At 46.3% G+C, this 54,645-nt stretch carries 52 protein-coding genes and 1 other RNA gene (1 of these 53 cut by a window edge); 17 read left to right on the forward strand and 36 right to left on the reverse strand.

Features of this window, described 5'->3' with window-relative positions:
* Positions 1–255, reverse strand: partial view of an ABC transporter ATP-binding protein gene (locus ABN764_RS27090; protein ID WP_036590707.1) — the 5' portion only. 675 nt of this gene lie to the left of the window's left edge; the window shows 255 of its 930 coding nt (coding positions 1–255); the start codon lies at positions 253–255; its stop codon lies off the left edge, out of view.
* Between the two features lie 327 nt (positions 256–582).
* On the opposite strand from ABN764_RS27090, the gene ABN764_RS27095 reads away from it, so the two are divergent.
* Complete coding sequence (locus ABN764_RS27095) at positions 583–1,998, forward strand: RsmF rRNA methyltransferase first C-terminal domain-containing protein (protein WP_446673679.1); 1,416 nt, start codon at positions 583–585, stop codon at positions 1,996–1,998.
* A gap of 189 nt (positions 1,999–2,187) precedes the next feature.
* On the opposite strand, the gene ABN764_RS27100 is transcribed toward ABN764_RS27095, so the two are convergent.
* Both ABN764_RS27100 and ABN764_RS27105 read right to left on the reverse strand, forming a co-directional pair.
* On the reverse strand, positions 2,188–2,985 hold the full coding sequence (locus ABN764_RS27100) for a Cof-type HAD-IIB family hydrolase (protein WP_446673680.1): 798 nt from the start codon (positions 2,983–2,985) through the stop codon (positions 2,188–2,190).
* A 114-nt stretch (positions 2,986–3,099) separates the two neighbouring features.
* On the reverse strand, positions 3,100–3,846 hold the full coding sequence (locus tag ABN764_RS27105) for a pseudouridine synthase (RefSeq protein WP_446673704.1): 747 nt from the start codon (positions 3,844–3,846) through the stop codon (positions 3,100–3,102).
* Between the two features lie 299 nt (positions 3,847–4,145).
* On the opposite strand from ABN764_RS27105, the gene ABN764_RS27110 reads away from it, so the two are divergent.
* The 3 genes from ABN764_RS27110 to ABN764_RS27120 all read left to right on the forward strand — a co-directional run bounded on the left by ABN764_RS27110 (position 4,146) and on the right by ABN764_RS27120 (position 7,443).
* Positions 4,146–4,901: an ABC transporter ATP-binding protein gene (locus ABN764_RS27110; RefSeq protein WP_446673681.1), complete on the forward strand. Its 756-nt coding sequence runs from the start codon at positions 4,146–4,148 to the stop codon at positions 4,899–4,901.
* Positions 4,898–6,286 carry an ABC transporter permease gene (locus ABN764_RS27115; RefSeq protein WP_065293566.1) on the forward strand — a complete coding sequence of 463 codons (1,389 nt, stop codon included), beginning with the start codon at positions 4,898–4,900 and terminating at the stop codon, positions 6,284–6,286. The genes ABN764_RS27110 and ABN764_RS27115 overlap by 4 nt, the downstream gene beginning before the upstream one ends.
* Before the next feature lie 71 nt (positions 6,287–6,357).
* Positions 6,358–7,443, forward strand: coding sequence for an efflux RND transporter periplasmic adaptor subunit (locus tag ABN764_RS27120; RefSeq protein WP_370510426.1), 1,086 nt, complete (start codon positions 6,358–6,360; stop codon positions 7,441–7,443).
* A gap of 122 nt (positions 7,444–7,565) precedes the next feature.
* On the opposite strand, the gene ABN764_RS27125 is transcribed toward ABN764_RS27120, so the two are convergent.
* Positions 7,566–8,912 (reverse strand): hemolysin family protein, encoded by a 1,347-nt coding sequence (locus ABN764_RS27125; RefSeq protein ID WP_021253207.1) that lies wholly within the window; start codon positions 8,910–8,912, stop codon positions 7,566–7,568.
* A gap of 290 nt (positions 8,913–9,202) precedes the next feature.
* Here ABN764_RS27125 and ABN764_RS27130 point away from each other — a divergent pair, with 290 nt between their 5' ends.
* The gene (locus tag ABN764_RS27130; protein WP_139170672.1) at positions 9,203–9,583 is read left to right on the forward strand and encodes a hypothetical protein; all 381 of its coding nucleotides are present in this window, start codon (positions 9,203–9,205) and stop codon (positions 9,581–9,583) included.
* A 108-nt stretch (positions 9,584–9,691) separates the two neighbouring features.
* On the opposite strand, the gene ABN764_RS27135 is transcribed toward ABN764_RS27130, so the two are convergent.
* The 3 genes from ABN764_RS27135 to ABN764_RS27145 all read right to left on the reverse strand — a co-directional run bounded on the left by ABN764_RS27135 (position 9,692) and on the right by ABN764_RS27145 (position 12,083).
* Positions 9,692–10,114, reverse strand: coding sequence for a DUF309 domain-containing protein (locus tag ABN764_RS27135; protein ID WP_446673682.1), 423 nt, complete (start codon positions 10,112–10,114; stop codon positions 9,692–9,694).
* Complete coding sequence (yjbM, locus tag ABN764_RS27140) at positions 10,111–10,920, reverse strand: GTP diphosphokinase (protein ID WP_021253210.1); 810 nt, start codon at positions 10,918–10,920, stop codon at positions 10,111–10,113. The genes ABN764_RS27135 and yjbM overlap by 4 nt, the downstream gene beginning before the upstream one ends.
* Before the next feature lie 68 nt (positions 10,921–10,988).
* A complete protein-coding gene (locus ABN764_RS27145; RefSeq protein ID WP_268626345.1) occupies positions 10,989–12,083 on the reverse strand; it encodes a quinone-dependent dihydroorotate dehydrogenase in 1,095 nt (364 codons plus the stop codon).
* Positions 12,084–12,352: 269 nt separating this feature from the next.
* Here ABN764_RS27145 and ABN764_RS27150 point away from each other — a divergent pair, with 269 nt between their 5' ends.
* On the forward strand, positions 12,353–12,490 hold the full coding sequence (locus tag ABN764_RS27150) for a hypothetical protein (RefSeq protein ID WP_172619537.1): 138 nt from the start codon (positions 12,353–12,355) through the stop codon (positions 12,488–12,490).
* 99 nt (positions 12,491–12,589) lie between these two features.
* Here ABN764_RS27150 and ABN764_RS27155 read toward each other — a convergent pair whose 3' ends face one another.
* The 6 genes from ABN764_RS27155 to ABN764_RS27180 form a co-directional block, all read right to left on the reverse strand.
* Positions 12,590–14,041: a L,D-transpeptidase gene (locus tag ABN764_RS27155; RefSeq protein WP_174809384.1), complete on the reverse strand. Its 1,452-nt coding sequence runs from the start codon at positions 14,039–14,041 to the stop codon at positions 12,590–12,592.
* Between the two features lie 22 nt (positions 14,042–14,063).
* On the reverse strand, positions 14,064–15,776 hold the full coding sequence (locus ABN764_RS27160; RefSeq protein WP_446673683.1) for a stalk domain-containing protein: 1,713 nt from the start codon (positions 15,774–15,776) through the stop codon (positions 14,064–14,066).
* A gap of 21 nt (positions 15,777–15,797) precedes the next feature.
* A complete protein-coding gene (locus ABN764_RS27165) occupies positions 15,798–17,831 on the reverse strand; it encodes a FecR family protein (RefSeq protein WP_446673684.1) in 2,034 nt (677 codons plus the stop codon).
* A 92-nt stretch (positions 17,832–17,923) separates the two neighbouring features.
* Positions 17,924–19,780: a CHASE2 domain-containing protein gene (locus ABN764_RS27170; protein WP_446673685.1), complete on the reverse strand. Its 1,857-nt coding sequence runs from the start codon at positions 19,778–19,780 to the stop codon at positions 17,924–17,926.
* A 263-nt stretch (positions 19,781–20,043) separates the two neighbouring features.
* Entirely contained in the window at positions 20,044–20,277 is a 234-nt protein-coding gene (locus tag ABN764_RS27175; protein ID WP_021253216.1) for a ferredoxin, read from the reverse strand.
* Between the two features lie 115 nt (positions 20,278–20,392).
* Entirely contained in the window at positions 20,393–21,700 is a 1,308-nt protein-coding gene (locus ABN764_RS27180; RefSeq protein WP_021253217.1) for a DNA polymerase IV, read from the reverse strand.
* A gap of 288 nt (positions 21,701–21,988) precedes the next feature.
* Here ABN764_RS27180 and cimA point away from each other — a divergent pair, with 288 nt between their 5' ends.
* Positions 21,989–23,602: a citramalate synthase gene (cimA, locus tag ABN764_RS27185; protein WP_174809389.1), complete on the forward strand. Its 1,614-nt coding sequence runs from the start codon at positions 21,989–21,991 to the stop codon at positions 23,600–23,602.
* Positions 23,603–23,691: 89 nt separating this feature from the next.
* Here the strand turns inward: cimA and ABN764_RS27190 are convergent, their stop codons facing one another.
* Complete coding sequence (locus tag ABN764_RS27190) at positions 23,692–24,240, reverse strand: TlpA family protein disulfide reductase (protein WP_072729753.1); 549 nt, start codon at positions 24,238–24,240, stop codon at positions 23,692–23,694.
* Positions 24,241–24,411: 171 nt separating this feature from the next.
* On the opposite strand from ABN764_RS27190, the gene ABN764_RS27195 reads away from it, so the two are divergent.
* From ABN764_RS27195 to ABN764_RS27205, 3 genes are all read left to right on the forward strand, one after another.
* Positions 24,412–25,620, forward strand: a complete 1,209-nt coding sequence (locus ABN764_RS27195) for an MFS transporter (protein WP_021253220.1) — start codon at positions 24,412–24,414, stop codon at positions 25,618–25,620.
* A gap of 220 nt (positions 25,621–25,840) precedes the next feature.
* Positions 25,841–26,293, forward strand: coding sequence for a helix-turn-helix domain-containing protein (locus ABN764_RS27200; protein WP_021253221.1), 453 nt, complete (start codon positions 25,841–25,843; stop codon positions 26,291–26,293).
* Positions 26,294–26,340: 47 nt separating this feature from the next.
* Positions 26,341–27,024 (forward strand): zinc metallopeptidase, encoded by a 684-nt coding sequence (locus ABN764_RS27205; RefSeq protein WP_021253222.1) that lies wholly within the window; start codon positions 26,341–26,343, stop codon positions 27,022–27,024.
* A 94-nt stretch (positions 27,025–27,118) separates the two neighbouring features.
* Here ABN764_RS27205 and gltC read toward each other — a convergent pair whose 3' ends face one another.
* Both gltC and ABN764_RS27215 read right to left on the reverse strand, forming a co-directional pair.
* Positions 27,119–28,063, reverse strand: coding sequence for a glutamate biosynthesis transcriptional regulator GltC (gene gltC, locus ABN764_RS27210; RefSeq protein WP_021253223.1), 945 nt, complete (start codon positions 28,061–28,063; stop codon positions 27,119–27,121).
* Between the two features lie 117 nt (positions 28,064–28,180).
* Entirely contained in the window at positions 28,181–28,774 is a 594-nt protein-coding gene (locus tag ABN764_RS27215; protein WP_021253224.1) for a rhomboid family intramembrane serine protease, read from the reverse strand.
* A gap of 201 nt (positions 28,775–28,975) precedes the next feature.
* On the opposite strand from ABN764_RS27215, the gene tpx reads away from it, so the two are divergent.
* Positions 28,976–29,494, forward strand: a complete 519-nt coding sequence (tpx, locus tag ABN764_RS27220; protein ID WP_021253225.1) for a thiol peroxidase — start codon at positions 28,976–28,978, stop codon at positions 29,492–29,494.
* A gap of 128 nt (positions 29,495–29,622) precedes the next feature.
* Here the strand turns inward: tpx and ABN764_RS27225 are convergent, their stop codons facing one another.
* The 3 genes from ABN764_RS27225 to ABN764_RS27235 form a co-directional block, all read right to left on the reverse strand.
* Positions 29,623–30,015: a DUF1499 domain-containing protein gene (locus ABN764_RS27225; protein ID WP_005546086.1), complete on the reverse strand. Its 393-nt coding sequence runs from the start codon at positions 30,013–30,015 to the stop codon at positions 29,623–29,625.
* A gap of 146 nt (positions 30,016–30,161) precedes the next feature.
* A non-coding RNA gene (gene ssrS / locus ABN764_RS27230) (6S RNA) lies at positions 30,162–30,344 on the reverse strand.
* A 166-nt stretch (positions 30,345–30,510) separates the two neighbouring features.
* A complete protein-coding gene (locus ABN764_RS27235; protein WP_446673686.1) occupies positions 30,511–31,332 on the reverse strand; it encodes a YesL family protein in 822 nt (273 codons plus the stop codon).
* 170 nt (positions 31,333–31,502) lie between these two features.
* Here ABN764_RS27235 and ABN764_RS27240 point away from each other — a divergent pair, with 170 nt between their 5' ends.
* Positions 31,503–31,625 (forward strand): sporulation protein YjcZ, encoded by a 123-nt coding sequence (locus tag ABN764_RS27240; RefSeq protein WP_083545160.1) that lies wholly within the window; start codon positions 31,503–31,505, stop codon positions 31,623–31,625.
* A 122-nt stretch (positions 31,626–31,747) separates the two neighbouring features.
* Here the strand turns inward: ABN764_RS27240 and cshA are convergent, their stop codons facing one another.
* Positions 31,748–33,346 (reverse strand): degradosome RNA helicase CshA, encoded by a 1,599-nt coding sequence (cshA, locus tag ABN764_RS27245; protein WP_072729755.1) that lies wholly within the window; start codon positions 33,344–33,346, stop codon positions 31,748–31,750.
* A 295-nt stretch (positions 33,347–33,641) separates the two neighbouring features.
* Between cshA and ABN764_RS27250 the strand changes: the two genes are divergently transcribed.
* On the forward strand, positions 33,642–34,445 hold the full coding sequence (locus ABN764_RS27250; protein ID WP_036619974.1) for a YitT family protein: 804 nt from the start codon (positions 33,642–33,644) through the stop codon (positions 34,443–34,445).
* 172 nt (positions 34,446–34,617) lie between these two features.
* On the opposite strand, the gene ABN764_RS27255 is transcribed toward ABN764_RS27250, so the two are convergent.
* The 5 genes from ABN764_RS27255 to ABN764_RS27275 form a co-directional block, all read right to left on the reverse strand.
* Positions 34,618–35,574 (reverse strand): ABC transporter ATP-binding protein, encoded by a 957-nt coding sequence (locus tag ABN764_RS27255; RefSeq protein ID WP_446673687.1) that lies wholly within the window; start codon positions 35,572–35,574, stop codon positions 34,618–34,620.
* Position 35,575: 1 nt separating this feature from the next.
* A complete protein-coding gene (locus ABN764_RS27260) occupies positions 35,576–36,625 on the reverse strand; it encodes an ABC transporter ATP-binding protein (protein ID WP_446673688.1) in 1,050 nt (349 codons plus the stop codon).
* A 24-nt stretch (positions 36,626–36,649) separates the two neighbouring features.
* Entirely contained in the window at positions 36,650–37,789 is a 1,140-nt protein-coding gene (locus ABN764_RS27265) for an ABC transporter permease (RefSeq protein WP_446673689.1), read from the reverse strand.
* Positions 37,789–38,736: an ABC transporter permease gene (locus ABN764_RS27270; RefSeq protein WP_065293544.1), complete on the reverse strand. Its 948-nt coding sequence runs from the start codon at positions 38,734–38,736 to the stop codon at positions 37,789–37,791. Before ABN764_RS27270 ends, ABN764_RS27265 begins: the two co-directional genes overlap by 1 nt.
* 68 nt (positions 38,737–38,804) lie before the next feature.
* Complete coding sequence (locus ABN764_RS27275; RefSeq protein ID WP_446673690.1) at positions 38,805–40,589, reverse strand: peptide ABC transporter substrate-binding protein; 1,785 nt, start codon at positions 40,587–40,589, stop codon at positions 38,805–38,807.
* Between the two features lie 495 nt (positions 40,590–41,084).
* Here ABN764_RS27275 and ABN764_RS27280 point away from each other — a divergent pair, with 495 nt between their 5' ends.
* Positions 41,085–41,471 carry a DUF3899 domain-containing protein gene (locus ABN764_RS27280; RefSeq protein WP_446673691.1) on the forward strand — a complete coding sequence of 129 codons (387 nt, stop codon included), beginning with the start codon at positions 41,085–41,087 and terminating at the stop codon, positions 41,469–41,471.
* A 130-nt stretch (positions 41,472–41,601) separates the two neighbouring features.
* Here the strand turns inward: ABN764_RS27280 and ABN764_RS27285 are convergent, their stop codons facing one another.
* From ABN764_RS27285 to ABN764_RS27330, 10 genes are all read right to left on the reverse strand, one after another.
* The gene (locus ABN764_RS27285) at positions 41,602–42,870 is read right to left on the reverse strand and encodes an MFS transporter (RefSeq protein WP_446673692.1); all 1,269 of its coding nucleotides are present in this window, start codon (positions 42,868–42,870) and stop codon (positions 41,602–41,604) included.
* Positions 42,854–43,438 (reverse strand): flavoprotein, encoded by a 585-nt coding sequence (locus ABN764_RS27290; protein ID WP_268626281.1) that lies wholly within the window; start codon positions 43,436–43,438, stop codon positions 42,854–42,856. The genes ABN764_RS27285 and ABN764_RS27290 overlap by 17 nt, the downstream gene beginning before the upstream one ends.
* Positions 43,422–44,789 carry a radical SAM protein gene (locus ABN764_RS27295; protein ID WP_446673693.1) on the reverse strand — a complete coding sequence of 456 codons (1,368 nt, stop codon included), beginning with the start codon at positions 44,787–44,789 and terminating at the stop codon, positions 43,422–43,424. The genes ABN764_RS27290 and ABN764_RS27295 overlap by 17 nt, the downstream gene beginning before the upstream one ends.
* A gap of 598 nt (positions 44,790–45,387) precedes the next feature.
* Positions 45,388–46,335 carry a DUF8814 domain-containing protein gene (locus tag ABN764_RS27300; RefSeq protein WP_446673694.1) on the reverse strand — a complete coding sequence of 316 codons (948 nt, stop codon included), beginning with the start codon at positions 46,333–46,335 and terminating at the stop codon, positions 45,388–45,390.
* A gap of 38 nt (positions 46,336–46,373) precedes the next feature.
* Complete coding sequence (locus ABN764_RS27305; protein WP_174811536.1) at positions 46,374–46,775, reverse strand: hypothetical protein; 402 nt, start codon at positions 46,773–46,775, stop codon at positions 46,374–46,376.
* Between the two features lie 435 nt (positions 46,776–47,210).
* Positions 47,211–47,750 carry an NADPH-dependent FMN reductase gene (locus ABN764_RS27310; RefSeq protein WP_072729765.1) on the reverse strand — a complete coding sequence of 180 codons (540 nt, stop codon included), beginning with the start codon at positions 47,748–47,750 and terminating at the stop codon, positions 47,211–47,213.
* Between the two features lie 52 nt (positions 47,751–47,802).
* The gene (locus tag ABN764_RS27315) at positions 47,803–48,006 is read right to left on the reverse strand and encodes a DUF3906 family protein (RefSeq protein WP_044354322.1); all 204 of its coding nucleotides are present in this window, start codon (positions 48,004–48,006) and stop codon (positions 47,803–47,805) included.
* 180 nt (positions 48,007–48,186) lie between these two features.
* Positions 48,187–49,158: a 6-phosphofructokinase gene (gene pfkA, locus ABN764_RS27320; protein WP_028533856.1), complete on the reverse strand. Its 972-nt coding sequence runs from the start codon at positions 49,156–49,158 to the stop codon at positions 48,187–48,189.
* 24 nt (positions 49,159–49,182) lie between these two features.
* On the reverse strand, positions 49,183–50,265 hold the full coding sequence (locus ABN764_RS27325; RefSeq protein ID WP_021253243.1) for a tetraprenyl-beta-curcumene synthase family protein: 1,083 nt from the start codon (positions 50,263–50,265) through the stop codon (positions 49,183–49,185).
* Between the two features lie 132 nt (positions 50,266–50,397).
* Complete coding sequence (locus ABN764_RS27330) at positions 50,398–50,715, reverse strand: hypothetical protein (RefSeq protein WP_021253244.1); 318 nt, start codon at positions 50,713–50,715, stop codon at positions 50,398–50,400.
* A gap of 190 nt (positions 50,716–50,905) precedes the next feature.
* Between ABN764_RS27330 and ABN764_RS27335 the strand changes: the two genes are divergently transcribed.
* Complete coding sequence (locus ABN764_RS27335; protein WP_268626278.1) at positions 50,906–52,102, forward strand: MFS transporter; 1,197 nt, start codon at positions 50,906–50,908, stop codon at positions 52,100–52,102.
* 93 nt (positions 52,103–52,195) lie between these two features.
* Positions 52,196–52,849 (forward strand): nitroreductase family protein, encoded by a 654-nt coding sequence (locus ABN764_RS27340; protein WP_021260122.1) that lies wholly within the window; start codon positions 52,196–52,198, stop codon positions 52,847–52,849.
* A gap of 130 nt (positions 52,850–52,979) precedes the next feature.
* Here ABN764_RS27340 and ABN764_RS27345 read toward each other — a convergent pair whose 3' ends face one another.
* Complete coding sequence (locus ABN764_RS27345; protein ID WP_174810786.1) at positions 52,980–53,873, reverse strand: AraC family transcriptional regulator; 894 nt, start codon at positions 53,871–53,873, stop codon at positions 52,980–52,982.
* A 154-nt stretch (positions 53,874–54,027) separates the two neighbouring features.
* Between ABN764_RS27345 and ABN764_RS27350 the strand changes: the two genes are divergently transcribed.
* Positions 54,028–54,645: sugar-binding domain-containing protein (locus tag ABN764_RS27350; RefSeq protein WP_446673695.1), on the forward strand; the 618-nt coding region annotated here is incomplete at its 3' end.

Below are 54,645 nucleotides of genomic sequence, written 5' to 3' on the forward strand. Positions count from 1 at the left end.
TTCGACAATCGCGCCAACATGAGCCATCGCCTTCGCGCGATCGGTTCGAATATTATGCCCCTCTATTACAATATTTCCAGAAGTCATCGACATCAGGCCGACCATCATCCGGATCGTCGTCGTCTTCCCTGCTCCGTTCGGGCCAAGGAATCCATATACTTCACCGCGACGCACACTGAATGACAAATCATCGATAATCGTTTTTCCTTTTATCTTTTTCGTGACGTTTTGTAGTTCAACAACGACATCATTCACCATTCATCCGCTCCTTTCTCCTGTCTTACCTGGTTGTTCTCGTAGATGCGTATCTCTAGCTTCCCCTAGTCAAATTGTATCCATGAGTTGATCTTTCCAACCCCGAATCCTACCACATACTCCATACGTACAAGCTTACTATGACGTTTCGCAAAAGTGTCTTACATTATTGTAACCTGTATCTCCAATCACTACTAGAAAATCACAATGATGAATAAGAGATTTCATGCGGTTATTCCCTAAAGATTCAACGTTGCATCGAAGGCCAGCAGTCCGGTAAACTATACAATGCTGATTACTTATACCCATTCGGAAAGGAGCTGTAACATGTCCCTAGAAAAAACAAACTACACATTACCTCAAGCTTATATTGAGCAGATGAAGCAGATGCTCCCTAAGGATGGGGATGCATTTTTGCAAAGCTATACAGAGCCGCGAACCTTCGGACTGCGTGCCAATCCCGTGAAGTGGCTGACACATCCTGACGCTCGCTCGCGCTCAGAGAAGCTATTCCAGCTGCGCCCCGTGCCTTGGTGCGAGGAAGGATACTATTACGAAGAGAGCTCGCGTCCTGGCAAGCACCCATATCATGCAGCAGGCTTCTATTATATTCAAGAGCCCTCTGCAATGTCTGCAGTAAGCCTGCTTGATCCACAGCCAGGCGAATTCATCTTGGATTTGGCCGCTGCGCCTGGAGGGAAATCTACCCACATTGCAGGACGGATGCGAGGTGAAGGTGTCCTCATCTCCAATGAGATTCATCCACAGCGCGCCAAAATATTAGCCGAAAATATCGAGCGAATGGGGATCCCCAACACGATCGTCACCCAATCCGATCCACATGCGTTAGCCGCTAAGTTCCCGCAAGCCTTCGATCGGATTATGCTCGATGCCCCATGCTCGGGTGAAGGCATGTTCCGTAAAGATAACGATGCTGTCAAGGAGTGGTCGCCTGAGCATGTTGCCATGTGCGCGGCACGGCAATGGGATATTATTCAGGCAGCAGTAACGATGTTGAAGCCCGGCGGGACGATTGCCTATTCCACCTGCACTTTCAACCATCAGGAAAATGAAGGGATCATTGAAAAATGGCTTCAGCATTACGACCAGTTCAAGTTGATTCGCATGGAGCGAATTTGGCCTCATCACTCTGAAGGAGAAGGACATTTTGTAGCCGTGTTGCAGCTACAGGAGGGCGACTCGGAATCAATTGCTTCCACTAGCTCTACTAGCCGTCGCGGCAAGACTGCCCGCAAGGGAGGTGGAACCCGCCCCAACGAAGCGCAGACGGCATTTACACAGTTTGAGGCTTGGATGAAAGAGTTCCTACCTGGGATTCACTTGCCGCAAGGAATGCCCTTGCTGTTCGGGGAAGAACTCTATTGGCTGCCGCAGGGCAATGAATCAGCTGTTCAAGCACTACGAAGTGGAGAGACACTCCAAGGGCTCCGCATCCCTCGTGCCGGTCTGCATCTCGCTCATATACGCAAGAATCGTATTGAGCCCGCCCATGCACTCGCGATGTTCTGCAGTTCTTCAGAGGTAGCTGCTCAATCCATCTCATATGATGTGGAAGATCTGGCCGTGGAAGCCTATTTGCGAGGTGAAGCTCTGCTTCTTGAAGGAGAAAATGCGAATCTGAAGGGATGGACACTTGTCGCAATAGACGGATTGCCAATTGGCTTCGGCAAAGCATCAGGCGGCCAGTTAAAGAACCATTATCCAAAAGGATTGCGCAAATAAAGTAGACTACCTTACAAGAACAGCTTCATGCAAATAAAAAAACCACTGATCTTGCACAATAGAATGCTCCTGAGAGAAGCTTCGATTGTGCAAGGACAGTGGTTCACATGAGTGAATCATTGCATGGGTACTCGCACGGAACCAATTCCAGCATAGCTCCAGTACAATTTCCTCTAGGGCTGGGTGCAGCTATTTACAATACTTAAGCAGAGTTGCCGCCACTCCATCCTCGTTGTTCGACAGTGTAACTTCCTGTGCAGCTGCCTTCACTTCAAGCGGAGAATTGTCCATAGCCACGCCCAAGCCAGCGAATTGAATCATCGTCATATCATTATAATAGTTGCCGATAGCCAATACCTGCTCACGAGGTACGCCGCGCATAGCAGCAAGCTGCTTGAGTGCATTTCCCTTCGTTGCATCCTTATGCATAATATCGATAAAGTAGTCTCCTGAGCGAATAAAGTTGTGCTCATGTGTCCATTGATTCAACTCATGTTCTACTCGATCTATCTCTTCCTTATGCCCGCTCATCGTCAGCTTCACAGGAGCATCAGGCAAGCCCGTCCAACCTGGGAACTGCTTCGGCTCAATCAAGAATTGACGGTATAGATCCAGCATCTCTGGGGTCAACTCGTTCAGCTTGTCCACATAGAGATCAAAAGCTGTATTGATATCGAAGTGAACTCCGTTCTCACGGCAATATTGAATATAAGGCTCCAAGCCAGCGCTCGGGATATCGAAACGGTGGAGCACTCTGTGCCCTTCTGAAGCAATGGTAGCTGCACCATTATGGGTAATGACAACACCCTCTAGTCCGATTTGCTCTAAATAAGGCAGCGTGCTGATCGGACTTCTTCCCGTACACAGCACAATCTCCATACCTTGTGCCGCAGCCTTGCGAATCGCCTCCGCATTCGCGCTGGACAGCGTATGATCGTCATGAAGCAGAGTTCCATCCATATCTAAAGCCACGATGCGATAATTCATCACTGATTTCTCCCTCTCATCTCTATCTTCTGTATCGTATGAACAGTATGATATTCGTAAGTGTAAAGCAGTCCTATCCAGTTGTTGCTATGGTTAGTATTGCTGATATTGTTGCTATTGCTGCTGTCGTTGGAGCAAGGTAAGCTCTTCTTCCGTACACTCTCTCCACTGACCGAGCTTAAGAGCCGAATCCAATTCCAGTTCGCCCATTCGAATTCGCTTCAAATAAACGACTTGCTTGCCGACTGACTCGAACATTCGTTTCACCTGATGAAACTTTCCTTCTGTAATCGTCAGTTCGATGAAGGAGTGTACGGTTCCATCGGATTGCTCCTCATGGCCACGTATGACAAGATGAGCTGGCTTCGTCACATATCCATCATCCAGCTCTACTCCTTGTTGAAATGCTTCTCCATCCTTGCTGTCAACCCGTCCTCTAACGGTAGCCACATAGGTCTTCGGGACGTGCTTCTTCGGAGACAGCAGCTCATGCGCCAGCTTGCCGTCATTTGTAAGCAGCAGCAAGCCCTCTGTATCTTTGTCCAGCCGGCCTACTGGGAAAGGCTCGAAGTGCCGCAGTTCTTCAGGGAGCAGATCAATCACCGTCCGTTCCCGTATATCTTCCGTAGCAGATATTACGCCTTGCGGCTTATTCAACATAATATATACAAATTCACGATAGCGAATCTGTTCGCCATCCAGCAGCACTTCATCTGCATCGGGATCCACCTGCAAGCCGCTGTCCTTAATTACCCGTCCATTGACTTGAATAAGGCCAATCTTCGCCCATTTTTTAATCTCTGAGCGACTGCCGCAGCCCATATGCCCTAATAGTTTGTCCAGCCTTATCTTTTTTGCCACCGCATGCTCACCTCCATGCTGCACGGTGTGCTTGTGTTCATTCTTCGTTCCTATCTTCTCGTATTGCATTGTGCACAAGCTATTCTGAGCCGTGCTCTTACAGCATACCATGCCAGCTGCGCATATCACAACGAATCGACATCTCATCGATTTAGGTGACAGCATTCTCCCTCCCCCTTACATTATTGTCACAATGCAGTCAAGAGAGAAACTTTCCCTTATAATCATCGTATGGAACACTGTTATGCGCTGGCTCGATACATATTTAATCGAAGAAGTAGATAGAAAGGAGGAGCCGAATGTTACGTGTCGAAGGCCTATCACACTCATTTAAGAACGGCCCCGAAACCACCCAAGTACTGCATTCCATCAATTTCGAAGTGAAGCGCGGCGAGATGGTTGCATTGCTCGGCAGCTCAGGTTCTGGTAAGTCAACATTGCTTAACTTAATGGCAGGCTTAATGAAGCCAACTGAAGGAAGCATCTATATTGCAGATCAGGACATTGTGAAACTTAACGAGAACTCACTCGCTGAATTTCGACGCAAGCACATCGGATTCATTTTTCAAGCGTATGAGCTAATAGCCAATTTAACTGTACGTGAAAATGTAGAGCTCCCGCTTATTTTTCAAGGAATTCGTCCATCGGAGCGGAAACAAAAATCGCTGCGCCTGCTTGAACAAGTCGGTATTCCTGACAAGGCTGAGCTGTTCCCTTCCCAATTGTCTGGTGGACAGCAGCAGCGTGTCAGTATTGCACGCTCTCTTATTACCGAGCCATCGGTTATTTTTGCGGACGAGCCTACCGGTAATTTGGATACACGTACAGAAGAAGAAATCATTGCAATCCTGAAAAACTTGAACGAAACCGTTGACACCACCTTCATCATCGTTACCCACGAAATGGAAGTGGCTGAACAAACGAAGCGGATTATTACGTTGAAGGACGGCGTATTGATCGAAGATGGATCGCGCACACGCTTGAATTCGATAATAGCAGAAGAGGCTGTTCCGGGGGAAAAAATCCTTCAGCCCGTTGGAGGTGAGCAGTCGTGAGAGTACGAGACTACCTCCATCTTTCATGGGATCAATTGAAGAGACGGAAGGTCGTAACCGGATTATGTGCAGCGGGAATATCAATTGGCTGTGCCGCTATTATTATTGCGATGAGTGTCGGAGAATCTGCACAGACGTTTGCAGAGAAACAGTTGAACACGTACTTGAAAATGGACGAGATTACGGTAACACCAAATACCGGGGTCAGCCAAGGTGGAAATCAAGGAAAAAACAGCGGACAGCAGGCAAAAGGTGCGGATGACGAGAGTATTGAGCGCGGAAAGATTACAGCCCAGAAAATTGAGGTCATTCGCAACATCCCTCATGTCAAGGCAGTTGCGCCATTCCAGCAATTCGGCTATTTGGAAATGTATACGATGGATGATCGTCGGACTGGAATTGAGGTATTTGCGACAGAGCTCAATTCGTTAACTGAATTTGACAATAAGTTTATGCAGGGATCCCCTTCAGACCTTGATGGTACCGTCGTATTGAGCTATGGAGCCACTCTCGGACTTATTGACCAAGAGACGATGGATAACCTGATGGAGCAATTGTCGAACAATCCGTACGACGACTCCTTGATGGAGCAGTATAACAACCTAAACCGTATTCCTACAGCGATGTATCAACGTCAACTTCGGCTCAAGACGATGCTGATGAACGGGGATAGCAAGACCTATATGAGCTCCCCGCTTCGCGTGTCTGCTGTATTGAAGAAGCCAAACGGTGTAAGTGAGAATCAGGTAGCTTACGATAAGAAGCTGTACGTATCTCTTGAAACTGGCAAAATGCTGATGCAGGAGCTGCACATGAATGACGGCAGTGCAGAACAAGGTACATACAACAATGTCATCGTAAAAGTAGACGACCAAGCGAATGTAGAACAAGTTGAGAAGCAAATTAAAAAGTTAACGTTAAACACGCAAACAAACCTCCATCAAAAGGATCGACTGCAGGAGAACTTCGCAATCGTCAAGACGATTGCACTTGGAATCGGCATTTTCGTTCTGTTCATCGCCTCCATCTCGATTGTGGTGGCAATGACAATGTCCACGTATCAACGCCGCCGCCAAATCGGCATTATGAAGGTGCTCGGTGCGAATCTAAGACAGATTCGCAACATGTTCATCATTGAGGCGGCTCTGCTCGGATTGGTTGGTGGATTGATTGGCGTTATGCTGTCCTACTGGATCGTATGGGGCATTAACGGGGTTACAGCAAGTACAATGTCCGAGAGTACGGGGGATGCGATTATCTTCATCTCCTACTCTAATATTCCGATCGGAATTACATTTGCAATCGTAACAGGCATTCTGTCGGGCATTTATCCAGCCGTCAGCGCCTCTCGTACCGATGCTCTTACCGCCATTAAGCGCGACTAACAGCCATCATTTTTGCGTTGTCTGTAGAGCTGTTCCACATAGAGGAGGACATTTACCAAATGAAATCGAAAATAAAACCGATATTGAAATGGTCAATTATCATACTTATTTTAGGCGGCATCAGCTTTGGATTGTATCGTTTCGCTAACCCACCACAGCCAGAGCTTCCGATGGACAATGCGGGTGCGATCACCTTCCCGGTTACGAAGGAAACACTTGTGAATCATATTGAAGTAAAGGGTAAATCCACATATGAAAAGGAAACGATCGTGTATGCGCCATTCGGTGCAGAAGTGAAGCAATGGGCTGTAAAGGATGGGCAGCAGGTGAAGAAGGGCGAAACTATCTTCCGTCTCGATCCAAGTGTACTGCTGAATGAAATTGCACAAGCTGAAGCTGTAATTCAAAAACAGAAGCTTGAAACGCAGCTCGCACAATATCAATCCGCGCTAAGCGAAGAAGATCAAGCGCTCCCTTCCACGGAAGCCGAAGTGAAGAAGAAATTCGTCGAGAAAGAAACGGCGAAGCTTCAGCAAGAGCTGAACAATGTAACCATTGATATTCAACGAAAGGAAATCGCTCAGAAGCAGAAGAAGGTAGATGTAGCCAATTATATTGCACCTTCGCCAGGGATTTTCCTATACGATGATCCGAACAAAATTCCACAAGCACTGAAAGAGAATGAACGTGTCGGCAAAATCGTAGAACTGAAGAAATTGCAGCTCGTTACGCTAGTTGGCGAACAGGATGTATTCCGCATTAAGCCTGACATGGCCGTTGAAGTAAAAATGAACGCCATGAAGAACGTCAAGATCAAAGGTAAAGTGCTGAAAGTGTCCAAATTCGCAAAGGCGGTATCCGAGGAACAACGCAATAACAATCAGCCCGCTCAATTTGAAGTCATCATCGGACTCGATGCCAATGAGAACCTGATCGCCGGTCTCAGCCTTACTGGACAAATTGAGACACAACGGAAAGAAAATGCGATCGTTGTGCCAACTGTTGCCGTTATGCGGGAAAAAGAGAGCGTCTTTGTTAATATCGATAAAGGCAATGGCCAAATCGAACGAAAAGAGATAAAAGTTGGTCTCGAAACAAGTGAGAAAACAGAGGTATTGGAAGGATTGAAGGAAGGCGATACGGTCGTGCTGCAATAATCGATGCCACTAAACCTACAAGTTTGTAATTCACAATGAGATCATTCAATATGAGTTCGATAAAATAAAGGAAGCACCCTGCAGAACCGCAAAGAAAGGTTCCGAAGGGTGCTTCTTCTCTATTACAGTGAAGATTGCTCCGCTTGCACATCTTCTTGTTCAAATAACTGATTCCATTGTCCTGATGCGATCTGGACTTTGCGGATTCGATGCTTCTCTCTCTCCAGCACAGTGAATTGAATACCGTTCCATTCGAGCTTAGAGCCCTTCTTGCAATCCGGCATCCGATCGTACAGCCATCCTCCGATAGTATCGATATCCTCGTGCTCAAGCTCAGTGGAGAGCAAGCTATTTACATCCGTAAGCAGCACTTTCCCATCAAATATATAGGTATGCTCATCCAATTGTTCAATTTCAGGGCGTTCTTCCTTGTCAAATTCATCACGGATATCGCCAACGATTTCTTCCAATATATCTTCAATCGTGATCATACCGGATGTTCCACCATATTCATCAATTAGGATCGCCATATGCGTGCTTTCTTTCTGCATTCGCTTAAGGAGCTGATTGATCGGAGTAGACTCCGAAACGGTGAGAACGGGCAGCATGATGTCAGATAGCTTCTTATTAGCCGCTTCATCATATTGCAGGAACAACTGCTTCGTGTTGATCATGCCCACAATGAAATCCTTGCTTCCACGAATAATCGGGTATCGGGTATACTGTTCCCGCTTCATGACTGGAATGCTCTCCTCTACAGGCAGTTCCTCCTGCAAGCAAATCATGTCCGTTCGCGGAACCATAATTTCCTTGGCCAGCAATTCGTCAAATGCAAATATGCGGCTCACATAACCGAATTCCGTTTTATTGATTTTACCGCTTTCATAGCTTTCATTCAGAATAATCTGCAGCTCTTCTTCAGAGTGGGCCTCTTCTTGCTCCTTCGCAGGCTTCAGACCGAACATGCGGATAAATCCATTCGCAGAACTGTTCAACAACCAAATGAACGGGTACATCACTTTGTGGAACCAAATGATCGGTCTAGCGAACAACAAGCTGATCTTCTCCGACTTCTGGATCGCAAGCGTCTTCGGTGCAAGCTCACCAACCACAACATGTAGAAATGTAATGACGATGAATGCAATCAAAAAGGAAAGGATCGAAGCAGCTTGCTGTGGAACAGACAACCACTCAAATACCGGATGAAGCACCTTCTCAATCGAAGGTTCACCGAGCCAACCAAGTCCAAGCGCCGTAATCGTAATTCCCAGCTGACAGGCGGACAGATATCCATCCAGATTGCTCGTCACTTGCTTGACCGCAAGTGCATTCTTGCGTCCTTCCAGAACCAGTTGATCTACACGGCTGGATCGGATTTTAATAATTGCAAACTCTGTGGCTACAAAAAAGCCGGTAAGGATAATCAGTATTGCTACTAGAATAAAGCTGATACTCGGGGGCAAATCCATTATTTGTCTCCTTTATGAACCAAAATATAAAGCTTATTTCCACATATTATACAGGTTAGCAGAACGGAAAACAAAAGTCTCTACAGTCGGAAATCGACTTCTATCGTTATTGTTATTCCAGTCCTCCAGTAAAATAACATCGGCACGCGTCATTACACGAGCGCATGCTCTCCTGTAAGCTGTAGAACCAATTTTACATGAAACTCTCGCATACGGTGTATCCATACAAGCCAGCACATGCGGTTTCTCATATATTAATTTTGCAGACCGGCAAGATGGGGGGTGAAGAGATGACGATCTTGTTTAACAGAACGCTGATATTCAACGATTTGGATGAATTGCTTTTAGGCAGAAACACATTTCAACTCGTGCTTCAAAATGGCATTAGTCAAAGTTTATGCGACCTCCACATTCAAACTAAAAATAGCCTTGGAATTCCGCCTATGCTTGCATCATTAAAGATTCAAACAACATTCGAAGCTAAACAATTGGTTCTGACTCCGCCTGTAATATCACTTGATTTGGATTTAACAACGTTCTTTAACACCCACCAATGTATTCCAGTGGGTGGTACCTTCTTATTGACATTGACATTCACCAGAACGTTTTTGCCGGAAGATACTCTGCTGATTGGCCCTACGAATTCTCAAGGCATCATTGTTATTGGTTAATTCGTAACGGGATTTGTTTATGTAGAGAAGAACACCATTTCAGGCCTTGCCCCAAAATGGTGTTCTTCTCTTCTTCTAACATCAATATGTCACGATATTCAACTTGTCTTATTCATGTAAGGAAGGCAGCTCGCAGCACTCAATGAGCGCACCGAGCTCCTTATCCACGATTCGAATCGTAAGATCTTGAAATGGAGGCAAACTCGCATCGCAATTGCACAATTTGTCCAAGGTCTCTTCAGAATCGTTACGAAGCTGCTCCAAATCGATCCCCATTATGATATCTGGATAGGCATCCAGCTTCTGAAGCGCTGCGGTCAGCAGCTTAATCGCTCCAGGACGATTGCCGTTCTGGAAATGATGCAGCCCCACTGCTACCTGAAGCAGCCCTTGAAGAAGCGGCTTGCGCCCCTCTTCAAGCCATAACTCTTCCATGACATCATGGCATTGATAGTAATCCCGTTCTTCATTGAACAGCTTGATGAACTGAATATACAGCCTGTCATAAGGGAGACCCGACTCGATATTCATAGCTGAATATTTCCGTTCTTCTTCGCTCTCTCCAGTGCGTTCGTAATCTCTTCCTCTAATTGCTTCAACTCTGTAATATCATCCTTCTCCCATACTTCATTGAAGCGGTTCTGGAATTGAATCGCCTCAGAAATACGGTGGGAATAATACAACTCTTGGATAAAGGACAAGCATTTCTGTACAATCTTCGACTTGTCCTCGAAGCTCTGCTGCGCTACGAGAATTTCCTGACGGATGCTGGACATTTCGTTGTCTAGTACAAACGCCGCCTCAGCCGCTGTCTTCAGACGCAGACGGACCTCCTCAGGCAAGCTGTCCTTATATTTATAATTCAATGAATGTTCAATCGTTGCCCAGAAATTCATGGCCAATGTACGGATTTGAATCTCACCCAAAATCATTTTCTGGCCGAGCGCCGTTTGAACCGGATATTCGATAATCATATGGAAGCTGCGATAGCCGCTTTCCTTATAATTGGTAATGTAGTCCTTTTCATATACGACCTTCATGTCTTGTCGATTCCGAATCAATTGAGCCACGCGATGAATATCATCGACGAACTGGCACATAATTCGAATCCCAGCGATATCTTCAATTCCCTGCTCCAATTGATTAAGAGGCACCTCGAGGCGCTTCGCTTTCTCAAGGATGCTAGAAATTCTCTTCACCCGACCCGTTACGAACTCGATAGGTGAATATTCTTCTCGCTTCTTCAATTCAGTTCGTAACGTTTTGAACTTGACCTTCAGCTCTTCGACGGCCTGTGCATAAGGCAGCAAAAAATTTCCCCAATCTCTTCCGTCCATTTGTACGCCTCCTGTCCATTCCAACCATTCGTTCAGTGAACCTATGCCGTTTCACTATACGACCATTCTTATCGATGATCAGCCCCGATAGCTTCTGAGATATGCTTGAATCCGTCCTGCTTCATCAGTCGCTTCAAGCCCGAAGCTAGCTCACGGTTAATTCCTGGCCCCTTGTAAATGAGACCCGTATATATTTCCACCAGACTGGCTCCGGCACGTATTTTCCGGTACGCATCTTCGGCAGTGAATACGCCACCCGACCCTACGATTGGGATGGCCCCCTTGGTCATTCGATAGATTTGCGATACGACCTCTGTCGAGCGTTCCGTCAACGGCTTACCGCTCAATCCCCCGTTCTCCAATCGATGGACATGGGTTGCCCCCATCCGTGACAAGGTAGTATTGGTGGCAATTATTCCTGACACTCCACTATGCACAATCGTCTCGGTCATGCTCTCCAATTCACTATCAGATACGTCCGGTGCAATTTTGACGAGAATGGATTTGTTCTGACCATGTGCAGCATTCTGACGATTCATCTCATCAACGACCAGACTGAGCAGTGCCTTCAGCTCATCGCCATGCTGCAGATTCCGCAAGTCAGGCGTGTTCGGCGAGCTGATATTGACGACGAACAAATCCGCAACATTATACATCGTTTGTATGCACTTCAAGTAGTCTTCATGCGCCTTATCATTTGGTGTTGCTTTATTTTTACCGATATTGACCCATACCGGAATTGGTCGATCCTTAATCGCAGCCAATCGCTCGCGCATTGCTTCTGTTCCTTCATTATTGAAGCCCATTCGATTGATTAACGCTTCATCGGGAGGAAGCCGGAACATACGTGGTTTCTCATTGCCAGGCTGTCCCTTCGGCGTGACAGTGCCCACTTCCATAAATCCGAAGCCAATGGATGAGAATCCGCGGACGGCCTCCGCATTTTTATCAAGTCCTGCTGCTAGTCCAATTGGACTGTGGAATGTGAGACCGAACAAAGAGGTCGTCAGGGCTGGATCTGCCTTCACACCATACATCCCACGCATCATGGCAAGTGCACCTGGCACCTTCGTCGCTTTCGCCATGCCACCTATAACCAGGTGATGAGCCTTTTCAGGATCTAATTTGAAAAATACCGGTTTAGCTATGTTGCGATATAACAAAGGTTCCACTCCGTTCATTGTGCCATACATGTAAGCCATGGTTACTGACAACATCGTATAGTTACCGTACCACGCAAGTCTTATTCTCTCAATCACAAGACAATGCGTTGGAGAATTCTTGGCGGGCATAAAAAGGCTCCATGTCCTAGTTTAAAGGTTTCTCGCGCAAAAGAAAAGTACATATGTCAACCAACCTTGACTGGTCAAACCTTACGAAAACGATTACAATAGGCATATAGAAGCTAGAATCGTAAGAAAGGTGATGACCTATGGCAGTGAAACGCAAATCCCCATCTATGCCAGCCAAGCATACTGAAGAAGTAAACAAGAAGGCGATCTATTGGATCGGCGGGGTTATCTTGCTATTTGTCATAATTGTCTCAACGCTGCTTATTGCGAATGGATGAGCATGTAATCATAGTAATTTATGGGAAAGAGCCGGATTCCAAGTTATACTTGTGAATTCCGGCTCTTCTTTTTCTTCACAGGTGCGCAAGGATGTTCGATTACAGCCAGCGATATTTCTTGTTCGGATTGTCCTGATTTGGGCTCAATTTGAGCCGGTAGCGGCCCTCCTTGTCCGGTACAAGCAGTTCATCGGGCAATATATCAGAGCCGATTACGACCTCTGTCCCCATCGGCACCATATCGAATAATTCTTCAACATCTTCCTTCCCCATCCGTACACAGCCAAGCGACTTATCTCTCCCAATGCTCTCCGGCTCGTTCGTGCCATGGATCGCATATAAGGTATCCGATAAGGTCATTCCCCTGCTGCCAAAATCTCCAGTAGATGACCCGTTTGGATCGACTACCTTTTCAGAAATCCGGAAGGTCCCTAACGGGGTTCGTTTGCCGCCGAGGCCAACTTTATAGTTTCTAACCATTATATTGCCGCTTACAACCGCAAGCCGATGTCGCTTCTTATCTACCAGAATACGCAGTGGCTCTCTGAACGGATCTAACTCATCGCTCCATATCTGATTCAGCGCCTGCTGCTTAGCCTTTTTCGGGGCTGCCTGCTTGGCGTTCTTCATCCGAGCTATAAATGAAGCAGATACTTCTTCATATGCACTTGCAATCTGCGGCGTAATACCGGACACGATATTGTTCGGGTATTTGCCTGCTAGAGCAGCCAATTGCTTCGGCGGTTGATCCTTCGTATGCAAGGCCGCCGTCAGTGCTGACTTCGCCACTAGCCGTTCTACACTCCTAGGCATCCATTGCTGAACAAAGGATTGTGCCTGGGAGCGATCTGCCTCACATTTGCACTGCTTGCCCTGCAGCGGAGTAATCACGATCCGTCTGCCATCCGAATCGGCTGTCAACCGATTGTCGGCACGCAAGGGCGGCTCCCACATCCACCAATTCTGCTGAACACGAATATTCAGCAAATAGTGAACATGACCAGTCCCAGAGGCGAAATGCTCTGTATGCCTCAGGGCTTGACCGAAGGCTGCATTGTCATGTTCAGGAACAAGAATGCCTATCTGAGTAGAGAGAGCAGGGGTACCAACTAGGTGATGATTCCCGGCTCTCGAAGAAGACGTATCATCACCCGCTGCTTCTATTCCCTCATCAGTAATGGCTGGGTGCAATCGGGAAGGCGCATTCACCTCTCCCGCTATCGAGCCGAGTAGAAGGAATACCAAAATTGCTGCCCCCACCCGGTTCCTCACCTTCCGCGGCGAGGACAACACGGTCTGCTGCATTTGCGTTTGCGCCAGCAGTTCCTCTATTTGTTCAGAAGGACGTGGTACATTCTCGAATGCATGATAAATATCCCCCGCTTGCTTAAAGCAGTATTTCGCCTTGCCTTGTTCGCCATTTCGCTCATACTGTTTCCCGAGCAAGTACCAGGCCATCCGATTATCTGGATGCGCCTCAATATATTCCTTCATGTAAGCTTGGTCTTTCTTCGATCCGAGTGGATGATTTCCATCTGATGAAGACGTCAATCACATTCCTCCCTTCAGCAACTTACTTAGCTGTAATTCGCTGTGGCGGCAAATACGAGCCTGTTGCCGCATAGCGCAGGAAGATTCGGTCTCTAACTACAACTGCTCGAGCTTGTGCAACCCACTGTACATCGAAGCCGAATTGTTCAGCTACGAATCGGACAGGCACTAGAATCCTGCCATTTTGGATAAATGGAGCTGCTGGCAGCTTCGAGACGGATGATGTGCCATTGTCTGTCACATTGACTTGACTGCTCCCCGGACGCAGATCGAAACTGCTATCTCCAAGCTGAAGAATCACACGCTTGTCTGCACGCCATACCGTCTTATACCCCAAGGTTTCAGATAGAACCCTCAGTGGCAAGTAGGTTCTATCATCTTTAATCATCGGCGCTGTATCCGAGTCCAGACGCAAGCGATTATAGACAAGCTGTACCTGGGATGCCCGCGGCTGCCCCGAAGATCCCATAATTCCCTCTGGGAGTTCATAACGGCGAATGAGACGAATTGCATTGTTAAACGCATCCGTCACAGCGATTGACCCGTTCGCAAGTACAGCAACTGCTGTAGGCTCGTGTAGCTTGGCGTACGAGGTAATCCCGTCTACGTCGCCGCTCTTGCCAGCTTGTCCGCTTAGTGTAACGACCTCTCCCTTATATATATATCGGACAACATGGTTCCATCTATCAGCGACTACAATCCCATTTTCCTCCGTAATTGCAATTCCTGAAGGATTGTTGAATAACGATCCTGTAGCAGCGCCGTCGCGATATCCACCAGATGCATACAACACTTGCTGGACGTTCGGTGCTGTATAAGCTGCAGTTGAGCTGCTCCCAGCAATGGTGGATACATCCCCCTGCTTCAAATCAATCACACGAATACGCTGATTTCCAGTATCCGCAACGGCTAACTTGCCATCACGCATCATTGCAATCCCACTTGGTTCATTGAACTTTGCCTCAGCGAGCTTGCCATCCTTATAATCTCCAGCTCCAGTTACAGCTCCAGGGGAATATTCGACGATTCGAGAAGAACGGGCCGTCAATGTCGTGACCGTACCATTGGCATCAATCCGTCGAATGACATGATTTAATGCATCAGCCACATAGATAGACCCGTCATCCGCTACTGCAATTGCACGCGGCGAATAGAAGCGCGCCTGCCCCGCTTCGCCATCCTTCCATCCAGGAACGCCATCGCCGGCTACAGTTGATACATTCCCATTCCGATCAATTTTACGAATAATATGATTGCCTGCATCAGCTACGTACAGATTCCCCTTCTTATCCGTTGCCATTCCAATCGGCTGATCGAATTGAGCTTGAACATCGTTCCCGTCTTTCCATCCCTTCGTATTCCTCATGCCTATTGTCGCCAATATCCGCCCATTTACGTCCAGTCGTCGGATGACCTGATTGCGTGTGTCTGCAACAACAACCGATTTCCCTTCGGATACAATTCCAGAAGGGAATTGCAGGCTCTCTTCTTGTTTTTTGGCCAGCGCGCTGCCTGATAAGTAAACCGTTTCGTACCAATGTGATGCAGTCTTCCATGCGCCCATCTCGATCGCTGGGGAAGTAAAGCGTTCAAATGCTTGCGTCTGATCAGAATTCTTGTTCAACGATGAGGCTGCTGCATAAACCTCGGCAGATGATGCCACCGATGCAGTACTCGCTATCAGCATAAAGGTGACGGCAAGGCGGAATTTCCCCGTTACTAGTCCTACTTTCATCTCCACTATCTCCTTCAATCTTTACGGAGTAACCTTAATCTCAAGTGGTTTCTCCATTTTATTGACTTGCAGCAGCGCACCTTTCTCATCATAGAAACGAACATTGGATAGTTCCAATGTAACTGGGTCTTTGCTGCCATCCTTTTTATAAGGCAGCTTAATGAGCGTGTCGTCACTGCTTAGCGTCACATGTCCAGTTTTAGTCATCATAATACGGTACGTAATCAGGTTGCCTGCCGTCACTACCGAATCCACACTATTGCTCGACTGATAATCTCCAGGGAGGTGTGCAATTCGAAATTTGCCCCCGCCATCACGATATGTATCCGGTTGACTCAGCAATTGAGCTTTGTCTATCTCAGCTCCAGCTACCTTGATTGTAAATTGCAGTGTTGCCGCAGGAATCGGTGATGTTAGTCGCTTCAGTACTGCCGACACAACGAAATCCTCATTTGGCTTGACTTGATCTACATTGGCAGCCAGTTCGAGAACATGCTCCTGTGGTTTCGGATCTGGTTTTGGATCTGGTTTTGGATCCGGTTTTGGATCCGGTTTTGGATCTGGCTTCGGATCTGGTTTGGTTGGGTCCGGCTTACTTGGATCTGGCGTATTCGGATTAGGATTCATTTTTCCACCCTGGGTATCGCCTTTATTTTTGTCCGCTTCCTGACAAACTCGGTTTTCGTACGCATTCTGGCATACTTCCAAGCGGGCATTTTTCAGATTTTCTTTAAATTGCTGTTTTGCATGCTCCGAACCAAGAGAGTCCTCGTAGTTCTTTTCTATTTTGGCCAGCTCTTCAAACTCCGCAGCCATCCGCTGCTCTTCAAGCGAATGATTGCTTCCTTCCTTAGGGAGAGACACATTGTCTTGGAGCACTCCCAGCTTAACCTGTTCTTCAACATGCTTACGTATAAGAGACTGCTGCAGACCTTCCTCCTTTGTCAACATGAGCTTGGCTGTTTTCCATGGCAGCCCAGTCCGATTTGCCTCCTGTTCGGTCAGCTTGCCATGTTCAACCGCAGTACGGACCACATATGCAATAAAATCACTCACATTATGGGCTGCTCGAGTCTCAAACAGAATCGATTCACTCTTGCCGCTGTTCAAAATATCACCGATCATCTGAATGGATCCAATCGGCAGAATCCCACCGTATTTGCCCTGCAGCAAGCCATACGATCGAAGTGCATCACAAGAGCGCAACTGCTTTTGTACTGCTTCACACTTTTCCGCTAACCAATGAGTCCTCATCGCTTTATTCTCATCTTCTGCATCTGACGCACCCGCAATCATCGCCTGAACAATGGCCATGTCCCATTGATCCAGCAATGTTATCGCATCCGCGTATCCATATTTCATTCCAGTGCCCTGCTCAGATTCCGAGAACGCCGCAGTCTGTGCCGGAAATACATCATGATGGCCTATCGTTACGACCTTGCTTCTGCCGAATGTTGAATCCAGCTTCGTCCCTTGCCGATTGTCAAGAGAACCAGCATCACTGCTTATCTTGATTGGGTACTCGGTACGTACCGTACCGGCTGTAACATACAACTGGGTCAGTCCATTGAACGGATGCACTTTAACCCCAAATTGTGTTCCGCGCACCGCCATAACAGTCGTCGGCGTCTCAAGGACGAACCGATCATCGGTTCCCGCAATCGATTTTACCTTGGCAAATACAGAGCCAGCCCATACACCGATGCGTGTTTTTACACCGTCGTCCTTTTTTAGTTCTGTAAAACTAACATCTGCACTCGCCCCGATGGTCAGCTCATCATCTTTATCCCCACCGGCCAATTGAATAACAATGCGTGATTTATCTCCCGTGAGAAGACGATCACCTTGATTAATGCTCATCTTCTTGAACACTTGGATCGCCTTGTCCCCTCCTGCCTTCGTTACGTATACACTGCCCTTCCATTCCTTCACAACACCTACTCGTACAGCTTTGGCAGGAGCCTCTGCACCGTACACGGTTCCCCATGCTCCAGTTCCAAATAGAGTGAAAAATACAACCATACAGGCGAGGCTGCTTTGCAACAAGCGTTTCATTTGCATTCCTCCATGCTCTCCTTACATCACATATAATTCAGGTGTCAGACAACGTCAGCATGAACATACTGACGGGTCCCCTTCGTTCTGACTCATTCTCGTTCTGATAACACTTCATATGCCATTACTTCTTCGGACTTCCCCTTTAATTGGAGGGATCCAATCTTTGCCAGGTCGAAGCGATTGCATATTCGCACATACGTACCTTCCCCAACCACGATTTGCCCTGGTAAAGCCCTTGATTCTAAGCGTGAAGCCACATTGACGCTATCTCCAATCGCCGTGTAGTCCAAGCGTAGCTTCTCTGAACCAACATTGCCCACAATCGCTTCCCCACTCTGAATGCCAATGCCGATCCCAAATCGATCACTAAGCTCAATACCTTCCGCTAGCCGTGAACGCAATTCCTCAGCACAGCGCTGAAGCTCTAATGCGGCACGCACTGCATGATCCGCATGATTATCAAGGTGATATGGAGCTCCGAAGATCGCCATAACGCCATCACCCATAAATTTATCTAATGTCCCATTGTGCTTAAATATCGTGTCAGCGCACAGATGCAAATATTGATTCAAGAGCTGAAGCGTTGACTCTGGTGCCAATCGTTCTGACAATGGGGTAAATCCTCTAACATCAATGAACATCACTGTAATATCCGTGCGTACCCCACCTGCCTTAACAGGCTCATGTGATTCCAACAGCTTCGTTACCACGGAGGGTGATACATATCTGCCGAATAGATCTTCAACATGCTGTCTTGCTCTCCGTTCCTCCCGACCACGGTAAGCGACAATGAGAATATAAGAAACCCCCATTCCGCACAATTCGGTAAAGTAAGGAATGAAGACAGAGCCGCTCTCGTAAATCCCAATCCATATGAGCGTAAATAGCAAGACGATGCCTATAGCAGCAGCTGCCCCTCGAATTCCCCGAATTCGCGATGCACTCCAGACTACGGCACCAATGCCAATGAACAAGGCAAGAACGTTCCATGCGATTGGCGCTTCCTTATAGAAGCGGCCTTCTACCAGGGATTGAACCATATTCGCGTGAATCTCAACACCATACAATGTCATGGATCGACTAAGCGGTGTCATATGCCGGTCGCTCAAAGACGCAGCATATGGACCTATCAGCACGACAGAATCCTTATAATAAGAAGGATCAACCGTGCCATTCCATACATCAGCGAATGACTGACGGTCATATCCGTCCACGTCCTCCTCACTGCTTCCATATATAGAGGAGAAATAATCAAAAGCAGCTTGCCCACGATCATCAGTTGGAATTCGCTTTGCTCCTCTATACCATGTTCCACTTGTCTCATCCCATGAAATCTGTTCATTTTCCGGCAGCAGCTGATTCGCCGCTAAAATATCAATCGAGGGAATCATACTTCCCCGCTCATCCGGAATGCCAAGACAGATTTTGCGGATAACACCATCTCCATCAGGCAGTACATTCACATGTCCAAGCTGACTTTCACCAATTTGAATGGAGGATGGGGGCCGTTCCACACTTTCCGCCCGAAGGGAATCCGCATGTTCCTGTAAGGGAAGAAGGGATACTTGCACGGGTAAATAAATGGTTGGGTATGTATTCAATTGCTCAGATAAGGTTCGGTCGTCCCTCTCATTCTGGGAAGGATCTAGCATAAGTATATCGATGATGACCGCCCTAGCTCCAGCCTTCATCAGCTTCGCGCTTAATTCAGCATAATGGGATCGTGGCCATGGGAAAGAGCCCATCTGTGCCAAGGAAGGCTCATCAATCGTAATCATCTTAATTCGATCATCTGGTTGGCGTTCTTCAATACTCTTCGTACGCAAGGCATCACGAAATGCCTGCTCTGCCATATGAAACACGCCGCCTGTCCCATTACTATACCCATATACCGTAACCATCGTCAGTATCATAACAACCAATGACGGGACGGCAAATTTTTTCATTTCGATATCACCTGCTTCATTTGAAGGCATGAACCCATATATTGAGAATTACAGTTTGATATACTCTGCTATATTTAATCTATCATATTGTATGAGCGTATACGATGATATGGGCAATTTCAAGTTGAATTTTGTCGAATTTTGCGAATTTTTGCTTTGACGCAGTAATTAGATGGGGTGAGCAGATATAATAAAATCCCCGCGGGAGGCGCGGGGATCGTGTAGGTATTCTCTCTCTATGTGAGTATACTGCTTGCAGTAGGTTAGTTAAATGGTGCGTCCGCAATCTTAATAGAATCTGTTGGGCAGCCATCTGCAGCATCTTGCAGATCGTCGAACAGATCGTCAGGGATAGCGGTTACCCCTTGGTTGTTATCACCTTCATAAATAACTTCTGCGATACCTTCATCGTCGTAGTCGTAAATGTCAGGTGCAGTAGCTCCACATGCGCCACAAGCGATGCATGTGTCTTTATCAACCCAAGTATATTTTGCCATTGGTTAGTTCCCTCCTGTAATGTTACAGATCTTCTTGGTTCCTCCGTTATCAATATAATACAAACAAGCTTGGAATTCAAACGATTTCCAACTTTTTTAAATGATTTGGAAATTATTATTCGTCGCCTGATTCATGCAGCGTATCCGTCTGGAGTGAAGTCCCTCGTACACGATGGTTGCGAAGCAATGAGGATGGATCATCCCCTATCATTCCTAACGTAACAATCGCATTCTCTCCATATTTATCTCGAATCCGATCCATCGTCTCTATCAATTGCTCCCGCTTCGGCTGTCGCTCGAAGTCGAACAGATCCAACTGAACGGCTGCCTCTTGCTTCGGTACTAGATTTTGACCCGTAATCCCCAGCAGTCGAATAGGGCTGCCTGAAGTCCAATGTCGTTCATAGAGCTTCCATGCTTCATCCAGCAAGATGTCCGCATCATCTGTCGGCCCTTGAAGCGTGCTAGACCTCGTAATCGTCTTCATTTCCGGATTACGAATCGTAAGCTGCACCGTTTGCGCCATCAACTTCTGCTTCCTGATCCGACGAGCAACTTGATCAGCCAAGTTCAGCAGAACCCTTCTTACTTCTTCCTTCGATTCCACATCCCTAGGCAAAGTGGTCGTATGACCGATCGATTTGCTCTGTTCGCGTTCCGCCTTCACCTGCCCGTCGTCCAAACCATGTGCCGCCTGCTTCATCCAATGTCCCTGTATGCCAAATAAAGAAACAAGTCTCCCCTCATCAGCATGGGCAAGCTCTCCGATGGTTCGTATTCCTGCCCGTGACAGCTTATCTGCAGTCTTCCGCCCAATGCCGAACAACTCCCCGCATGGCCTGTGCCACAATTGCTGAGGTACATCTCGGATTCGAAGGATCGTTATGCCGTTTGGCTTCTTCATATCAGAGGCCATCTTCGCCAGCAGCTTATTAGGCGCGACACCTATAGAGCACGGCAAACTTAATTCTTCACGGATTCGCGTCTGAAGTTCGTTCGCGATATCGAGCGGTGTTCCGAATATTTTGGATCCAGTAATATCCATATAACACTCATCAATCGATACCACTTCCACCAGTGGGGTATAGCTACGTGCAATGTCTATGAAGGCTCTCGAGTACTTCCGATATAAATAAAAATCTGGACGAATGACAATCAAGTGAGGACATAGCCGCATCGCCTGCTTCACATGCATTCCTGTTCGAATACCAAGCTTACGGGCTGCATAAGAACAAGTAACAATGATCCCCTTGCGCAATTCCATACTTCCTGCAACCGCTGTTGGCTTCCCCAGATACTTCTCCGGCTCCTCTGCGGCATGTACAGAGCAATAGAAGGCATTCATATCGAGATGCAGAATGACGCGACCCTTGGTCGGATAATATTGTTGTATGTTATCACGCGAGGTTTCGTTCTCGTTCATACACTGTCCTCCTTCCTAACATATTAATGAAACTTCTCATCCATAATTTAATTGTAAAATATATACAGCGTTGTTAATCGTTCAATTCATCTATTCGAACAATTGTTCTTCCTAATTCCTAAGCTTACCGATATCTCTGATCGGTTGCAAGCCTCATTCAAGACTCCCGTTGAAAAAAAACAGTGATTCATTTATGAAAATACGTCTATACAAGCAAAAAAGCAGTGCTATAATAGGGAAATAGTTATTTCCATATTCATCCTTGCAAAACTGAAGGAGGTTCCGAGAATGTCGAAAGTCATTTCTATTTTTGACACTACACTTCGCGACGGCACCCAAGGCGAAGGGATTAGCTTGTCTGCAGACGATAAGATCAAGATCGCGCGCAAACTTGATGCGCTTGGCGTCACATACATTGAAGGCGGCATTCCAGGCAGCAATGGCAAGGATATAGAATTTTTCAAACGAGTAGCGGCATATTCATGGAATGCGAAGTTAACAGCATTCGGCAGCACTCGCCGCAAAGACTCAATGGCCGAACAGGATTCGAACCTTAATCGGATAATCGAAGCGAAGGTTCCTGCCGCAACGCTTGTCGGGAAGTCATGGGACTTCCACGTACACACTGCGCTTCAAACTACGCTGGATGAGAACCTAGCTATGATCTATGATTCCATCGCCTATCTGAAGCGAGCAGGGCTTGAAGTCATGTTGGATGCTGAGCACTTCTTCGACGGATACAAGAACAATACAGAATATGCGCTTGCTGTACTACGTAAGGCGCAAGAAGCCGGAGTTGATTGGGTCGTTATGTGCGATACGAATGGCGGAACGCTTCCTGGCGAGATCGGCAGTATTATTCGTGACGTACACAATCACGTCCAAGTGAAACTCGGCATTCATACTCATAATGATTGTGAGCTTGCTGTAGCGAACACACTTGCTGCGGTAGAGGCGGGTGTTACCCAAGTGCAGGGCACCATTAACGGATATGGCGAGAGATGCGGCAATGCTAATTTGTGCTCGATCATCCCAACACTTCAATTGAAGATGGGCTATTCTTGTGTTAACGCAGAGCAACTACAATCGTTGACGCCTGCTGCACGCTATATCAGCGAAATTGCCAACGTCACGATGCCTGTGAATCAGCCTTATGTCGGCAATGCAGCCTTCGCCCACAAGGGTGGAATCCACGTGTCCGCGATTATGAAGGATGCCCGTACCTACGAGCATATCGTGCCTGAGCTGGTTGGCAACAAGCAGCGAATTCTCGTCTCAGAACTAGCAGGTCAGAGCAATGTACTATCCAAAGCACAACAATTGGGCTATGAGCTTGACCCTACGAAGCCTGAAACGAGGGCCATTATGGAGAAAATCAAGGAGCTTGAGCATCAGGGATATCAATTCGAAGGTGCTGACGCTTCGTTGGAGCTGTTGTTGCGCCAGGCTACAGGTCAAGCCGAAGATCCATTTACATTCGAATCTTTCAAAATACTAGTTGAAAAATCTTCATTACGCTCCGTTGTATCGGAAGCGATTGTGAAGCTGCAAATTGATGACGAGTCGATCTATATGGCTGCAGAAGGCAACGGTCCTGTGAACGCTCTCGACAGCGCATTGCGCAAAGCACTGAGCCGTCACTACCCTTCCATCGCCGACATGCACCTCACCGATTACAAGGTTAGGGTGCTCGATGAGAATAATACGACGGCTGCCAAGGTACGCGTGCTTATCGAATCAACAGACTCGCGCAATACATGGAGTACGGTTGGCGTCTCTAGCAACGTCATCGAAGCGAGCTGGGAAGCACTTATTGACAGTATTCGTTATGCACTCATCGGTCAAGAGAAAGTCGCTACATCGGCTGAACGCAAAGAACAAGTCGGACTCGTCAATCACTAATAAAATGCGATATATCCGGAATACGAAAACAGCCATAACCCCTTTAACGAAGAGGTTACGGCTGTTTTCATTTTTCGTTTTTCGTTTTTTTATTCCTCTATGACTTGTTGAATCGCTTTTTCTAATTCAGCTGGAGGTCTTATGCCATCGTAACGCTGCCGGATTACCCCATTCTTATCCAGCAATACATTGGTAGGAAATCCAATTCCGTTATACGCCTTGAAAGCTTTCCCCGCGGTATCCAAGAGCACTGGATTCGTCAACCCAAAGGCAGACACGAATTCTTTGGCTCCTTCCTCCGTATCATGAGCGGTCACATTGATCGATACCATCAACAGCTTATCCTTGTATTTATCATGCAGCTTCACTAAATCAGGTGCCTCTGCCTTGCATGGATCGCACCATGAAGCCCAGAAGTTTACAAAAATCGGCTTATCCTGCTTGCCACCAACTGTAATCGGATTCTGACCGCCAAGCACATCCAGTGATATGGACGGTGCTAACTGCCCTACTTGTCCGCCAATCTTAGTCGGTGTGTCATTCATGGAAGCGGTAGTGTCTGACTTATCGTAATTGTTCCATATCGCGATTCCAATGAGCGCAACACTCACTACAAGCAATATTAGACTTTTTTTCATTCTTGATTCTCCTTGTTCGCGTCTTGTTCCGTGTTCATATTGTACCCTTTTTCCAGCAAAAATACGATTCCCCACAATAGCTTTCTGAGCAAACTTACGTATGCCAACCTAATTATGCGGGCACAGTAACGACGAATTGAAATATGACTACTCGCGAAGGAAAGATGATATATGGCATCCCAACAATCAAGGCCATTATGGATTGAATATGCAGCGTTAGCAACTGTCCCGCTTGTTATGGTATTGGGCAATTCCATGCTCGTGCCCATTCTGCCCGAGGTGAAGCGCAATCTCGGATTAACTTCCCTGCAGACAAGCTTCATCATCACCTTGTTCTCACTGTCTGCCGCCATTATTATCCCGGTCGCTGGATACTTATCCGATCGCTATGGCCGCAAGAAGATTATCATACCTGGTCTTCTCATCTATGGGATTGCCGGGGTGTTCACCGGCCTTGGCGCGTTGTGGAATTCCTATCCACTGCTCATTAGTTCACGAGCAGTTCAAGGCTTGGGTGCAGCAGGAACTGCACCTATCGCCATGGCTCTCGTAGGGGATTTATATAAGGATGCCGAAGAGAGCAAAGCCATGGGCTTAATTGAAGCATCGAACGGAGCTGGCAAAGTTATTAGTCCGATTCTTGGCGCTGCGCTTGCTCTCTGGACATGGACCGCTCCTTTTTTTGCATTCCCATGTTTTTGCGCGCTCTCGCTTGTGGCCATTATCTGGCTCATTAAAGAGCCCAAACGCCAAAAGGAGCCAACCCCGCTCAAAACTTATTTGCATAATGTCGGCTCCATATTTAAGAAAATGGGACGGTGGCTCATCCCCGCATTTTTTGCAGGGTCGCTCGCTTTATTCATTTTGTTTGGCATTTTGATTTATCTATCCGATATATTAGAGGAAAAGCCGTATTCCATCCAAGGCGTTGTGAAGGGTCTTGTACTGGCAATCCCTTTGCTTGGCATCGTAACGACTGCATTTATCACAGGCAGCGTAATCAAGAAGAACGGCATACTTATCCGGCGAATGATGATCATCGGGCTTGTTCTTATGTCTCTGTCATTGGGACTCACCATTATGTTCCATAAGCAGGTCTATTGGTTTATTGCGTTAATTACAATAAGTAGTATAGGTACTGGCATGCTGCTGCCTTGTCTCAATACGATGATTACGGGCAGCGTGGAGAAGGCTGAGCGCGGCATGATTACATCGCTATACAGCAGCCTGCGATTTTTCGGCGTAGCCCTGGGTCCTCCCCTGTTCACTTGGATGATGAGCAAGTCACATCAGATCATTTTTATTTCGGTGACAGCTCTATCCATCATTGCCCTTGTACTCGTCTGTCTCTTTATTAAGCCGGATGCGAAGGTTCAATGATCATTCCCATCATCCCCTAAATAAGATAAGCGAAGTCTCGGAGCGGACACCATTCTATGGCCGCTCCTTTCTGCCATTTCTCGCTAAGTTGAACTCTGCTCCAGGAAAGAATGTAAATTGTCATATAAATGCCATGTTCAAACAGGAATTTCAGAACCATAACGTTTGACTGTATGGTTTGCAATCTTGTATCATAGAATGAATAAGTGAGGTGATGACGATGGGGGCTACTAACAAGTTAATACGAATCGGAGAGCTGGCACGCGCCGCGAATGTAAGTCAACGAACGATTGACTATTACACGACGATAGGCCTGATTGAACCGGTGAAGCGCACAAATACAAACTATCGTCTGTACAGTCATGAAACGATTGAACGAATCGAACGTATTAATCAATTAAAACAAGAAAAGTATAGTCTCGATGAAATCAAGCTTTACTTCTCGCAATTGAACAGCGTGACTGCAGAACGTGAATTGGAAGAACGACTTACCGAATTGCAAATCCATTTGCAAAAGCTCGAACGTGAAGCAAAAGAGCTCAGCCCAATGCTGGATAAGCTCAAACCAACACAAGCGCAGTCATTGTTCAATCGTCTCGCAGCTCAAAGCGCGGCTTGTGTAGAGGTACTGCTCACATTGATCGATAAGGGCAACAATCACTTTATGATGTAAGTTAGATTGCTGCTTGACCGTACTCTTGATGTTTAGGAGGTTTGTACATGCTATTTTTTCACCCGATGGATTTCTTGATTCTAATCGCTTTTGGGCTCTCAATTTGGGCGCAGTTCCGCGTTAAAGGAACCTTTCAACGCTTTGCTCAAGTAAGAGCAATGAGTGGTCTAACCGGTTACGAGGCAGCGCGCCGCATGCTGGACGCGAATGGCCTGCATGATGTTCCAATCGAGCCGATTCAAGGTGCGCTTACTGACCATTACGACCCGATTAACCGTGTTGTACGTTTGTCCGAACCCGTATATTATGAGAACTCAATCTCTGCAATCTCAGTAGCATGCCATGAAATCGGCCATGCGATTCAGCACCAGCAGTCCTATCCGATGCTTGTTCTGCGCCATCGCATGTTCCCATTAGTTAATTTCTCATCTGGTATTGCGCCTTTCATGTTGATCGCAGGCTTCCTCTTCCAATGGAGCAATTTGATTCTGTTAGGGATTATTTTCTTCTCTGCTGCGGTATTGTTCCAGCTTGTTACCTTGCCAGTTGAGTTCGATGCAAGCAGACGTGCACGCGATCTAATGATTGCTGAAGGATTCGTAACGAACGAAGAAGAGCGTGGCGTAGCGAAGGTTCTTAACGCAGCGGCATTAACCTACGTTGCAGCAGCTGCCATTTCTGTACTGGAACTATTGAAGTACATTATGATCTTTACAAATCGCAACGACTAATCTCGAACGTGAGCCATTGATCCAAGAATCGAAGAGCCCCATTCCTATGCGGATACGCATGGAATGGGGCTCTTCTGTATCATGACAAGCCTATTTATGATGAGCTAGCAGAAGATGAAGCCGCCGCTGTTTTAGCTAGTTGCTGTAAGTCGTGCTGAGCAAAATATTGAAGTAAAAAGGCATGGAATGTATGTGCGACAAGAGGCAATTTCTCCCCTGATCGGCGTATGATGCCTATTGTTCTCGTTACTTCCGGCTTTACAACCCGAACTCTGGCAGGCTGAAGCTCAGAAGTATGTTGAAGCGCCATGTCCGGCAATAAACTCACTCCCATACCAGCAGCGACAAGTCCCCTTATGGTTTCAGTCTCCTCACCTTCGAAGCCAATACGCGGCGTAAAGCCCGCTTCGATGCAAGCATCCCATACAATGGGACGTAGGGAATACCCTGGACTAAACAGAACAAAAGTATCTTCTTTCAGCTGCGTCAATGTGATTTCTTGTTCATTCGACAACGGGTGATTTGGCGGCAAGATTGCAAACAATTCCTCGGTCAACACAATCTCTCCGGTTACATGCTCACACTCCTTCGGGAAAGGAGAAATGAACGCGAGATCCACTTCGCCGGATACGATATCCCGGATTAGTGACGGATACATGCCTTGCTTGAAACGAAACTTTACATTCGGATGACGCTTGCGGAATTCTGCTACGATGCTAGGAATGAGATGCACACCTAGACTATGCGGGAACCCAATCCGAACTTCCCCCAACTCTGGATCCATAAACTCTTGCACTTCTTGAATCGATCGCTCAAGATCCTTCAAGATTTCCTCCGCCCGCTTGCAGAACAATTGACCAACAGGTGTTAACTGAAGGTTCCGTCCCTTCTGAAGGAACAACTTAACACCTAGCTCTTCCTCTAGTTGATGGATTTGCCGGCTGACGGCGGATTGCGCCACATGCAGTTCTTCAGCAGCTTGCGTGACATGCTCTTTTTGCGCCACTTTCACAAAGTAGTGCAATTGCCTAAGTTCCACGACTTCTCGCTCCGTTCTGTCAATTATGCTATTTCATCAATATCATTTTCTACCTGCAATTCAAGAGGAGTGCATCACTACCCTCTGGACAAGAGCTGTATGATATGCAAGCTCTGCTCACCGGATAAGCCTTAATACACCATACACGACAAATCCAGCGGCTAAGCCACCCAGATGGGCACTCCAGCTGATGCCTTGAATGACAAAGGATTGAACAATACCAATCCCTAATATTATAAGCAATGTTCGACGGGATGCCTCATCAAGTGTCTGACGCCGGAACAGGGCAATAAACAAATAGGCCCCGTAAATGCCGTATATTGCACCTGATGCTCCAACCGCAAGTGTCCCCCATTCCGATAGCCACAGTGCAGTCGCATTCCCTAGCAATCCACTTATGACATACAGGACGGCATACTTGAACGATCCCATCATCTGTTCGAGCGGCGGTGCAAAGACAAATAAGGCGAACATATTAAACAGCAAATGCTCAAACCCACCATGCAGGAACATGGCAGCGGCAATGCGCCATGTCTCCTTATTGAACGGCTCTACCTTCCAGATTGCCCCATGTCGAAATAGATTTTCACCATTTGTACCACCACTAGCCATCAGCACGATAAACATCACGATATTGGCGATGATCAGCAGCGTTGTAATCGGGTAGCTTTTGACATAGGTGCGCCAATTCTCGTACCGAATAAAAATCATCGAGTTTCTCCTCACTTTCACCTGCCAGTTCACATTCATAGGCGTACTTGCCCCAACCATGTAATCGGCTACTCGGAATCATTCTCAATCGTGTAGCGAATTCATCACGAAGCGACATTGGACAACCTTATGTGCAAACCGTATAATGGACAATAGGTTTACCAATTATGTGCATGATATGTAAGAAGGAGGCTACCAACCATGTCCGCAGAACGTACAGGTGTGGCAACATTAAAAGGAAATCCTATCACATTGATCGGCCCTGAACTTAAAGTAGGCGATAAAGCGCCTGAATTCCAATTGAATAAATCGCTTGTTGATGTAGTTGGGCTTGAACAATTCGCTGGTAAAGTAAAATTAATCAGTGTAATCCCATCCATCGATACAGGTGTTTGCGATGCGCAGACGCGCCGCTTTAACGAGGAAGCTTCCAAGCTTGGCGACAAAGCCGCAATTATTACCGTGAGTGTTGACCTCCCAATGGCACAAGCTCGCTGGTGCGGAGCAGCCGGTGTGGACAATGTCGTCATGCTGTCTGACTACAAGGACAACAACTTCGGCAAATCTTACGGTGTGCTGATTAAGGAATTACACCTCGATATGCGCTCCATCTTCGTAGTGGATGCCGATAATACGATCCGTTATGTTGAATATGTTAGCGAGATGACAGAGCACCCTAGTTATGAGCAAGCATTGGCTGCTGTCCAAGCGCTTCTGTAACACCGCGACACAAATCAACTAGAGTAAAAGCGAGAGAAGAGTGAAGGCTCCTCTCTCGCTTCATGATCCTATCAACGAGTATTCATATATCGCCCTACAGCGCCCGCTACTACCTTCACTTCCGCTCATTAGCTATTCATTTTGTAAGATGCCAACTTCTTGTCCAATATGGCATACAAATCAAGAATAACACGATAGTTCGCTCCAAAATCACCAAGTCCACCGCGAGACGCGGAATAGATATCTATTGCGGTCTTGTTTGGTCCTACGTTAATGACAGATACGGTTATATCCATCGTCCGCCCCGTCATTGTTCTCTTCTCTAGCGTAATCTCGCCTACAGAAGACACCTCATGCAACACTTTGTACCCTTGAATTTTCTTTAGCGTGGATGTAACTTCACCCCAAGCTTTCTCTCGGGACATTTGATAATAATGCGTTTTCAATTTAGGGTCCTTTGCACGATCGCCGCTCGATTCAAAACTGCGAACGATACCGACCAGTACACGTTTGAGTGACAAGAGTGTGTTCCTCCTTTTTCTAGACAGCCGATGCTCACTTATCTATAGTGTAACATTGTTCGTAAGGATACGAAAGAGGATTTACATAGAAAAAGAAAACACCTCCTCCCATGAAGTCATTCACGAAAGAAGGTGATTCGTTAGAAAGAAAACCCGCCTATGCCGTTCAGCTCCTATGCTTCTGAACCCGCTCTCGCAGGTGGGTGCTCGCATAAGTACGTTTGACTTCCCTTCGGAGAGGGCTTGCCAGCGATACTTAGATGTTGAACTCCCTAGAAACAAACATTGGTTCAAAACAACGTAAGCCTACACGTACATCGCAGGATGTATTGTTTATTATACTGTGTTGTTCACGTATTGTAAACCTTGCGCCTTGCGTATTTCTTACCATTCAGTAGCGGATAAACTCTTAAAAAGCTACCCAAACATTCTAGTTCATCCGTTAGGATCAACATCATATCACATTTCTTCAATGCAATGCAAGTTCTAGTTCTCTTACTGCTTGTTAGTCGTGTTCCCCGCTTGTTCTCCATCCAATTGCGCAGCCTCTGATGTCTTGCCGTTCTCTGTATCGGCCGCTTCTTCACCTTCACCTTCCTGAGCAGCCACCATGCGCTGGTACTTGTCCTGAATCTTCGTGAAGGCGTTATTGAAGTTGAAGTAAGATAAGTATGCAATAAGTGAACCTGTGAAGAAGAACAATAGAACTGGCCATTTCGTCAAGCTAAAGTATAAAATGATGCAGCTCAATACAATCGTTACGATACTGCTAACAGGAGTGAAAATCGTTAACAGCACACTGTTCTTCATAATATGTGTTGTTTTTGCTTGTAAATGTGCAACCATCGAGAAGAAGTTAAACAGTGAAACGAACAGCAATATCAGCAAACCTAGCATTGCATACCCGATAAACTGCATAGACTTCAACTCAGTCATATACACGTAATAGTCGATATACATAATAACGAACAGCAGCGTGTAGAAGATACCGCCTACCATCGCCTGCTTATAATTATCTTTGTATGATTTGAAGAAGGTACGCAGGAGCTTTACGTCCGTGTCCCCCATGATCCACTTCCGCGCAACGGAGAACATCGCAGCTGTCGCTGGGAACAATGTAAACGGTGCCACAAGTCCCATCGCCCAATTCATCGTAATGGATTCATTGATAAAGTTCTGCTGATCAACCATCAGCTTCATGAATAAAAAAATAAAAAAAGGTGACGAACAGATAAGCCACAATATGTTCGTGACCGAAAAACGCATGATCCATTCTGAAATGCGGTAAAAGCCGCCCATAATCCCTCGAAATTCCAAAGGTCATTCCCCCTCATCATCCTGTCTCTACTACTATAATACAAATTGCTACCTTAGTGCCAGTGCCTATTTTGCATCCAATTAGGTTCGTGTCTACAGCGAGAAAAGGGATTCCGCATAGGATATTAAGTGAAAACACCAAACATCGCAGTGTTAAAGGAGGTTCCCGTATGGGGCAATTAGGTTTTGGAGGTAGCTGTGGAAGCTGTGGCTGTGGTTTTGGTTTTACTTCCACAGGGGTGATTCTGGTCTTGTTTATTTTGTTGGTTATTATAAGTCGCTCTTTTATATAATGAACTGTTGCAGCAATTCAGATTCACGCTAATCATCCTTGACATGCAAAAAAGACCGCTCCAACTGGGGCGGTCTCTTTTGATCAACGGAAGACATTCATCATTCGAATGTGCCTCGTGTCCTATTCGTCGCGCTTATTACGGTTCTCGTCGTTGTTAAAACGTCTTGGGCGGCGATCGCCACCACCACCATTGTTGTTGCGGTCGCGGGAATCGCTGCGGCCATAACGCTCGCCACGTCCGTCGCGGTTGTACCCGCCACGGTTGCCATCACGTCCACCATCACGACCACCATCGCGTCCTCCACGATAGTCTCGTCCGCCACCGGAACGACCATTGCGGTTGTAAGGTGCAGACATCTTGCGTCCGCTAGAACGAAGGTCTGGTTTGCGACGCTTCGCACGGATTGGATCTTCAGGAGTCAAGTTGATAGAAACATCCTTCTTATCCCCTGTCAGCATCTTGAATGCAGCAGACAACAATTGTACGGAGTCGTATTGCTCCAACAATTCAATGGAGATTCCTTTGTATTCATTTAGCTCGCCATCCTTGAGAACATCAAGAATACGATCTGCAATGATACGTTGCTTCCCTTCGATTGCTTCTGCAAGGCTAGGAATCGGCTTGCGTGGAATACGATGACGAGTTACACGCTCTATGAAGTGCAAATGGTCAATTTCACGAGGCGTTACGAAAGACCATGCGCTACCTTCTTTACCAGCACGACCCGTACGGCCGATACGGTGTACATAAGATTCCGGATCTTGCGGCAAGTCGAAGTTAATTACATGTGTTACACCAGAAACGTCCAAACCACGTGCAGCTACGTCAGTCGCAACGAGAACATCAATGCTGCCGTCACGGAACTTGCGCATAACCGTATCACGTTGGTTTTGGGACAAATCGCCATGCAAACCATCTGCAGAATAACCACGCTTCTGCAATGCTTCAGACAATTCGTCTACACGACGCTTCGTACGGCCGAATACGATCGCAAGCTCTGGAGATTCCATATCGAGCAAGCGGCTCAATGCATCGAACTTCACACGTTCAGGGACTTCAATGTATGCTTGTTCAATGAGTGGAGCACTTACATGCTTAGGCATAACCGATACATGTTCTGGCTCGCGAAGGAATTGATTAGCAAGCTTTTGGATGTTCGGTGGCATCGTAGCGGAGAAAAGCATTGTCTGGCGTTGTTCAGGTACTAGGCTCAAGATGGAAGTGATATCTTCCATGAAGCCCATATCCAGCATTTCATCTGCTTCATCCAATACAACTGTTGCAACATCATCAAGACGAATCGTCTTGCGGTTGATGTGGTCAAGCAAACGACCTGGTGTACCGATAATAATTTGTGGGTGTTTTTTCAAAGCACGGATTTGTCGTCCAATATCTTGTCCGCCATAAATCGGCAAGGAACGAACGCCTTTGAAACGAGTCAATTTGCCGATTTCCTCAGCAACTTGGATCGCCAATTCACGCGTTGGTGTCATAACCAATGCTTTTACACGTTCTTCTGTTGGGTCAATCTTCGAGATCAACGGGATACCGAAAGCCGCCGTCTTCCCCGTACCCGTCTGCGCTTGTCCGATAAGGTCTCGTCCGGTCATCGCTACAGGTATCGCTTTCTCTTGGATTGGAGTCGATTCTTCGAACCCTAATTCCGTAATCGCCTGAAGCACTTTCGGCTCCAAGCCAAATTCTGCAAATGTCTTCAAAATATTCATACTCCTTCATTGTGGACAATCCACAGCCTTATCTGTATTCTTAAGTAGCGCGACAATGGTGACGAATGGCACTTTCAGTCAACCGTCTTCTCATATACAATGCGGAGGGACACTCTTATTGTGTAGCGTGAACTCCGCGTCAAATTCATGTACATCGTTGGTAACTAAAGCCTACTCAAGAATATCCAGAATATTATAACACAAAAATATTGAAGAATACCAGATCCGAACTAACTAATACTACGTTTTGAGGTGACATTGCTTGAAACGAATTTTTGATTTCATCATGTTAATTGCCGGGGCAGCGCTCATCGCTGCATCATTTAATTTGTTCTTAATGCCCCACCATCTGCTTAGTGGCGGCGTATCTGGATTATCGCTCGTAACGAATTACTTGACTCATTGGAATCCGAGCATTTTATATTTCGCCTATAATTTACCGCTAATCATATGGGGCTGGTTCGTGCTTGGCAAACGCTTTATTGGATATAGTTTACTAAGTGTCGTCGCGACAACTTACTTCATATCCGTCTTCCCAGTTAAAGCTGTTGCCAACGAACCGCTTTTATCTGCTGTATTTGGGGGCACACTAGTAGGTATCGGAAGCGGGATATCCCTACGAGTAGGCGGCTCATCAGGTGGATTTGACATTATCGGTTCAATTGTAACCAGATATCGCGATTTCTCAATCTCGAACATTCTGGTTGGAATGAACGCGGCTGTTATTGTAACCCATGGATATTTATCGAATGAGTGGGAACTGGCGCTTTACTCCATGGTCTCCATTTTTACGACCGGCAAAGTAATCGGCACCATCTATATTAACCACTACAAGGTAACGGTGTTCATTATTACGAGGAACAAGGAAGCACTTATTAACAAGCTGCTGGTCTTGCCGCATGGAGTTACCGTTATAAAAACCACAGGTGCATTTACCGATATTGAGAAAGACATGTTGATGACCGTTACTACACGTTATGAATTGACCGAGTTAAAACGTGTTATTCGTGAAAATGACCCTAAGGCTTTTGTAAATATTGTGGAGACTGCTGGTGTCATCGGGAATTTCCGAAGGCCGAAAAATAGGTAAGCCGCTCGGTTGCCAGACGTACATATGAATCGTTGTCAGCGATATAAGAAAGCCCGTCCATTTACTTGGACGGGCTTTCTTATACGAATAAAATTTATAATTACATCGGAATGACTCGGATGCTCTACGCTGGATGTGGACATACTATGTGAGAATGCGCATCGTTTATTGATTATAGAGTCATCTCTTGCTTATACTTCTCGACTTCAGATGGAGAAGCGAACACATAATGCTCCGGCTTTATTTCAACTAAGCTTGGACTCTCCACATCATAGTTATGAATACTCGGACTATAATATATGCGTTGGCGATTCCTCTCGTAGTGCGGATCTGGGTGAGGAATGGCTGAGAGCAGGGATTTCGTATACGAGTGAATTGGTTGCCGATATAGATCATCCGCCTTGGCTAATTCCACAATCTTTCCATTATACATGACGCCAATCCGATCTGAGAAGTATTTAACGACAGACAAGTCATGAGCAATAAACAAAATGGTAAGCCCAAGCTTCTTCCGAAGCCGATTGAGCAAATTCAATACCTGCGCCTGAATCGATACATCGAGCGCAGATATCGGTTCATCCGCAATAACAAGATCGGGACTCGTAATTAACGCTCTCGCAATTCCAATCCGCTGTCTCTGCCCTCCTGAGAATTCATGCGGATAACGACTCGCGTGTTCCCGGGTCAATCCTACCGTCTCCAGAATGTCATAGACCATATCTACTCTTTCCTGCTCACTGCTGCACAGCTTATTGATTTTCAACCCCTCAGCGATGATTTCCTTCACGGTCATCCGAGGATTTAATGAAGCAATCGGATCCTGAAAAATCATCTGCATGCCGCGCGTTACTTCTTTTTTAATTTCCTTAGTCAAAGCTCCTGAAATGAGCGTTCCATTAAAATATATTTCTCCGTCTGTTGGCTCATACAGTCGAATAATCGTTCTGCCCGTTGTCGTCTTGCCGCAGCCGGATTCGCCTACAAGCCCAAACGTTTCACCACGATAAACCGTAAAGCTAATATCGTCGACGGCTTTGACCACCGTCTTTTTCCTACCAAAACCGCTGCTGAAGTATTGCTTCAAATGTTTAACTTCCAGCACAGGTTCGCGAGTGATTACATTCGTCATCTTATCGCACCAGCCTTCCCGTTTGCTGCTCTATCCGTCTCTTCAATACATCCGGAAGCTCCACCTTCGGCGCATTCGGATGAAGAAGCCAGGTCGCGGCATAATGCGTGTCGCTTACTCTGTACATTGGCGGCTCTTCCTCGAAGTCAATATGCATCGCATATCGGTTGCGTGGAGCAAAGGCGTCTCCTTTCGGCGGATAGAGCATGTTGGGTGGCGTCCCCGGTATAACAAGCAATTCGTCAGATGCACCCGTGTCCAGATCAGGCATAGATACGAGCAGGCTCCATGTATACGGATGCTTTGGATTATAAAAAATCTCATCTACCGTTCCATGCTCCACAACTTTGCCAGCATACATCACGCCAACGCGATCCGCCACGTTAGCCACCACACCAAGATCGTGCGTGATGAAAACAACGGACAATTGCCGTTCCTGCTGAATTTTCTTGATCAGATCGAGTATTTGCGCCTGAATTGTGACATCGAGCGCCGTTGTAGGCTCGTCGCATATCAGTATTTCTGGGTCGCATGCCAGGGCTATCGCAATGACGATACGCTGCCGCATTCCGCCAGAGAACTGAAACGGGTATTGATGGAATCGCTTCTCCGCATTTGGAATGCCTACTGCTTCCATCAACTCCAGCGCTTTGGCTTTGGCCTCCGCTTTGCTTAGCTGCTGTGCACGGAGCGCCTCCATAATCTGTTTGCCGATCTTCATTACCGGATTGAGAGAAGAGAGCGGATCCTGAAAAATCATGGCAATTTTAGAGCCGCGGATTTCTGTATATTGCTTCTCTGTATACTTCGTCAGATCTTGTCCCCTGTATAAAATGCTGCCATGTTCGATCACCGCATTTTTCGATAATATCCCGACAATCGCTTTGTTCGTCACTGATTTCCCGGAGCCGGACTCACCGACGATAGCCAGTGTCTCGCCTTTCCGCAATGCAAAGTCAACCCCGCGTACGGCCTGCACCTTCCCCGCGAACGTTTTGAACGAGATATGCAGATCATTTACTTGAAGAATCATATCGTTCTGTGTCGTCATCCTAGCTCCCCCCGCTATTCGCTATTATTCTTGGCCTCTCAAAGTTGGATCGAATGCATCCCGCAAGCCGTTGCCGAACATATTAAACGACAACATTAAGATCGAAATGATAATTGCAGGAAATAGCGTCAAGTGAGGATGATCGAGCAGCACCTTCTGACCTTCTGACAGCAAGCCGCCAATGGAAGGTTCGGGAGCAGCGATACCGAGTCCCAAATAGGAGAGAAATGCCTCTGTAAAAATAGCCCCTGGAATCGCGAGCGTCGCTTGCGTAATGATCGGACCGATTGCGTTAGGCATAATGTGCCGGAAAATCAATAGACGATCTCGCGCACCCATCGTGCGAGATGCCAATACATATTCCTGACCTTTATATTTATAAAACTGCGCCCGAATCATGCGGCTCATGCCAATCCAGCCCGTAATCACCATCGCTAATATTAACGGAGTTATACCTGCACCCATAAGCATGACAAATAAAATTACGACGACTAAGCCAGGTATTCCACTCAAAATCTCAATAATCCGCTGCATAATCATATCGACCGCACCGCCATAATACCCGGAAATCGAACCATATGTAAGACCGATCAGCATATTGATGGTCACGGCCATAAAGCCGATAATCAACGAAATGCGGGTACCCTTCCATAATCGCGTCCATTGATCGCGCCCCAATGCATCAGTGCCCATCCAAAAATATTTATCTTTCGCCTCTTTTAACTGATAAATATCAACTTTCGCTTGCACCATTGGAATTTTGTTGCCGCGGTAGTCGACTTCATACTCTTTAAGCACTTTCACGATCGAGCCTTTATATTTTTCTTCCACACTCGCTTTCTTCACGTCCATCACTTTCGTTCCATCCCAAATCCCCAGCTTCTCCAGCACCGGGACGCGGGGAGGAAGCAAGTTCCATTCAAGATTCTGTTCCCGGTAAGTGTATGAACTGATCATCGGAGCAATGATCGCAAGCAGAATGATAATGCCAATCACGATCGCCGCGATGGTAGAAGCTTTATTCCTGCGGAATCGCAATAGCGCATCTTGTAGAAATCCAATCGCCTTGCCTTCGAATTTCTCGTCCGCGATAGGCTTGTCCCGTTGAACGAATTCGAATGGGTTCCGTTCGATGTTGGGCTCTGTATTCTTGCTCGTCTTCATCACTTCTTCCCTCCCATTCGAATTCGCGGGTCAATAATTCCGTATGATAAATCTACAACCAGGATGCTGATTAAACCGATTAAGGAATAGAAGAACATGACGGCAATCGTAAGCGGATGATCCAATGAATTGATTGAGTTTACGGACAAGGAGCCGAGACCCGGCACGCCAAAAATGTTCTCGATTACGATCGCTCCCGACAATATGGAGAAAATCATCGGAACAAGTATATTGGTAAGCGGAATGAACGAATTGCGAATCGCGTGGCGCACGGTGGCCTGCATATGCGTTAGGCCCTTCATTCTTGCCAACAGCATATAATCCGAATTAATCGTTTCGCACAATTCGGCCCGCAAATACCGGGTAATGATCGCGATCTCACCAAATGATAACGCCAGCACCGGCATGATCATTGATTTTATTTTATCCCAAGTCATTCCTTGATCCGTTGATAGCAAGATCGGCAGCAGCTCCCACTTGTAAGCCACCATATATTGCAATAATGCCGCAAATACGAAGGAGGGCACCGAAATGAACAGCACGACCATCATGTTGATCCCATGATCAGTCATCGTATTCTTTTTTAATGCCGCTATAATTCCGCATATAATACCGATCGGGATCGTAAATATTAGAGCCATGACATTTAACTGGATCGTGATTGGAAGCTTATCCTTAATAATATTGAACACCGGAACCTTCGGCTGCACTTTAAGCGAATCCCCGAATTCAAATGTAAGGAAATCCCCTATGAAATATCCATATTGGACAATGAGCGGCTTGTCCAAATGATATTTGGCTTCGATCCGTTCTCGTACGTCCTTAGGCAGCATGGGATCGTCTACGATGCTGCCGGGCATGGAATGAATTAGGAAAAACAGCAGGCTAATGATAAGAAATAAAGTAATAGCCATGGCAATCAGTCTTTGCGATATGTATCGTAACATAAGCCTGGGACTCCTTTTCCGCAAGGTAGGAGACCTTGTGCTACCACAAGGTCTCCTTAGTTCTGGTATTAGTCCACAATGTCAGCTTGCAGGATGGCAAACTTGACTCCTGGGAAGTATTTTCCTTTTGTAGCCAAATGAATTCGATCTTGATAGATCACCGCATTATTGTTTTGGAAGATCGGAATTTGTGGCACGTAATCGGCCAGCATCTTCTCCATCTCCCCTAATGCCTTCAATCGCTCCTCCGGTTTCAACAGCAAATCCCCTATCGAAGTCCGCTCCTGCAATGCTTCGAATGCGTCGCTGTCAAAGCGATTAGAGCGATTCGGGAAGTCCTTCCTCCATACCTTCATGCTGCTCCACGGATTGAACGCATTTTGGGTCATGGAGCCAATGCCTAAATCAAACTTACCTTCTTTGTAAGCATCGTAAGCAGACATCGGCGGCATCGCTCTGAGCTTAATGGTGAGCTTATCCTTGCCGAACAGGTTCTCGTATATTTCTTGCGTAACTTCGGCTGTGCGCTTCATCGTTTCCTGAGAATCGAAGTATGTGATTTCGACCGTGATTTTTTTGTTCCCGTTCGCTTTATACGCCTTTTCGAAAAATTCCTTCGCTTTATCCGGCTCATAGCCCGACCCTGGAGGTACGGCTAACTTCGCTTCCTCGCTGTCGCGATAGCGCTTGCCCTCTGTATAGTCCCCAACCATACATATCGAGGAGACATAATATGGTGCCGATTTATACGTTTTAAATATGCCCTTAGTAATTTTATCGCGATCGATTCCATAGTACAGCGCTTTGCGGAAATCGTTATTTTTCAAAATTGGGTTGCTGTCCGATGTAGAGTTCACAAAGAAGCCCCATACTCCTTCAGCTTCTGTATAGACGACTCGCGGATCCTCGCCGTATTTGTCGAATTGGTCGCCGCTAATCGTAACCGAATCGATTTCGCCTTTTTCCCACAATTGAACGCGGGTCGAGACTTCCGATACAACGCGTGTTTCGATGCGGTCTGGCTTGTAGACAGTCGCCAATGGCGAATCTGGGTTCTTTTCAAACGTATGATGCTGGTCGCGAACCCACTCCGTCAAGCGATACGTCCCGGATGAAGGAACCTGCTCCAGCGTCGTTCCATATGTCGTCCCGCTGTGATCAGGCTTCATGCCGCCCTCGTACAATTTCTCGTGAACGGGGGATGTCGATCCACCGCCCGCAAAGAGGGTTAAGATATCGATGTCCGGCATTTCGGATTCCAATGTGATTTCCAGCGTCGTATCGTCTTTGGCCTTAATTCCAACATCTTCCCATTTTGCCTCGCCCTTAAAGTACTTGTTAGCGCTTACAACAGGTATATTGTTAAACAATACGAAAGCATTCCTATTGGCTAGCTTCGGATCGAGCAGCATTTTATAGGAGTATTCATAAGTTTTCGCAGTAATCGGCGTGCCGTCTGTCCACTTCATTCCTTCTTTTAACTTGAACGTCCATACTTTATGATCCGTTGTCGTTGGCAGATCAACCGCATGATTGCCAACAAATTTAATATTGTCAATTGCTTCGTCATAGATAAGCTCCAATAAATTTCCGTAAATATACTCCATCATATCCGAGTTAGTGGCATTTTCGGATGTATGCTGGTTGAACGTATCCGCACCCAAAGTTGCAATCCGCAAGACTTTCGGCTTATCGCTTGCAGTGCCTTTCGACTCTGTCGCAACCTTACCTTCATTCTCTTTACTTCCCTGATTCTCTTGTCCGGCATTCCCGCTCCCGCCCGAGCAACCCGCGAACGTTAGCATCATCATGATAGCCAAAACAACCAAGAACGGTTTTTTTGGCAGCTTCATACAATCCCCTCCTGATTTTCTCATTTTTTCAATTCATTATGTAAAATATGTGGGTAACAAAGGAAATAGAATGTTGGGTCGATTATGCCAACAAAATTGACACCTTGTGAAATAATGTGCCTTTGGATTGGATGGATGCTTTCACATTGTTGTAGGTTTGATACTAGACTGAGAGCCGATTCATTGAGGAAGATCATCACTTGTCGGTTGCTATATATGCGTATATACCACGAATCGACAACGATCTAATGCATACTTGTGAGGTAAATTATGGTACAGTTTTTTTATAAATCTATCAAACTAAATACCCATAGTCAACAGTTAAATCACAGAATATTCCTTAGAATACTGGAATAAATGGAGAAATAGGAGGATTAATGATGGATTATGGCGAATATTTCCTAGTCATCAGATCAAAATATCTTCTCACTCGTCACATCTGAATCCTCCAATACATCTAGATACGAGCGAGTCTAAAGAGAAAGGAGTTCCTCCATGAAACGACTGCTGCTTGTTGTAACCCTCTTATTTGCCGTTGGTTATTCCATCTTAAACGGTCATAATTCCCTGCTTATAAATCTGTCTAATTCCTTCTTCATTATCGGTCTTATCTACCTATTGATCGCCTTGCTTGCTTACGTGCGGAACATCGGCTTTTTTAAATCATTGAGTTATCACCTCCATCGTAAGGAGAAGGAACAAGAACAGGCGGTTCATTACGGTTCTGGCGAGGCATCGCAGGCTGGGCAGTCCAAAAAAAGAATGGCCTTGCATGAATATGCTGACTTGATTCGAACAAACCAATGGTCGAGCAAAATATTATATCTGTTCTCGATTCCGCTGCTGTTGTGCTCCTGTATACTGGCGGTACTCGCAGCATAACAACCCCGTTCCATAACAGAACGGGGATTAATCAAACGCTATTCAAGCTTTAAAACGTTCATTTCCATGTAATCACACAGTAATAACCCGTCTAGCAAGGACGGGTCTAATCTTTCATCTCTCTTGTTGACTAATTGGACAAGGTCTGCTGTTGCACATGTTCCTGCTCGCTTGTCTCTGAATCTGTATAGCTTAATTGGCGCAATGCTGGCCGCGTCATGGCACCAAATACAATGACTAACAAAAATATCCCAAAAATACGTACAACAAGCTGGATACCTATCCCAGCATGCAGCAAATAGGCAACGAATGCGTAAGAAAGCGGTGTTAATCCGGTTACAATCGATATGAAGATACTCATTACTTTCCCTATCATATGATGGGGAGTACTTGAATGAATGTAAGTGAACAATGGGATATTCATAACCTGAATCAACACTCCAATCGTGAACAATACAAGCATAGACACGACTAAATGATGCACATATCCGAGAGAAGTATAAGCAATAACGATCAGAAACAACGAGCATAAAATAACAGTTCCCGGTCTTGCGAAAGACTTTCGCAGAGATACAATAACGGATCCCAATATAAATCCAACTCCTAGTGAGACCTCTAATATGGCTAACACAACTGCATTACCCTTGAAAATATCCTTAGCCAAAATCGGAAGCATTACCCCCATTGGACCAGTCACAAAAAAATTCATGATGAATCCAATTGCCATTAACGTGGGCAATGCGCGATGTGCGCGAATATATTCGAAGGAGGAAGTCAATTCCCTCCACTTTGATTTTCTTGGTGTGCTGGAATCATGCGATTGAATCCGAATAAAGGATATAAGAGTAGTTGAAATAATGATAGAAATAAGACTGAATAGAAAGACACCGGAAAAGCCTATTGTAATAATAAACGTGCTGCTGATTAAGGGACCTATGATTAAACTGTACTGATTAGCCATACGAAGCAGCGCGTTGCCTCTCTGGTAAGCCTTTTTATCAATGATTGACGTAATAACAGAGTCATAGGCCGGGCCAGCAAATGCATCCAGCACACCGAACAAGAAGGAGACGATGATAAGGAATAACGGGGTGATCATATCCAGCCAGTACATCGTCAGCAGTACCCCGATCGAGAGCACCTTCATCCATTGTGATGAGAGGATAATGATCTTTCGATTGACGCGATCTGCGATTACTCCGCCGTATATCATGAACAGCAGTCTCGCACCGGAAGAGGAGAAAAGGATCAAACCCAAATAACTGCGCGAGTCAAATAAGGTCACTGTCAGCCATTCGACAGCAACAATGTAAATATAATACCCAGGACTAACTAGAATTGCGGCGGTCAGCAGCAGCATGTAGTTCCTGTTGCTACGGAGATTAGTTGTTGTATTCATAGGCAGGCTCATTCATTCTGGATTCTTCATGCAAGATCAACTGAATCAACTCTTCCGGTTGCGGAAGAGCGGCATCTGAACCGGTATAGGTTCCGCTTGAAGCTTTATATCCCTCTGCCTGTACATTAACGAACAGATGTCCATCCGTCTTGAGGATTTCCACGTTCCGCTGCACGCTCGGCTGATTCCACATGGTGTTATTCATATTCGGGGCGATGTATATCGGGTTCGTATAGTTCAATACGCAGCAGCTTAACAGATCGTCTGCCATCCCGTGCGCCATCTTGGCCAAGAAGTCCGCAGATGCGGGAAGTATGAGGAAGATGTCGGCATCCTGAACAGCGTTGACATGCGGAGCTTTGAGATTTGTCGTAAATAGATCATCATAGACATGATCGCACAAATTGGCTAGTGCAAGCGTAGACACGAACTGCTTGGCATTATCGGTAACCACAATATCCAATTGACACTGAAAGCGGCCTTTAAGCGCGAAAATATAGTTATGTACGTTCAAGGCGCCAATTGTACCTGTAACCCCTATTAAGATTTTGTTATACGCTTGGCTCATAAGCATAATCCTCATTTACTAATGTAATGTACTTCTTAATACTCTTCTTGACTGGAGGACATGGTGTTGCGCCAGTCTCAATTCGTTCGAGCGGGCATGCATTCCCCTGGCATGATGGTCTAAAGAAGCATTTGGTACAAGATGTATCCTCATTGACTCCGCCTGTAACCCACAAGCTCCATTTCTCTTGATCAATGACCATATCCCCATTTTCAAGAATATCGCCTACATGATTCATTGGATTATTGAATGCAACTGTGCATTTGTAGATCATCCCGTCAGACCCGATTACACATGAGGATGGACTGGAGGCATAGCATTCAGAACCTCCTGGGCGCAAGTATTGCTTGTAGAAATCGAAATTAAATCCTTTTTCTTTCGCTTTCTCATAGAACGGAAACAGCATTTTCGTATCGCATAAATGGATGTCAGCTGTCTGTTCCCCTTTCAAATTCTGTATCGGCACGAAATGCAGCATGAAACGGGGATCGTCAACAAATGCACTGCTGACTAACGAAATATAGTTATCCATCACAGTCGACACTTCTTGATTGATATTGGAACGCAGTACAACATTGAATGGTTTATCGCTTTGCTTCATCTTCAATAAATTCGAGAAGATCGTATCAAATGTCTTCTCTCCGAATCGGCCAACTCGATAACTGTCATGCGTTTCCGCAGTCCCATCCAATGTGATTTGAAAGCTTCTCACATTCATCTCTAGCAGTTCCTCGAAAGTCTCACTATTAAGCAAATAGCCATTCGTTGTGATATTGGCGTGATATTGCACGTTGTATTTGGCGCAAATCTCCTTAATTGGAGCAGACATACGCTTTATGACATCGAATGATTTGAGCGGCTCCCCGCCAAACCAGCTAATGAGCAGCCGGCTATAATTTTTTACGTTTCTCTCCAAAAAGTTCAATATTCCTTGCTGCACTGATTCCTTCATTTCGGACTTCAGAAAGTCTTCATAACAGTAAGTACAACGGAAGTTGCAATCTTCATTTGGCAGTATTATTAACTGAAGCATACGGTTCTCAGCTAACATATTGTACTTTTGCGCAGTTGCCAGCTGAAATTCATTCACTCGATTCTTAACTAAAAAACCTTTGTTTTGTAAATATTGAATTAATCCACTGCGGATCTCATCTTGTGACTCTACTGCCTCAAGCTCCCTGACTTTCAACAGCTCATCAACAATCTCTGCCTCTCCACCAGTGAACTTACTTATTTTCCCGGTATATGAATTATATAGACGCAAATATTCACCGTCTGCGACACGAACATTGAAACGAGATGCCTTGAGCGTGCTGCTGTCCTGGATCGTTATATCTCCTCTTAATACCAATTGAATCCCTCCGCAGCTATTTAAAATACCTACCAAATTGAGAAATATGTTCTCGCTCAGCATTGTTGTTGTTATTGCTATATGGATAACTGTCCTGCTCATTAGTGCAAGCGATTCAGTAGTATATCCTCGGTTCAAATAAATGTAAACGATTACAAAATAGGCTGGAGCCTATTTTGTAATCGTTTGGGATGAGTGCTTAACAGAAAATGTTGATTGTCTTGGATCCGCCTTCTTCGCCTTCTTTTTCAACTGAAAATGCCATTTGATTCACCTCCATAATTTGGTTTGTTTCCCACTTGCAAGTTCAGAATAATTCCATTTTATACTAAAGTCAACTCTTTTCTTGAAATTTTTTTTGGTATAATATATAACAAAATTAGGTTTAATCCATGTATGACAACATTCTATCTATTACCCTCTAATCGCTAAGTAAACAAGTTGTTTCCACACTGATGTTAAGTTGATTCACTCCCTTATTACGAACATTCGATATCACTCTCCACAACAAAAAGAGCCATAATCCTGCAGGCAGAATAATGGCTCCCCAACGTATATGTTATCTGTTACTTGTAATCATGACTCTTCCTCTCGTTTCTTATGGCAAATATTCATATCTTACGTCGACCCAAGCATTTTCGTTTGTGGCAAGACCTAACGTTGCAGCAACGCCTGGCGACAAATCGATCCCGGCAGGATTGAGCACCTTGCGACCCTGTGCATCCTTGCCATTGTTCCAATTGTTATAATAGGCAGCTGTTGAAGCAGGAGTACCCAATGCTAATCCAGAGCCGAATCGCCTAGGATTGCTTCCGTTGGCAGTATCCCAGTAATTATCATCGACATTCCAAGGGCCAACATCCTTCACTTCTACACCAAGGGCAAACTTAACCGTATTTGGATTATAAACATTGACTACATACTTCGGATTGCCATACGTCCCTCGCAATTGGACTGGGATATTACTAATCCAGCCTTTATTCGCAAATTTAATATATTTATCAGGCAGTGCGACCTCATAGGAGCCGCTTATATCTGGATCATATTGAGTTGCAAAAATTCCAGAGATTCGCGGTACGTCAGCATTTGCACCGTATTTTGTCTTCAACCATGTATTTCTATATTCTTTCTCGTCTGCCCACCACTTCGTCACCCATTCTTCGAAGGCAATGTGCTTATCTTGGAGCAGACTCTGTAAGGCAGCATTCCGTACTTGAAATAAGGTGTCTGCCTTCGCGTTATAGCTGTCCACCGTTAGCGACTGCGCCTGCAGCTGCAGTGCTCTGGCTGAATTACGTTCTTTGAGCCCCATATCCTTTAGTTGTGTCATTTGCTGATCGGACAATCCCAGAGCCGACTGAAGTGAGGCTACATCCGCCTTCAGCTTGTCGTCCTTGGTCCAAAATAAATAATTCAATACTTCCTTGCTGTCCAGCAGTGGGTTCGATTGTTCATCAATTGCATTTCCATAAGCAGATCCCGTCGAAGCAAAGAGAGACAAAATGAGAGTAAAAAGCAACATGATGGTCATATTCCTTTTTAACATAAGCTTCGCCTCCATATTTCATGGCATGTAATCCGTGCTTATTCATTACTCGCAAAACGATACCGGCTTACGACAAATATGCCAGAAGGACCTTCTTTACTCGGTTGGATGAGCTCTAGCTGAATGCTTCTCCCGTCTTTGAGTGTGTATTGGACAACTTTCTTGGCTTTCTCATCTACAATAAGCTTCACATCAATGTCTTCATTAACAACGAGGCCTTCTTGTGTATTGAGATACTCTCTTGATACTTGCTGCCAGTCTGTTAGTCCAGGCTTATGGCCTTCATCCACCTGTTTTTGTAAATTATCTGTTTCTTGCTGCGAGAAATTAGTGCTAACCCAACCCTCACCCTTTGAAGGTGAACCTGAACAACCAATCAATACAAACACTACAACTAAAAGTATGGCGCTAACGGAAAAGAAACTTGTCTTTACTCTCATATACGCGTCTCCTTCTCATCATTCGTATTTGTTGCCACGCTGACATGTTATTGACGCGCAAGTCTTGACCAATGTTTCTCGCATCACATCAAAGGCATCCCCCGCTTCTCTGATTGTTAGGGCTTGTCCCTCTTGTTGCCATCCAACTGATGTATATCTATTACTACGTAATAGACCAATCAAACTTGACACAAATGTGAAAATAAAAGGCTTATTAGCTCATTGAGATGAAAGACTAGATTGTAAACATATGGAGTAGAAGCAAAGATAATCGGTAACCGAGGGGGGGGGTATGCTGGAGTTATTGTAGCGTTCACACAAATACGAACACCTTATCGGGAAGCCGTGGGGGGTATACCTTTGACACCCTCACGTGCCTCCCTGCACAAGCGTATTCTTGTGCATGCCTGAGGTGCTTCAAACTACATCAATTGCTTATGCTAGCTCACGAGTGCTCGCAGACAGATTCAAGAAATAGTTCAACGTCTTCTGAACTCGTTGAATCACTTGCTCCTGAACAGGCTGCCCTTCTGCTGTGAATTGTCTTGCATCGCCGCCGATGGAAATCCATTCTGGACAGTTAATTCCGTGCACATTGCGAACGATTGTCTGTAAATGCGTCAATGAACTGATACCAACCGCACCACCAGCAGAGCTGACCGACAAAACGACCTTATTGTTGAAATAGTCAAAGCTCAAATAATCGAGCGCGTTCTTCAGTACACCGGATATACTCCCGTGATACTCAGGTGTAGCCAACACAATGGCATCAGCTGCGAGAACCGACTCTCTTAACAGCTTCACATTCGTATGCTGTTCTGCATCGTCTGGGCAGTAGAGAGGAAGCTGCAGTTCATTGAGATCAATGACTTGCGCCTCATGGCCTTTCTCCTGAATACTTGCTGCTAGATAACGAACAAGCTTCGTGCTTGTTGCTTCTTTACGATTGCTGCCAGAAATACATACGATGCGCATGATCGCACTCCCCTTCCATCATCATTCGGCTGACAAGCGTCTATTACGTCTATTAATCTCGAACGGGGATGATATATCCGCTGCCATTCACGCAGCGTTTCTTCTCTAGCAAAGTCAAGCCCTCCCAAGTAACACCCGGGATCTCCCGCTCGAAATGTGCTTCTGCTTGCAGAAATGCTTGTTCTTCTGTATCTGCTGTCAGCACACATACGAACGTTCCTTGCGTCGAGGACGCTTCCAACCGATATATGTACATTTTTCCATCCCCTTCCCTATCGCACATCATACATAAAACCGGAATCATGCGTCAAGATGTCACATCAATTGAAATCATTTATCCCTCCTCCGCACATCTTGCAAATATACAAAAAAACCCGGCCAACCGCATGATGCGGCTTTGCCGGGCTTATCCAAAGCTGCGTGAACCAGCAGCGTCTTATTGACACAGACGCGAAGCCAATTCGTACAGCTCCATATTGAATTCCTTCTTCGTGTTCACAACAAGATCGATGTCGGTTGCGACCAGCTCCCCCTTAATCATACCGCAAGCCTTGCCGGATTCGCCTTCTATCAGCTGGCGAACTGCGAAGTCGCCTAGACGGCTTGCCAAGATACGGTCGAACGCTGTTGGAGAACCACCGCGCTGAATATGACCGAGAACCGTAACGCGCGGCTCAACAGTTGGGCAGCGTTCAATGATGGCGTTCGCGACATCTTCACCGCGTCCAACACCTTCCGCGACGATAACGATGCTGTGGCGCTTGCCGCATTCGAAGTTCTCACGCATACGACCTGCAACTTCATCGATGTTATGGTCAACCTCAGGTACAAGAATCGATTCCGCACCACTAGCAAGACCTGCATACAGCGCTATATCTCCACAATGGCGACCCATCACTTCTACGACGGAAGAACGCTCGTGGGAGCTCATCGTATCGCGAAGCTTGTTTACTGCGTCAACTACGATGCTGACAGCTGTGTCGAAGCCAATTGTATAATCTGTAAAGGAAATATCATTATCAATTGTTCCTGGCAGACCCATTGTCTTGATGCCAAGCTTGCTCAACTTGTTCGCACCTTGATAGGAACCGTCGCCACCGATAACAATCAAGCCATCGATGCCGTGCTTGCGCAAAATGTCTGCACCCTTTTGCTGGCCTTCTGGAGTTCTGAACTCTTGGCAGCGAGCGGATTGCAGAATCGTTCCGCCACGTTGAATGATGTCACCTACACTGCGAATATCCATTGGGCGAATATCTTCGTTCAATAACCCTTGATAGCCGCGCTGAACTCCATAAACCTCAATTCCATTAAATATAGCTGCACGCACTACTGATCGGATTGCAGCGTTCATACCTTGTGAGTCTCCGCCGCTTGTCAATACGGCAATCTTTTTTACAGCAGACATGATTCGTTTCCTCCCTCATAATCCTCAATACATATGTTTACGTATCCAGAGGCTGTTCAACCAGAAAAATAATCGCATAAGCGGACTATTCTTCATGAGACGCTTGGATACTTGTTGAACCGCGGCCTGTTCCCTTACTTTCGGATCTGATAAATATAGAGCTAGCAGCCCTTCTATAATCATACGATGAAATCGTCCATCCGGCAGTGAGCTAACTCGCACCGTTGCAAGGTCTGCAAAGTGGCCAATCCGGTTCACGACCAAGCTCTGATCGTCGTAATAATTGCAGAAATTCAAGTCTCCGCCTGCGCGATCTTCTTCTTGGTCAATTAAATAATCTAACATAATATGCAGTCCACATACATATGGAAAATATGCCTCTAGAATGCGGTCTGCATCTGCTTGCGTCAGACTCTCGTCCGCCGCAGCCAAAAATAACTGGAACACACCTAGTGTGGAGCCGGTCGCCGCAGCGAATTCATTCCAGCCCAGCTCCGTATAAGCCGATTCATGCAGACTCCACCAATCCAGCAGCGCCTGCTCCCGGGAATCCGGGTGAATATGCTTGTACACCTGAAGGTCTGTATACAGTCCGACGAGACGAACAATATGCGGCTGTGCGATTCCATACGCCGGCAGTGAAGCAATACTATCTCTGCACGTCTGTACTAGATCACGCAAATAGCCCCCGTCCTCTTGATCATCACGGAGCGCATAATAGTCTTTGAGCGGTTCGTCCGGTTGGACCGCATCCAGCATAGCCTGATGGAGCAAGCGGAAATCCTCCGCATCCATCGAGGTGCTTCGGTCGCACAGGTTGTCCAAATAGTCACTGATCGTCTGAAAAGCAACAATGAGCGGGATCAATATATGGCGTACATCTAACCTAGCCGCAGCGTATACCGCACCGCCCTCACAATGAAATTGCTTGCTAGCGATGCTCGCGAGCGCCTGCTTGCGCAGCTCCTCGTTCGGAATTCGTTCAGCCCGCGTCTGCCAGCTTGCCAACGATTGACGAACCCCCGGCAATATATACTTATATACGCGGTACATGAGTCCGAGCGGCTCTTTCGGAGCTCGCGTACGGCGTTGCCTCACCTGATTCAAGAAAATCCTCCGTCCTCTGTGTAGGTCAACTTCTACGAGATGATGTTACTCACACTTATTGAGTACCCATTTTAACCACACCTATTATATTACGAAGTGACTAATTGCACAAACGATTGCATGCGATATTCACTAGTGGTGATTTTTGGCATCTACGTCCTGATGAACCCGGTACCACAAATTCAAATCGATAATTTGCGAAGCAAGCTCTGCGATCTCGCTATTCAGCCGGCAGGAAGCCTCAAATTGCTCCTCCTCATTCAGCGCATTCTGCTTCAAAACAATCGTACGTTCCAGCTCTTTAATACGGTCGGGAATTCTGCCGCGAGTGTGTTCCCACTTGTCCATAATGAGCACTTGTTCGTCCCAGCTCATTCCATCCCAAGAATCCTCAACTATGGGCACTTCAATACCAAGCCGTTCGTCGAATTCGAACCAATCATTCACCATGCTGCCGCACCTCCGGTAAATAGGATGCATCATTAATGCTGTTAATGTACCATGCCGCTTGCGAGGATGTAAATGACGAAACCGCCCCAATCCACAGGAAGCATGCTATACTAGGGAGTATTCCATTTTTACTTGCTCAATTGACAACTCCGATTTATACACATTCATCTACTTCATGGAGGGAACACGCATGGCGTATCCGGCACCCCGGAACACAGAAGCGCATTGGCTGCGCGCCTTTACATTTATGATCTTTATGACCTCTTCGGTCGTTGTATCGTATTTGCCGCTCTACTACAAATCATTGCAGTTTACAAGTGTCCAGATTGGGCTTCTCTATTCCATTGGACCGCTCATCTCTATCATTTCCAACCTATTCTGGGGCGTAACCAGCGATAAACTCGGTACGTTGAAAAAAGTGCTCATCACGTTGTTGGTCGCACAAATCGTATTATCTGTGGCACTTGCTCAAGTATCCTCGTACGGGTTGGTTGCTCTGCTTCTCGTTTGCTTTTATTTCTTTTACTTTCCGATATATCCATTGAACGACAGCTTCGCGATTATGACTGCACAGGCTCAGGGCAAGAGCTTTATCGGCATTCGTGTTTTTGGCTCGATCGGTTTCGCGGTATCTGCACTCTTATTCGGATTCATATTACGCTCGGTAGGCGCTTCGTACAGCATATGGGTCATTGTTCTGCTTGGCTTGCTGTCGCTGGGGTTTGCCTTCCCCCTTACGGATAAGCGCGCCACGATGAAGAAGATGGAACTGTCCGGACTGTGGGTTGTCCTGCGGCAGCGAGAAGTACTATTGTTCTTCTTGTTCGTGCTGCTGCTTGCCATCGGGCATCGTCTGAATGAAGCCTTCCTCGGATTGTCATTGTCCCAGATTGGGGCAGATGAATCTTTGGTTGGATGGGCTTGGATGCTCTCAGCGCTTAGTGAAATCCCGATCTTTTTCTTATTGAATGCCTATGGGGAGAAATTCAAGGAACTTCCACTATTAGCATTCTCCGGGTTAACCTATACCATTCGGCTTCTGCTTATTGCAGTGCTGCAAGATCCAACATGGATTGTATCTACGCAGTTGCTGCACAGCGTGTCATTCGGGATCTTTTATTTCGTTGCCGTTCGCTATATAAGCCGTGTCATTCCAGACGAATATCGTTCAACAGGGCTTGCACTGTATACGATCGTCTGGTCCAGCATCGCAGGGCTCATAAGCGGAACTTTCGGTGGAATCTTAATGCAATCCTTCGGCAAGGATGTGCTATATGAGGTTGCAGCAGGGTTCTCATTTATAGCCTGCCTTGGCTTTATAATGATGGCTATCATTGCCCGTCATAGTGAAACAGCGACAATCCAAAAGTCCAGCAGACACAGCTAATTGCATTTTTTCAACTGTACCGTATAATAGTAGTAGGTCTTAATACAAGGTCTTAAAGCAATCATACTATTCGTTCGGTGGAGGGTCACCAATATGACAACAACGTATGAGACAATAAAGGAAGTCATTCATGGGCGCCGCAGCGTTCGTCGCTACGATGAACGTCCAGTGTCTGTCGACGACATTAAAGAGCTTGTAGATTGTGCGCGTTACGCGCCAAGCGACACAAACTCCCAAACATGGGAGTTCATCGCCGTTGTGAATCGTTCGATGATCAAGCAAATTGAGCAGCTTACATGGGATGCACTGCATGCCAAGGCTCAAATAGCGGAAGAGCAAGGATTAAACAAGGAAGCGAGAATGCTGCTCAAGTCCTTCGGGCCCTATGCAACAGCCTTCTCAGACGCACCAGCACTCATTGTATGTTTAGCGACGCCTTACACTTCGAAATTCCGTGAGCGCATCTTCGATCCGATTCAATTGGTGCCAACTGCGGTATGGGATGAAGAGGGCATTAAGAGCAGCTGCTTGGCCATTCAAAATCTGATGCTAGCCGCTCATGCGCAGGGCTTGGCTACCTGTCCAATGACTGGCCCTGTCCTACTGGCTGCTGATGCAATCAAGTCTCTGCTTGACATTCCAGAGGATCGCCAGGTCAACATGGTGCTTGCACTCGGCTATCCGCTGGAAACACCGGCCAAGCTCCCACGCAAGCCTGTCGAAGAGATACTGCGCATCATTGAATAACAGAGCATGTTCACTTATCAATAGCACATGAAGCCCCTTAACTCCCCACAATTACTGTGGTGGAGCAAGGGGCTTCTCTTTTAGGAGATTCGTATTATTCCTACTATAAGATCTGGTAGTATTGCCTGATCTATGTTCCATTCACTTCTGTAGCTTCAAATACACGATGATCACCCATCAGTTTCCCCGCATGAAGGAGACGGAACTGGACAGGCGTCATTCCCTCATGCTGCTTAAATCGATGAATGAAATAACTTGTGTGCATGAAGCCAACCTCCTGTCCCACCTGCTGGACAGACAGCCTCGGGTAAGCGAGTAGAAGCTGCTTCGACTTACGAATCCGCAGACGTATCACATATTGAAGCGGCCGCATATCAAGTGTTCTTCGAAACAGCTTGCATACATACTGCGGAGTAACACCTATCTGGTCGGCCATCTGCTGAAGTGTAAGCTCCTGATGAACATGTTCTTGAATCCACTCCAACAACGGCGTTAACGGATCATTATCCAAGTGCCGCCCTTCTCTAACAAGAGTCTCCCATCCAGATTGAGTCCACGCCATAATCAGTTCATAGGCAAGTCCTGACAACATTGTGCCGTGTCCCTCATTGAACGAGGATCGGTTTAATAGAGCAATCGCCCTCTTGATTGGCTCTAGCGTGAGCTCAGGGTTCAATGGCGTAATCCTTGTCGATTGATACAATTGAGCCGCAGTCAGCAGCTCCTGCGATAAGCTTCCTTGAAATCCAAACCAGTAGATTCCCCATGGCTCCTCAATTGGCCTATATTCATGCGGTATATTGGGATATAAGATAACACCCTGCCCAGTCTCTACAACGATAGGCTCGCTCATCCCCTTCCACCAGAACTCGCCGCGGCCGGACGTGCATTGCAGCCACTGGTAATCAGGATATCCGCTCAGTCGTACAATTTCCTGTTGGCTTACCCAGCTTCCTACCGTGGTTACAACGAGTGGCAACGACCGCTCACGCTCGCTGATCATTGGAAAATGAAAATGCTGCATTGACTTCACCTGTTTCGAGTTTCATATATTGTTATTTCAAATAAAATCGTTAGATTGATTGAGCGTATTTTTTCATTTTATCATATATACAATCAACAGCCTTTTACATTCATATCGTGATATTGAGTCTATAGCATTTGAAGGGAAGATGAGAATGTCAGTAGAACGAATGAACCTGGTAGATCCGCACAATGAACAAGATTCATTAACACTGAATGAATTATTACAGTCACCTACTGTATTGCATCAACAACGCCTCCATGACCGTGCCTACTTCATTCCTTGTTCAAGCGCCTCCGAAGCATTGACGTACGAGCGCGGTGCATCGGCCTATTTCCAGCAGCTGAGCGGCACCTGGAAATTCAGCTACGCAGCGAGTCCCGAGCAAGCACCGGCAGCGTGCTGGATGCCCCAGTACGATGATTCCGATTGGGACGAGATTCCGGTACCTTCGAATTGGCAAATGCACGGCTACGGAAAACCAGAATATACGAATATCCTCTATCCGTTCCCAGTTGAACCTCCCTTTGTTCCCCATGATAATCCTACTGGAACGTATCGCAGGACTTTTTGGATTGAGCCAAGCTGGATGGAGCAGCGGGTCGTCCTTCGATTCGAAGGTGTGGACAGTGCATTTCGAGTATGGGTGAACGGGCACTATATTGGCTACAGTCAAGGAAGCCGCATTCCTGCTGAATTCGACATCCGTCCCGCGCTTCAGCAAGGTATGAATCAAATTACCGTTCAGGTATACCAATGGTGCGACGGCTCC

This window comes from Paenibacillus wuxiensis (genome assembly GCF_040195695.1).
Lineage (GTDB): Bacteria > Bacillota > Bacilli > Paenibacillales > Paenibacillaceae > Paenibacillus_B > Paenibacillus_B suaedae.

Coding starts and splice junctions, on each gene's coding strand:
- ABN764_RS27195 (WP_021253220.1), top strand. CDS start 24,412: ATGGCATCCCAACAATCAAGGCCATTATGGATTGAATATGCAGCGTTA.
- ABN764_RS27275 (WP_446673690.1), bottom strand. CDS start 40,589: ATGAAGCTGCCAAAAAAACCGTTCTTGGTTGTTTTGGCTATCATGATG.
- ABN764_RS27150 (WP_172619537.1), top strand. CDS start 12,353: ATGGCAGTGAAACGCAAATCCCCATCTATGCCAGCCAAGCATACTGAA.
- ABN764_RS27165 (WP_446673684.1), bottom strand. CDS start 17,831: ATGAAACGCTTGTTGCAAAGCAGCCTCGCCTGTATGGTTGTATTTTTC.
- ABN764_RS27160 (WP_446673683.1), bottom strand. CDS start 15,776: ATGAAAGTAGGACTAGTAACGGGGAAATTCCGCCTTGCCGTCACCTTT.
- ABN764_RS27180 (WP_021253217.1), bottom strand. CDS start 21,700: ATGAACGAGAACGAAACCTCGCGTGATAACATACAACAATATTATCCG.
- pfkA (WP_028533856.1), bottom strand. CDS start 49,158: ATGTCTGCTGTAAAAAAGATTGCCGTATTGACAAGCGGCGGAGACTCA.
- ABN764_RS27270 (WP_065293544.1), bottom strand. CDS start 38,736: ATGTTACGATACATATCGCAAAGACTGATTGCCATGGCTATTACTTTA.
- ABN764_RS27290 (WP_268626281.1), bottom strand. CDS start 43,438: ATGAGCCAAGCGTATAACAAAATCTTAATAGGGGTTACAGGTACAATT.
- ABN764_RS27170 (WP_446673685.1), bottom strand. CDS start 19,780: ATGAAAAAATTTGCCGTCCCGTCATTGGTTGTTATGATACTGACGATG.
- yjbM (WP_021253210.1), bottom strand. CDS start 10,920: ATGGACGGAAGAGATTGGGGAAATTTTTTGCTGCCTTATGCACAGGCC.
- ABN764_RS27345 (WP_174810786.1), bottom strand. CDS start 53,873: ATGCAGCATTTTCATTTTCCAATGATCAGCGAGCGTGAGCGGTCGTTG.
- ABN764_RS27255 (WP_446673687.1), bottom strand. CDS start 35,574: ATGACGAATGTAATCACTCGCGAACCTGTGCTGGAAGTTAAACATTTG.
- ABN764_RS27260 (WP_446673688.1), bottom strand. CDS start 36,625: ATGACGACACAGAACGATATGATTCTTCAAGTAAATGATCTGCATATC.
- cimA (WP_174809389.1), top strand. CDS start 21,989: ATGTCGAAAGTCATTTCTATTTTTGACACTACACTTCGCGACGGCACC.
- ABN764_RS27240 (WP_083545160.1), top strand. CDS start 31,503: ATGGGGCAATTAGGTTTTGGAGGTAGCTGTGGAAGCTGTGGCTGTGGT.
- ABN764_RS27280 (WP_446673691.1), top strand. CDS start 41,085: ATGAAACGACTGCTGCTTGTTGTAACCCTCTTATTTGCCGTTGGTTAT.
- ABN764_RS27250 (WP_036619974.1), top strand. CDS start 33,642: ATGTTAATTGCCGGGGCAGCGCTCATCGCTGCATCATTTAATTTGTTC.
- ABN764_RS27300 (WP_446673694.1), bottom strand. CDS start 46,335: ATGTTAAAAAGGAATATGACCATCATGTTGCTTTTTACTCTCATTTTG.
- ABN764_RS27135 (WP_446673682.1), bottom strand. CDS start 10,114: ATGAATATCGAGTCGGGTCTCCCTTATGACAGGCTGTATATTCAGTTC.
- ABN764_RS27265 (WP_446673689.1), bottom strand. CDS start 37,789: ATGAAGACGAGCAAGAATACAGAGCCCAACATCGAACGGAACCCATTC.
- ABN764_RS27340 (WP_021260122.1), top strand. CDS start 52,196: ATGACAACAACGTATGAGACAATAAAGGAAGTCATTCATGGGCGCCGC.
- tpx (WP_021253225.1), top strand. CDS start 28,976: ATGTCCGCAGAACGTACAGGTGTGGCAACATTAAAAGGAAATCCTATC.
- ABN764_RS27125 (WP_021253207.1), bottom strand. CDS start 8,912: ATGGATTTGCCCCCGAGTATCAGCTTTATTCTAGTAGCAATACTGATT.
- ABN764_RS27200 (WP_021253221.1), top strand. CDS start 25,841: ATGGGGGCTACTAACAAGTTAATACGAATCGGAGAGCTGGCACGCGCC.
- ABN764_RS27335 (WP_268626278.1), top strand. CDS start 50,906: ATGGCGTATCCGGCACCCCGGAACACAGAAGCGCATTGGCTGCGCGCC.
- ABN764_RS27110 (WP_446673681.1), top strand. CDS start 4,146: ATGTTACGTGTCGAAGGCCTATCACACTCATTTAAGAACGGCCCCGAA.
- ABN764_RS27095 (WP_446673679.1), top strand. CDS start 583: ATGTCCCTAGAAAAAACAAACTACACATTACCTCAAGCTTATATTGAG.
- ABN764_RS27285 (WP_446673692.1), bottom strand. CDS start 42,870: ATGAATACAACAACTAATCTCCGTAGCAACAGGAACTACATGCTGCTG.
- ABN764_RS27175 (WP_021253216.1), bottom strand. CDS start 20,277: ATGGCAAAATATACTTGGGTTGATAAAGACACATGCATCGCTTGTGGC.
- ABN764_RS27205 (WP_021253222.1), top strand. CDS start 26,341: ATGCTATTTTTTCACCCGATGGATTTCTTGATTCTAATCGCTTTTGGG.
- ABN764_RS27305 (WP_174811536.1), bottom strand. CDS start 46,775: ATGAGAGTAAAGACAAGTTTCTTTTCCGTTAGCGCCATACTTTTAGTT.
- ABN764_RS27100 (WP_446673680.1), bottom strand. CDS start 2,985: ATGAATTATCGCATCGTGGCTTTAGATATGGATGGAACTCTGCTTCAT.
- ABN764_RS27130 (WP_139170672.1), top strand. CDS start 9,203: ATGACGATCTTGTTTAACAGAACGCTGATATTCAACGATTTGGATGAA.
- ABN764_RS27190 (WP_072729753.1), bottom strand. CDS start 24,240: ATGAAAAAAAGTCTAATATTGCTTGTAGTGAGTGTTGCGCTCATTGGA.
- ABN764_RS27310 (WP_072729765.1), bottom strand. CDS start 47,750: ATGCGCATCGTATGTATTTCTGGCAGCAATCGTAAAGAAGCAACAAGC.
- ABN764_RS27330 (WP_021253244.1), bottom strand. CDS start 50,715: ATGGTGAATGATTGGTTCGAATTCGACGAACGGCTTGGTATTGAAGTG.
- ABN764_RS27215 (WP_021253224.1), bottom strand. CDS start 28,774: ATGATTTTTATTCGGTACGAGAATTGGCGCACCTATGTCAAAAGCTAC.
- ABN764_RS27315 (WP_044354322.1), bottom strand. CDS start 48,006: ATGTACATATATCGGTTGGAAGCGTCCTCGACGCAAGGAACGTTCGTA.